Below are 56,330 nucleotides of genomic sequence, written 5' to 3' on the forward strand. Positions count from 1 at the left end.
CCGATCTCGTTTCCGTTGTCAAGTCCGAATTTCTTCGGCCTGACCGTGGGAACGGATCAGCACCTTCGTCCTGTTCACTCAGTGAGTGTCTGGGATTCGGGAGGTGTTAGCTGCTTGACGGGAGCCGGTCCGAGGACCTCCGCTCAACCGTTTGGGGCGAACAAGTAATAAGTTACGCGGATCCCGGGGATCGGGCAAATCAGGGCTGACCGCCGGGCGTGTCGCGCACCTGCGCCACAGATCCGCTTCTCCTCCCTGCTCTCCTCGCGGGTCACTCGACGGTCATTGGCGTAGTCGTGACGTCGATGTTTCCGAAGGGGAACGGGCTGAAGACCGTCCATGAGTCGGAGGTGAATCCCTCCATGGGGATCAGGAAGAACCAGACGAGGGAGACGACGATCGCGACGGCCACGAGTGCCGCGATTCCGATGGCCGCGCGGTTCAGTGCCCTGAGGGCTGCCCGTTCGTCGCTCGCCTTCATCACGCGTCCGAGAGTGATCAGGACGATCGCAGCGATGCCGATGTAGACCAGAGGGCTGGGCCGGAGCGTCAGGTCGATGCAAACGGGCGCTTGGTCGGTCGGCTGTCCTGACGCACCGATGAAGCCGCCGCTCCCGTCGACGCCGCCGGGGCAGTAGCTCCGGCTGGCGACCATGAGTGAGGAGTACACGAAGACGGCGACCAGGGTCGTGATCAGGACGCGTCGGATCTCCGCGATGATCGCGACGCCGGGGAGGCTCGAGCCGGCGACGGTTTCCGGAGTGGTCGGTGCGAGCGACAAGAGGGCCTCCTGGGTGGCTGGTCGTCTCATGATGGCGCAGGCAGTGGAGAGAGGGAAGGGTGCGTCTGCTGGCCCCCGAGACAGGACTCTCCCTTGCTCGCTGGAATATCGGTAGTGTTCGGCCAGAGCCTGAGCAGAAGGACGGCAACGATGCCCGCAGCACCTCAAGGTTGGTACGCCGACCCCGAGCACCCCGCACAGCAGCAGCGCTGGTGGGACGGCACCCAGTGGACGATGCACACCGCGCCCCTGGGGCAAGCACCGAATGTGGCTGTCGCCGTGACCCCCGTCGATGCCGCTCCCGCCCAGGTGAAGTCCTCTCGGATGAAGGTCGTCCTCATCGTGGGAGCGGTGGTGCTCGCAATCCTCCTACTCACCCGCAGCCTGGGTGTGATCATGGTGCTCGCCGGGCTGGTCCTCTTCTTCGTCGCCATCTACGGGATCGTGCGTGGCTCGGCGAAGCTCTTTCGCGTGCGCTCGCGCGGGGCGGCTTGGGCAGCTCTGGGGATCGCGTTCGTTCTGATGTTCGCGGGGTCTGGAGCGAACGCCGCCCTCGGCGGACCGGGTTCCGACACCACGAGCTCGGGGTCGTCGTCGGATGCCAAGCCGTTCGCCTCCGCGCAGACAGAGAAGCCGACCCCCTCTCCCAAGCCCACCACCTTCGAGGAGGTCGAAGAGTCGACGGTCGTTCCTTTCGAGCGGACGACGGCCGACGATCCGCAGCTCGACGTCGGACAGACCGCCATCACGACAGCCGGTGTCGACGGAACCAAGGTCACCACGTACCGCGTGACCTACGTCGATGGTGTGGAAGTGTCGCGCGAAGTCATCGGCGAAGTCGTCACCGTTGCGCCGGTGAACGAGGTGACGTCGAACGGAACGCGACAGCCTGCGCCGGCACCGGTGCCTCTGGTGCAGCCTGCGGCCGAATGCCACTCGAGCTATGCCGGAGTGTGCGTGCCGATCGCGTCGGACGTGGACTGCGCGGGCGGGAGCGGAAACGGACCGGCATATGTCCGCGGGCCGCTGCAGGTCGTCGGGCCGGATGTGTACGACCTCGACCGCGACGGTGACGGGATCGCCTGCGACTGAGACGGGGCCGAGCCACCAGCCGTCGATACGCTAGTCGTCAGCATTGGGGGCGCGACGCCTCAGGGACCGAGGCTACGGCCTCAGAGAGAGTGCGCAATGACGGGTGAGACCTTCTCTGAAGACGAGTTCCGCAGCCAGTGGAAAGAGCAGGCGGACGAGATCGGCCGCTTCAACCTCGCCATCTTCGGCAAGACAGGTGTCGGAAAGTCGACGCTGATCAACGCGATCTTCGGCGAGGAGGTCGCTCCCACCGGCGTCGGCGAGCCCGTCACGATGGACGAGCATCTCTACATCCATCGTTCCGGCTTCCTCGGCCTGCTCGACACTCGTGGCCTCGAGATCGGCAAGGACACCGATGAGCTGATCCGCGAACTCGGCGACTACTTGAAGAAGATGCGCCAGCGGCCGCTCTCCGAGCAGATCCATGTCGCCTGGTACTGCGTCCGGGCGACGGACCGGCGGTTCGAGGACACCGAGGCGGAGTTCATCCGTCGCCTGCACGAGCTCGGCCTGCCCGTCGTCGCCGTCCTGACGCAGGTGCCGTCGCGGAACGGCGAGTACCACGCCGACGCTCTGACCCTGGCTGACCACATCGCGGGGCTCGACCTGCCGATCGTGGGCGGCCGCCCGATCCTGGTGATGTCGACGGCGGACGAGTTCACGGGCCAGGTTCAGCACGGGCTCACGGAGCTCGTCGATGCCACGTTTCGCGCAGCTCCCGAGGGTGTTGAAGCAGCGTTCGCAGCCGCCCAGAAGGTCGATCTGGCAAGAAAGCGCAAGCAAGCTCAAACAGTTGTCCGCGCGGCTGCCACGGCGGCGTTGACCGTCGGAGCGATCCCGATCCCCGTCGCGGACGCAGGGGTGCTCGTCCCCATTCAGCTCGGGATGATGGCGAGGGTCGCGGCGATCTACGGCGTCAGGGTCGAGACCGCCACGATCGCGGCGACCGCAGCGACAGTCGCCGTCTCTGCCGCGGGACGAAGCGCCGTCGCAGGACTCCTGAAGTTCATCCCTGGAGCGGGAACAGTGGTGGGCGGCGTGATCTCGGGCACCGTCGCCAGCACCTTCACCCTGGCGATCGGCTACGCGTGGGCTGTCGTCTGCGGAGAGCTCACGCAGGGTCGACTGCGCGGCGTCGACGGTGCGCTGGACAGCAAACTGGTGCGCGAGCTGTTCCAGACGCAGGTCGGCGTGTGGTTCAAGAAGGTGAGCGGCGGGCGGGGCTGAACGGAGCTCGGCCGCTTTCGGCGTGATCTACCCGGGGTAGATCTGGCGCTCGATCGTTCTGCGCTGGGGCTTATCCGTCACTATCGAGGCGCCTTTCCCACCGACACCAATCAAATAAGACGCGCGAATCGTGGGAACAGGGCGTGGCGAACGTGCGCTCCGGGATCTTCGGCGCCATGGGCGAGTGCGCGGTGATCGGTCAGACAATGATCAACGGGAAGGCCTCCGGAGCGCAGACCCGTATCTCGACGTTCTGCACCGGGATCTTCTGTTCTTGCTGGTCGTGGTGTTCAGGGACTCCGTCGGGACGATCCCCATGGCGGCGCTGGTGGCCATGATGATCTTGGCAGGGATAGGGGCTTTCGACTGCTGGCACAGCGTGCGTCCGTCGAGCCGATCTTGCGGCTCATAGCTCGCGACGACGCATCAAGAGCAGACACGCGTCGATCCGTCTCAACATGCGGAGTCGAGTATGCGAGAGCATAGGCGTATGTCTGTCTCTTTTACATCGACGCCGGATGCAACGACGCCCGACAGCGAGGGGACGTCGGGGCTGCTGCGGCGTTCGCTGAGGCCGACGAATCCGCAGGTGACACTCTGGGACCTGTTGGATGACATGTACCGCTCGGCGATGAACGAGCGAGACAAGGGCTCGAAGTTCGAGCGGTTCCTCAAAAGCTACTTGCAGACCGAGCCGAAGTATGTCGACCTGTTCTCGGATGTGTGGATGTGGCAGGAGTGGCCGGGTCGTGCCGGACGACCAGATACGGGTATCGATCTGGTCGCGCAGGATCGGTACACCGGCGAGCTCACCGCCATTCAAGCGAAGTTCTACGATCCGGCCCGGTCGCTCCCGAAGCAGGAGATCGATTCGTTTTTCACCGAGCTGGGCAAGGCTCCGTTCACGAGCGGGATGATCGTCACGACGGCACGGAACTGGTCGAAGCACGCTGAGGCGGCGCTGAATGATCAGTCCAAACCTGTGCAGCGGGTCGATCTGAACAACCTTGCCGATTCCCGGATCGATTGGTCACTGTTCGACCCGCGCACACCAGAGGTTCTGTACAAGGGGCCGGGTAAGGCTCCACGCAAGTATCAGCGCGAGGCGATCGACGATGTGATCGCCGGGTTCGAGACGCACGATCGCGGCAAGCTGATTATGGCGTGCGGTACGGGCAAGACGTTCACGTCGCTGAAGCTCGTGGAGGAGTACGTGCCCGTTGATGGCTCGGTGCTGTTCCTCGTGCCATCGATCGCGCTGCTGCAGCAGACACTAAACGAATGGACTGCGCAGGCCGATGTGCCGATCCGGCCGTTCGCTGTGTGTTCGGATTCCTCGGTGGGGCGTAAGGAGAACGAGGACGTCTCCGCGCACGATCTTGGGTTCCCCGCGACAACCGACCCGGCGAAGCTGTTCCATCGTTTCCAGATCTCCACAGGCGAGAACACGATCTCGGTCGTATTCTCCACTTACCAGTCGATCGATGTGATCCATAAGGCACAGCAGCTAGGCCTTCCAGAGTTCGACCTGGTGATCTGTGACGAGGCGCATCGCACTACCGGCATCTCTCAGCCCGGTAGTGACGACAGCGCGTTCGTCCGCGTGCATAACACCGAGTTCCTCGCGGCGAAGAAGCGCCTGTACATGACGGCCACCCCACGCGTGTACGTCGAGGACTCGAAGGCGAAGGCTGCGAAGGACGGCGTCGTCACCTACTCGATGGATGACGAGCACACCTTCGGCCCGGAATTCCATCACCTCGGTTTCGGGCGCGCCGTCGAGATGGGACACCTCTCTGACTACAAGGTGCTCATCCTCGCCGTCGATGAAGAATCTGTCGCGACTAGCTTCCAAGACCTCCTCGCACGCGAGGGCGACATGAACCTCGATGACGTCGCCCGCATCGTCGGGTGCTGGAACGGGCTCTCAAAGCGCGGTGTGAATGGCGAGCGCCTCTCGATCACGGATGACGCGCCGATGCAGCGCGCGGTCGCGTTCGCGCGGAACATCAAGGAGTCCAAGGCAATCGCGAACCAGATGAACGTCATCGGACGCGAACTGCTCATGAACGCCCGCAATGGCGACTCCGCTCTCGAGTTGCAGGCCAAACACGTCGACGGCACGTTCAACGTACTAGAACGCTCGGCCAGGTTGGATTGGTTGCAGGCGGGAGAGGCGGCGGATGAATGCCGCATTCTCACGAACGCGAAATGCCTAACTGAGGGCGTGGACGTTCCGAGTCTCGACGCCGTGCTCTTTCTGAACCCCCGCAACTCGCAGGTCGATGTGGTCCAGGCTGTTGGTCGGGTGATGCGCCGCGCTGAGGGCAAAGAGTATGGGTACATCATCCTGCCGATCGCGGTGCCTGCATCGCACGACCCCGGGACAGCACTGAACGACAACAAGAAGTACAAGGTCGTCTGGGACGTGCTTCAGGCCCTGCGTGCGCACGATGACCGCTTTGAGGCGATGATCAACAAGATCGACCTCGACAAGAAAGCCAATAACCGGATCGATGTCATCGGCATCGGCGGAGCCGGCAGCGACCGCGACCCCGGTACGGCATCATCCGATGCTGACGCGAGCGCAGCCCTGTTCTCAATGGCGAACGCCGCCGAGTGGCAAGACGCAATCTTTGCCCGGATGGTGAAGAAGGTCGGCGACCGCCGGTACTGGGAAGACTGGGCCGGCGACGTCAAAGACATCGCCGACCGGCAGGTTACTCGCATCCAGACGATCCTCGACACCGTGTCCGAGGCGCAGACTGAGTTCGCCGGCTTCCACGAAGCGCTGCAGGCGAACCTCAATGACGGCATCACCAGCCGTGACGCCGTCGACATGCTCGTGCAGCACCTCATCACCAAGCCGGTGTTTGATGCGCTGTTTGAGGACTATGCGTTCAGCGAGCACAACCCGGTTTCCCAGGTGATGGACGGCATGCTCACCGTGCTCGATGGGTACAATCTCGACTCCGAGACGGCACAGCTCGAGAACTTCTACCGCTCGGTCCGGGTACGCGCGGAGGGCATTACGAGCGCGGCGGGCAAACAGAAGATCATCACCGAGCTCTATGAGCGGTTTTTCAAGCTCGCCTTCCCGCGCGTCGCCGAGAGCCTCGGCATCGTCTACACACCTATGGAAGTCGTCGACTTCATCCTGCGTGCCGTCAATGATGCTCTTGGCGAGCACTTCGGCGCGAGCATCAGCGACGAGGGTGTACACGTGCTCGACCCCTTCACCGGCACCGGCACATTCATCGTGCGGTTGTTGCAGTCCGGGCTGATCGACCAGGCAGATCTGCTGCGCAAGTACACGAAGGAGCTGCACGCAAACGAGATCCTACTCATGGCGTACTACATCGCCGCGATCAACATCGAAGCGACCTTCCACGCCCTCCAGCAGGATCAGGCACGTGAGTGCGACGAGGATGCGGATGCTGTCGGTTATGAGTCGTTCGGCGGGATCGTGCTCACCGACACGTTCCAGATGACCGAAGACGGCGACGCGCTCGACGAGCGCATGTTTACCTCGAACAGCGACCGCGTCGTCGAACAGAACGCGCTCGACATCCGCGTAATCGTCGGCAACCCGCCCTACTCGGTCGGACAGACCAGCGGCAACGACAACAACGCTAATCTGAAATACCCGACCTTAGATCGCGCAATCGAAGAGACCTACGCGGAGCGATCGGTCGCGTCATTGAAGAGGAATCTCTACGACTCCTACGTCAGAGCTATTCGCTGGGCTTCCAACCGCGTGCTGAGATCCGACCAGGGTGGCATCATCGGATACGTCTCGAACGGTGGCTACATCGATTCGAATTCGGCGGATGGGCTTCGCAAGACCCTCAGCCGCGAGTTCCACGACATCTATGTCTACAACCTCCGTGGTAACCAACGCACTGCGGGTGAACAGAGTCGCAAAGAAGGCGGCAAGATCTTCGATTCGGGATCGCGGAACACCGTCGCGATCCTGTTGCTCATCAAGCGCCCCGGAACGGTCACCGACAGCACTCTGCATTACAAGGACATAGGCGACTACCTCACCCGTGACGAGAAACTCACCACGGTCGACGGCGCATCCATCGGCACACTCGACTGGCAGACGATCACCCCGAATGTCGAGGGTGACTGGATTAACCAGCGTGATCCGAGCTACGACGCCTATCCCACCATCGGGAGTCGCGACAAGACCGAGGAGAAACTATTCGAACGTTTCGGCACGGGGGTCGCTACAAGCAGGGACGCTTGGGTGTACGGGGCGAATTCACGCGAACTTGCCGCCCGAGCCGATGAATTCATTGGAGTTTTCAACGCTGAACAACTTGCATGGGTCGATTCCGATAACGCTGAGCCGCTTGAACGTATGATCACAAGTGACAAGCGCAAGATCAGCTGGTCAGTTGGCCTCAAGAATAGACTCTTGCAGGGGCAGGCGATTGATCCCAGTTTGGGGAGCATCCGGATCGCTGACTATCGCCCTTTCAATCGCCAATACGTGTTCGTGCACTCTCAGATCCTCGAGCGGCCCGCAGCGATCGAGCGTTACTTTCCGGAAAGGACCGACGTCACTCTCTCGATCTACCTCACGTCCCCCTCTACGCACTTTCCTGACTTCGCTGCGCTGATGAATCGCAACATCCCCGACCTTCATCTGCTTGACTCCGGGCAAGTATTTGCCCGCTATTCCTTCTCCCGGCCCGACGCCAATCAGCTCCTCGCTGAGCCGGAACGCCGCGACAACATCACCGACTGGGCACTCGGCGAGTACCAGCACGAGTACGGTGTTCAGGTCACGAAGGATGACATCTTCTTCTATGTCTACGGGCTGCTGCACTCACCCGAGTACCGCGACCGCTACGCCGTCGACCTGAAGAAACAGCTGCCACGCATCCCGATGGTGCCGGGTCGGGATCGGTTCGAGGCGTTCGTCGACGCTGGGCGGACGCTGTCGGAGCTGCACATCGGGTATGAAACGGTAGAGCCGTATCCGCTCACCGAGTCCATTCGCCTGGGCGCACCGGAGGATGAGTTCGAGCGGTTCGCGGTCCAAAAAATGAAGTATGCCGGAAAGGCCGGTGCGTGGGACAAGACCCGCATCGCTTACAACGCGTTCATCGACATCGACGGCATCCCTGAAGACGCCCAGCGCTACATGCTCGGTAGTCGGTCGGCGCTCGACTGGATCATCGAGCGTTACCAGGTTAAGACCGATAAACCCTCCGGCATCGTCAACGATCCCAACGACTGGTCACGCGAGCACGAGCAGCCTAGATACATCATCGACCTCATTGGCCGCATCACCCGGATGAGCCTCGACACGATGAAGATCGTCGACGGTCTGCCCGACCTCGGAATCTGAGGCGGCGCAGGCCGCGAAGCTCAAGGGAGAACCGTATGTCTGAAGAATCACTCGTTCCCAGCTGGCCGACGCTCGTCGTCCCTACGTTGCAGATTCTCTCGGATGGGCAGAGCCGTCATCGTCGCGAGGTCTTCGATGCCGTCGCGGAATATGCGAACGTGGGAGACGTGGCGCGCGCCGAGACTCTAAAGTCCGGGGGTACCCGCTTCAAGCAGCGCATGGGCTGGGTGCTGAGCAACCTGAACAAGGCGCAGTGGGTTGACCGACCTGAACGCGGGCGATATCTGATCACCGACGCCGGTCGAGCTGCTCTGGCTCAGTACCCCGACGGATTCGATTATGGCCTGGCTAAGGTGGTGTTCGCACCGTTCTGGCCAGATAAGACGAAGGTCGACTCGACGCACGCGACCACGTCACCAGAATCGGACGAGGTCTCTGACCCTGTGGAGGTGATCGAGGACGCGATCGCTCGCATCGAGGCGCGCGTCGGTGGCGAGCTCCTCGACCGGTTGCGCGACAGCCATCCAGATTTCTTCGAGCAAGCGGTCGTCGATCTGCTGCTAAAGATGGGATACGGCGGTGCGGCCCAGCGGGGCAAGCGCATCGGCGGCCCCAATGATGAGGGGGTCGACGGGCTCATCGACCAAGACGCGCTCGGCATTGATCAGGTCTACATCCAGGCCAAGCGCTACAAAGAAGGCAACAGTGTCGGGCGCGAGGCGATCCAGGCGTTCGTCGGTGCGTTGCACGGTTTCGGGGCTTCTCGCGGGGTGTTCCTCACAACCAGCGCTTTCACTAGTGGTGCAATCGAGTACGCGAACAAGGTGCCCTCGCGGATCATCCTGATCGACGGCTCCCGGCTCGTAGAGCTCATGATCGCGTACCGCGTCGGTGTTCAGGAGGAGAAGCACTTCAGCGCCGTCGAGGTCGACGAGGACTACTTCAGCTGACCACCGACTCCTCGCCTCGTGCGCGGTGAGATCTCGCCACCCACCCGTCGCTACGCGAATCGTTGTGTGAAAGACGGAGCAAAGTGATGGGACGCGGCATCGGGTTTCTCAGTACACCACCGCATTGCCGGTCGCTGTGGGGACCCATGAGCTGCGTGGCGATATCGTCGGGTCATGGGGACGACGCCTGCCGCGAAGCGGCATCACTACCTGCCGCAGTTCCACCTTCGAGGATTCGCTGACGGCGAGACCATCACCACGGTTGAGCTACCCGGTGACCGTTCATACCGCCAGCCCGTTCGCAAGGCCGCTGCCGAGAACCATCTGTACTCCTTGCCGGATCACCAGGACGGTGCGGACATCTTCGAGAAGGCGCTCTCGCAGTTAGAGGGCGACGTGGCGAGCATCTTCGCGGACATCGGCTCCGGTACCTGGCCTCTGGGCGAAGATGAGCGCGGCAAGCTCGCCTACTACGTGGCACTCCAGATTGCCCGTGGCCCTGAGCAGAAACGCAATATGGAGAATTTCGCTCGCCAAGTCACCCGCATGGAAATCGGCTACGGCGGTCGCGCCGGCATGAAGGGCTGGGTTAAGAAGAACCTGGGTCTTGACGTGGACGATGCGACGGCCGCGAAGTTGTGGGACGACGCGATGCAACCTGATGGTCCGCCCATCCACATCTCGCAGGCCGCGCATATCGAACAGACCCTCGAACTGGCGGACTCTCTACACAAGTACATGTCCGGTCGTCCGTGGACGCTGATGTCCTTCGACAAGCGGTCGCTCATCCTCTCCGACGTTCCGGTCGGCCTGATTCGTCAGACCGACAATGATCAGTGTTGGACGGGCGTTGGCATACTCACGGCGTGGGGTATCACGTTCCCGCTCACCCGGAAGCTGGGGCTGCTGATGAACGACCCGACGTATCTCATCGACAACGGTGTTCCAGTGGAAGACACTCGCGCGGGACGCTTCGATTTCAGGCAGACCGGTAACACTGCCATGGAGAAGCTCTTCAACGAGCACACCGCCGCCAGCGCCAGCATGCGCCTGTTCCACCATCCCGACGATGCCCGGTTCGTCCCGTCCAATCTGCGCGGGCCGTCACCGGTGACGATGTCGTTACAAGGGGTGCCGAAGGAGTTCACAGGCGAACCGTACATTCTCCCGCGTGTGCCGCGAGGGGATACCAACGACGAGCCGTGACATTCGCCAGGCCTCTGCACCGCCTCGAATGTCGGTGCCCCTGACCATACTCGAGGTATACGGCGATCGGAAGCTTGGTTCGCTAAGGCGCGCGCCGCAACGCCCAATGTGAGAAAACTGGCCTGAGTAGAAGTGATCGGAGAGCAATGGCGAGCGAAGTTGTGGGTTCACCTGCCGGGGATCCGTTCCTGCTCGCGCAGGTGCGCGAGTCGTTTGGACGAGTGGTGTACAGCCACAAGACTCATGAGAAGCAGGCCGACCTCTGCTTCACCAAGCACCGCTGGCAGCAGGGCTTTCTCATCGGTCTGACAGCTGTCAGCTCCGGCACGTTCCTCGTTGCTGTGGTCGGTCTTCTCGGTGACCCCGTCCTGACGAGCCTCGCGACTTCCTCCATCGCCCTGCTGGTTACCTGGAGCAGCCTGGGCGCGAAGACCTTCAGATTTGCGGATGAGTCGGATGCGCATCGCGGAATCGCTTCGAAGCTTTGGGATGTCCGTGAGTCGTACATCTCGCTAATCACTGACCTCATGTCCGGAACGGTCTCCGACGCCGAGGGCCGAGAGCGCCGTGACGAGCTCCAGGAGTCCACTCACGAAGCGTACGCAGTCGCACCGAGGACAAGCTCGAAGGCCTTCGCGCGCGCTCAGGATGGGCTGAAGAACAACGAAGAGATGACCTTCACGCCACGCGAGATCGACCTATTGCTCCCCGAAGCTCTCCGTCTCGAAGAACCGGAGGCATGACCGTGGAGACTTCAGAGATCTTCGACGCGTTACTCGAGAACCTCAAGGTCGGTGAGCAGGCCGGCATCATCGCATCACGCCGGGACGAGATCACGAAGGCGCTGAACAAAGACTTCCGCTCCAAGGACGGTTGCACGGACTACAAGCTCATGGTCGGATCGTTCGGCCGGCACACTGCTATCAAGGGCGTCTCCGACCTCGACATGATCTTCATCCTGCCGCCTGGGATTCGGTCGAGCTACGACGGAGACACCGGGCCGAGACGGATACTCGAACGCGTCCGCGATGACCTGAAGTCGCGGTACCCCAACACAGACATCCGCGTCGATCAGTGCGTGGTGCGGGTGCAGTTCACTTCCAACGCTTTCAAGTTCGAGGTCCAACCCGCGTTCGAGAACGAGGACGGCACCTTCGACTACCCCGACACGAAGGCTGAAGGATGGAAGACCACCAAACCTCGCGAGGAGATCGCCGCCACCAAAGAGTGCAATGATCGCACCTCGAAGAACATGCGGCACCTCGCCCGGATGGCAAGGGCGTGGAAGAACCAAAACGGCGTCAACATGGGTGGGCTGCTCATCGACACCCTCGTGCATCGCTTCTTCTCGCAGACCACCGATTACGACTCGGCAAGCACTGACACGTTCGATCTGATGGCGCGAGACTTCTTCGAGTTCCTCAAAGAAGAGCCGGACAAGGACTATTACCTGGCGCTCGGCAGCAACCAGCGAGTGAAGGTGAAGGCGCGATTTCAGCCCAAGGCCAAGAAGGCCTACAACCGCTGCCTCGAAGCAATCGATGACGCGGGCAAGTCGTCCGCGAACAAGAAGTGGCGGGAGGTCTTCGGTACGTCCATCCCGCTGACCGCGAGCACCAGTAACCTGTCGCAGTCCTTCAGAGACACCGAGCAGTTCATCGAAAGCAAGTACCCCGTCGACATCACCGAGACGGTCACCATCGACTGCGAGGTGACGCAGGACGGCTGGAGGCCCACCAGGCTACGGGAGATGCTTCGCACGGGTGCGCTACTCAGGGCCGACAAGAGCTTGACGTTCCGAGTCGTCAGCTGCACGGCGGCTGAGCCGTACGAACTGAAATGGAAGGTGCTCAACCGCGGCGCAGAGGCCGAACGTCGAAACATGATCCGTGGCCAGATCGTTGATTCGAGTAGTCCCGGTGCCCGCACTGAACACTCAGAATTCAAGGGCGAGCACGTGGTTGAGTGCTACGTCGTCAAACATGGGATTGTCGTCGCCCGCGATCGGATCGACGTACCGATCAGTAACACAGCCGTCAGGACGGCGACCGCCGGATAGAGCGACCAGCAGCGCGCCGAAAATGAGGCGACGACGTCGGCCGGCAGCTCCGACGCGCGTCTAGCGACCGCGTTCATACACTAGTCCTCCCCCGCAAAAAAAAAGAACCGCTCCCCCGACTTCACCTGCTGCGCCACCCGCCGCAACGCCAACAACAACGGCTCCACCAGCACCGACCCCAGCACCACGTACCGCACCGCAGCTTCCGCAGACTCCTCCGGCACCCCCGCGATCTCCGCTTCCGCAATCCGCCGCGCACTTGCGAGGTACTCCGCCATCGCCGCATCCGGCACGGTGAACCCGACGCGCTCCAACCCCTGCAGCGCCCGCGCGACCGCGTGCAGCACCGCCTCGTCGCACATCCCCGGCTTCCACCCGAGCCGCGCGACAAGAGCCTCCGCGTCCGTCAGGTCCAGCGACTCATCCGCCGGCGGAGTGATCGCCGCATGTGCCGCCCCCAGCAGCTCGTGCGCACTCGCCGGCGGATCATCCAGCGCCCCCAGCACCCGCCGCGTCTCGGCGATGCTCACCCCCGCGTCGAGCAGCGCCCGGATCACCCGCAGCCGCTCCACGTGCTTCTCGCCGTACGCGGCCTGCGTCGCAGACGACCGCTCACCCTCGGGCAGCAGCCCCTCGCGCAGGTAGTACTTGATCGTCGGCACGGTCACGCCGGTCTGGGCTGACAGTTCGGAAATTCTCATGGCCACCTCTTGACATCGATAGTAGCGCTATCCATTATGGATAGTGACACTATCCAAACAAGGAGTCATCATGTCGAAAGTCATCACGGGCCGCATGACCCACCGCCACGACGGCGAGCTCGTCGTGTTCCACATCGGGATGCAGATCAACCGCTGGTGGCGCCCCGACCTGTGGATGCCGGCGTTCTTCGCCATGCCGGGGATGCTGCGCGAACTCAGCACCGACCCCGACTCGGGCATGCTCGGCTACCACCTGCTCTTCGGCTCGGGCGGACCCTACGTCGTGCAGTACTGGTCATCCGTCGACAAGCTCTACACCTACGCGTCCAGCCCGAACCAGCAGCACCGTCCCGCCTGGACCGCCTTCAACCGCGCAGCCCGCAAGGCTCCGGGAGCGGTCGGCATCTGGCACGAGACCTTCCGCGTCGACACCGCCGAGAGCGTGTACGTCTCGACGAAGCCGATGGGGCTGCCCAAGGCCACGGAACTCGTGCCCGTCGGCAAGCGTCACGACCGAGCGCAGGCACGGTTCGCGGATGGGCGGACGGGAGCGCCGACCTCCGAGCCTGCGCAGTAACCCTCCCCTAGCGACCGGTCGCACCGCGGAACCCACTACCCTCACACCATGCCCACCGATCGCCCCCGCGCCTGGATCTTCGACGTCGACGGCACCCTCGCCCTCATCGGCGACCGTTCCCCGTACGACATGCGCAACGTGTCGATCGACACCCCGAACCACCCTGTCGTGGTCGCCGCCCAAGCCTTCGCCGCACACCCCGACGTCGACGCGCTCATCGTGGTCTCGGGCCGCGACGAGACAGCCCGTCGCGCCACCGAAGCCTGGCTGACGTTCAACGAGATCCCGTTCGACCACCTGCTGCTCCGCCGCACCGGCGACCAGCGCGCAGACAACATCGTCAAGGCCGAGATCTACGACGCCCACATCGAACCGCACTTCTCCGTCATCGGCGTCGTCGACGACCGCCGCAGCGTGGTCGAGATGTGGCGGTCTCGCGGGCTGGTCTGCTTCCATGTGGCCGAAGGGGACTTCTGAGGCGCACCCGTCCGCGTTCAGCGACCTCGGTGCGGTCCATCCTTTTTCCGGATCTGCGTCCTGCGGGCTGGTGGTCGTCCGTCGTCTGGGTAAGTAGATGCAGAAAGACCTGGAGGAGAACACACATGCGCTACGTACTTTTCATCTGCACCGACCCGACCGCCGAGCCTTATGTCGAGGCCGAAGACAACGCCGGGGAGTGGGTGGCGTCGCTGCAGGACAGCGGCTCCTACGTCTTGGGCGACCGTCTGCGGCCTGTCGAAGACGCCACGACCGTGCGCGTCCGAGCCGGCGAGCGGATCGTGGCCGACGGACCGTTCACCGAGAGCCGCGAATGGATCGCCGGGTTCGACGTGATCGACGCCGACGACCTCGACGCCGCGATCGAGATCGCCGCTGCACACCCGATGGCTCGGTTCGGCCTGGTCGAAGTGCGCCCCGTGTGGCCGCTCGGGTGACGATGTGACCACACCGGAGGAGCCGGCGGGCACGCTTCCGGATGCCATGGCCGCCGTACGGCACGTGGCATCGATCGAGTACGGCGGTGTTGTCGCGAGCGTGATCGGCACAGTCCACGACTGGACCCTTGCCGAAGACGCCGTGCAGGACGCTCTGGCGCGAGCGGTCGAGCGGTGGCCAGGCGACGGGGTTCCGGCGAACCCCGCCGCCTGGGTCACGACCGTCGCCCGCCGCCGCGCGATCGACCGCGTCCGTCACGCTGACGCCGAGCGCCGGGCGGTGGCTCGTCTCGAGCACGAGCCGCACGAAAGCACCGACATCGCCCAGGAAGCCTACGACCACGACGCGTTCCCGCACGGGGACGAGAGGCTGAAGCTGATCTTCACCGCCTGCCATCCCGCGCTGACCTTGGAAGCCCGCGCGGCGTTGACGCTCCGCACCGTCCTGAACGTGTCGATCGAACAGCTCGCCGGGATCTTCGCGGTCGCACCCGCGGCGATGGAGAAGAGGCTCGTGCGGGCGCGGGCCAAGATCGCGCACGCGAACATCCCGTACCGGGTTCCAGATGCCGCGCAGCTCGACAGTCGAAGTGCCAGCGTCTGCGAGGTCCTGTCCGCCCTGTTCACCATCGGCTACTCCGATCCGACACTCCAGCCCGATCCCGGCGCCGAGGCCATTCGACTTGCTCGGCTGTGCCGGCAGCTGCTCCCCTCGGATTCCCCGGCTCGACTCGAGTTCACGGGTCTTCTCGCCCTCCTGCTCCTTCAGCACTCCCGCCGCGCGGCACGCACGACGCCCGACGGCCTGTCCGTGCCGTTCGACGAACAGGATCGCGAGCTGTGGGATGTCTCCGAGATCGAGGAGGGGCTACGGCTTCTCGATGACGCCGTCGAGGAGGCGGCACGGGCGGGCATCCACGGCGGACGCCACCTCATCCGCGCCACCGTCGCGGCCGAGTACGTCCGCCCCAGCCCGGGGACGGAGATCGACCACGCCCGCATCGCCGATATCTACGGGGTGCTGGAGCAGGTGGATGCATCGCCGTTCGTCCGCCTGAACCGTGCGGTCGCCGTGGCGAACGCGGGGCGACCGGCCGAAGCCCTCGCGCTGACGGAGGCGCTCGAGAGCTCACTGGGAGGACACCACCTCTACTCGGCGGTTCGGGGAGATCTCCTGCAGCGCCTCAGGCGCGTCGAAGAAGCGAGGTCTGCCTTTCGCGATGCCGCACGCGCCGCCCCGACGGAACGCGAGCGACGGTCATACACCCAGCACGCTGACGACATCGCCTCGGCATCGACCTGACCTGCGCCCTCCGGCTCCTTGAGGGCTTTGATCGCCACAGCGATGGCTCTCCGTCGCGGCACCGATGACGAGAAGTCGGCAACGAGGTTGCGCGACGCCCTCTCAAGAATATTGCTTTTGTCCTCATATGTGTTCTTCCATGGGACAGGCGGGTCAATTCTGACATCCAGGAGGACTCCTCGTGAGACATCATCGAACCACCGCACTAGTCGCTCTCGCTGCTATCAGCGCCATGTCGTTCACAGCAGCCTCCGCTGCCATCGCAGACACAGGCAGCGGTAGTGACCAGGCCGATGACATCGCTGCCGTAGTTACGGAGGCAGCCCCCTTCATGAACGGCGGCATAGAGCTCGAGACGAGCCCAGCAGAAGCCACGGCGACTCTCGACGGTGGCGGCGAGGCGATCCTGGCGATGGACCCCGCCCGGGGCGTCCGCATAACCTCCGCCGATGACACGGACTCGATGTCCTTCTCCCTGCCCGGCGCATCCGGGCTCGACGACGCTGCTGTCGCCGGTGACGGATCGCTGAACTACGCGGGCGATGCGACGACGCCGTCGATCAATCTGATGACCGGGGCTGAATCGATCCGTGTCAGTGTCGTCATCGACAACGCTGCCCAGGCTGATCGGTTCGACTACGACTTCGGACCCGACGCGACTGTCGAGATCCAAGACGACGGCAGTGCAATCGCGTACGTCGTCGAATCCACCACAGACCCGGCGACGGGAGGTGCGGCCGCGACCGAGAAGATCATCGCCAACATCGATGCCCCCTGGGCCAAGGACGCCAACGGTGTCGAGATTCCGACCTACTACGAGGCGTCCGGGTCGCAGCTAACTCAGTTCGTCGACCATCAGGACAGCAACTATGCCTACCCGATCGTCGCCGATCCGACGCTCGATCGGCCAAACGTCTTCCAATACCGGTTGCGATTCAACCGAGCGGAAACGGCGACCATCGCGTCAGGAGGGGCGGGCATCATCGCCTCAGTAGGCTGCGGCGTGATGGCGCCCGTGTGTGTCGTGGCCGGCGGCTCGGTCTGGTGGAACGCGAGTGTCGCCCAGAATTCGAGCCCGAAGCGCTGTGTGCAGGTCACGGCAACACAGCCTTACATCTACCCCGGTGTTCTGTGGTGGGTCGACACGTACAGCGGAGGACCCTGTAGATGAGAAGCGAACCTCGGACCTGGTTCGGCGTGATCACGGAACCCGGCCGCCAGCTAACGATGACGGTCGCCATGGGCTTGCTGATCGTGGCGTCCACGGTATTGTCTGTCCGCTTCCCCGAGATCGGCTCCTGGCTCTTCATTGCGACAGGACTCCTCGCCGCCACTTGGTACGCCCACATGATGAAGCGGTGGCGAGCTGCGCGTGGTGACGAAGATGTCGTTCCACCGGAGGAGTGATTCACTGAGCGGCAGCCCGACTTGTCGGGCTGCCGCTCACACTCCAGCGACTCGACGCTCGGCGGCCTGACGTAACGTACAGCGACGTCTTGGCCGCAGGATGCAACCCCTAGGAGCGATTATGAAGCAACGAACGAGACGAGCAATGGCCAGCATTGGATTCGTCGGCGCCGGCGTCATCATCCTCGCCATCGTCATGGCGATTGCTGAGGGCTACATCTCAGACGCGGAGCACACGACGGGGAACCTCGCACCTGCTGCTATGACTGGCCTGTTTGGCGCATGTCTCATGCTCGTCGGCTTCGGGAGCATTCTCTTCCGAAAAGAGTGACTAGGGGACTAAAGCTCAGCTCGTTCGGCCCCGCTACCCGTCAGGGTGGCGGGGCCATCCCCTGCCCGCGCACCGTTCGTGGCGCGGCGATCCGCCCCGAATCGGGCTACGGTACCCAGATGGACGAGTCGCCCCTGACCATCGAATCGCTGCGCGAACTCACGGACGCGGACGCCGAGGCAATCGCATCGCTCCTGGTGCAGCTCTCCTCATCCGCAGCATTCGATCGCGCTCGAACCGAAGCGGTCATCGCACACGAGGCGACGGAGCTCTTGGTTGCACGTGACTCTGGGCGCATCGTCGGCACCGCGACTCTCGTGACCGCACCATCCCTGACCGGACTGCGCGGCCATGTCGAAGACGTCGTGGTCGACGAGGCGGCACGCGGGCGCGGCATCGCGCGGCTCCTCCTGGAGCACATGACGCAGCTCGCGCGACAGCGCGGACTCCGGACGCTCGACCTCACATCCCGCCCATCCCGAGAATCCGCACTGCGGTTGTACGAGTCTGTCGGGTTCCACAGGCGTGAGACGAACGTGCTCCGGTTCACCCCTGCCACGGACTAGTTACGCCGCAACTCCGCAAGAGCTCCACGATTCCAGCCCTCCGCGCATGGCTCAGATCGCGGTCGTCGTTGATCCGTCGGTCAACCGCCAGGGCACCGGGTACTCCGCATACTTGAGCCCATTCGGAACCAGATGCTTGGCCTCTTCGGCGTAGCGTTCCGCGTCGTCAGCGTTGTCGAAGACGCCGTAGATGTCGAGGTCTCGCTCCTCATCGTTGAACACGATCCAGACTCGCATATCCTCATCCTCACTCACCCCCGACCTTGACCGATCATCCGGACCGCAGGAGACGTCCGTTCCGGCGTCTCCTCGCACAGCCACCAGATCGCTACCTTTGCTGAGCACGACGTGAAGGCTCGCGTCGAGTGGTGAAGTTCACTCCAATGAGAAACGCGAACAGCCCGACCAAGAGGTAGGCAGGAAGAGCGTCTCCAGAGGAGGGATCGGAGGCACCCGACCAGGTGAACCACGCGAGAACCCCGACCCACAACAGGACGGGGACGGTGGCGAGAAGAGTGCCCAAATTCCGACCCACTCGCCCGACCAAGGCACCCCAGAGGAGGAGTGCTATCCCGATGGCGGTGTAGACCATGTTGTCCGTCCTTCGCAGTCGGCAAGCGAGCTCGCGGGATCCTGCGCGTTCGCATTCTCAATGATGCGAATTCGTCGAGGGGAGAACACCAACACGGCTCGTTGTACGAATGATTCCTCACTCAATGCAGGTAAACGAGCCAGCTCCAATGCCCCCGTCACCACCCTCATTACGAGAGCCGCGAACACAAAGATGGGTCCAATCCATGGCGCCTCCGATCCGAACAGGAATCCCCCAGCGACAACGCCGCCCACGATGACCACGTTGACGATCGCTACGACTACTCCCAGACCTCGGGGGAGGGTCATCCCGGAACTGATACCGATGCTGACCCCCAGAGCGCAGACGACAAGGTAGACAGCGAGCTCGCCGCCGATTTCCAAGATCATTGCCATCGCTCCTTCGTCAGCACGTCACTCTCATGATGACCCCTGGCACCGGCGCGGCAGTGAAGAACAAGCAGGTCTTAGGGTTGTCTCCCTGAGCGATATGCGCCTGAGCCACAATGTATGAGCCAAAGACGGCGCACGCCTGGAACACCCTCGGCAGCGCCTTTCCGAAGATTCCGCACATCCCGACCGCAGCCGTGTAGTCCCGGACCCGCGAGGTTTCAGCACGCGTGAGCTTCATTCCCCAGATCGGGCCGTTCCAGATCCAGCTCGGATCAGCCACTACCGGATACGCGGTTGTGGCGCTCGGGGTCACAACCTGGAACAGCTCATCCCCTCGCACCTCATACCGCGTTTCCACCGCGGCACCATTCGCGTCAGTCGCCCACGGAGCCGCAACGGGCACATAATCTCCGGACTCGCCCAAGAAGATCACTTCACCCGTGTCACTCTGGTACGGCTGATAGCCATCCATGCGGTATCCGAATTCGTGTGGGCTCTCGGCACCGCCCAACACGGTCTGGATGCGCGTCGATCCGTCGGCGAGCGTCTGCACAGCAACTGCATCACCCGAACGGTCGTCGGCAGTGAAGACGACAGTGCCATCCTCAGCCACCACGCCATCGCTGATGGGGATTTCGTCGGGCAGCTCGATGGCCCGACTCTCCGCCTGGGTGCCTCCATCGATCGGCACACTCACAACAACGTTCTCTTCAGCCGAAAGGGGTACTGCTGCTGAGATCTCCCCCACCGTCGTGCTCAACTGGCCACCCTGTACCACCCCCGGCTCAGACAGAGTCGTTGTCGGGGTCGCCGCCTCAATGGTGGCCGAAACAGACTCCACGTCATCAACGTCGCTGTCGGATGCATGAGCTGGTGAAGCCATCGTTGCCGTGAGGGCAAGGGTGGCGGCTATCGCGACGATGAGTTCGCGCCTTCTTTGCAACATCTCTGTGGTCCATTCACTGGTAGCGGCCCGCCGATAGTTGGCCTCACTGCCGGGTGAGGCCACATGAGCAATGAAAGCACACAAATGAGGACGCTATTGATATTCTGCGTCCGCCCCAAGCCGCCCGTCACGTGCCCGCGAGCACCTCACACCTCGTCGGGCAGGCCGATGAGCGCGGCGCCTCAGAGACCAGACGCCGCGATCCCCCGCAGCAACCGCACCACGGTCTCCTCCACCCGCTCCGCACTCAACGGCTGCCCGATCAGCGCGGAGTACGACGCCATGGCGATGAACTGATCCGCGATCGCGCCCGCATCCACGTCCGCCCGCACATCCCCCGCGGTCCGTCCGCGCGCCACTCGCTCCGACACCCATTCCCGAATAGGCGCCGCCAGCCTCTCGTTCAGCACGAGCCCCAACTCCGGATCAGCCGCCGTCACCTCGATCAGCGCCCTCGCCAGCGATACCCCCTCGGGTCGAGCCAGCCCCGCGGACACCGCCGTGAACCATGCGCGCAGGTCCGCGCCGAGGTCGCCCGTCATCGGCACGACGACATCCGAACCAGGGACCGTCCCCTCGAGCAGCGCCTCTCCGAGGATCGCGGCCTTCGACGGCCACCACCGGTAGATCGTCTGCTTCGACACCTCCGCCTCAGCCGCGAGGCCCTCGATCGTCACGGCGTCGTATCCGTCTGCGGCGAGCGCGCGCCGCATCGCGTCCAGCACGGACTGGCGGGCTTTCTCACTGCGAGGACGAGGCACCCGTCCACCGTACTCAGGCGTACACTGGAATATAAGTAGACGCACCGTTGCGAAACTACAACGGCACCCGAGCAAGGAGAACGAGCATGGCCCTCACCGCACACTCCACCATCGGCGACTGGATGAACGACCCGACCGGCGGCCCCCTCATCCGCGGACTCTTCGAGCAGACGGGCGCCGACCCCGAGCTCCTCACACCCGTGCTGGGCCTTCCGCTTCAGCAGCTGGTCGCGATGAGCCAGGGCCAACTTCCCCAGTCGGTCGTCGACGACCTCGTGCGCGCGGCCAACGACGGCGAGATCCCCGAAGCCGACGACTCCGAGGGCTGGACCGAGAAAGTCACCTCCGGCCGCTTCGCAGGCAAGACCGTCATCGTCACGGGCGCCGCCTCCGGCATCGGCAAGGCCACCGCCTCGCGCATCGCCCGGGAAGGCGGACGCGTGATCGCGAGCGACATCGCCGCCGAGAAGCTCGACGCCCTCAAGGCCGAGCTCCCGGATGCCGACATCGTCACGGTCGCGGGCGACCTCACCACGCAGGACGCTATCGACGCCGTGCTCGCCGCCGCGGGCGACCGCATCGACGGCCTCGCGAACGTCGCCGGCATCAACGACGACTTCTCCCCCGCCGGTGAGACACCCGATGCCGTCTGGGACCGCGTGATCGCGATCAACCTGACTGCTCCGTTCAAGCTCATGCGCGCGGTCATCCCCGTCATGGAAGCTGCCGGTCGAGGTGCGATCCTCAACGTCTCGAGCGAGGCGGGCCTGCGCGGCAACGCCTCGGGCAACGCCTACACGGCCAGCAAGCACGGCATCATCGGGGTCACGAAGTCGGCCGCCTTCATGTACGGGCCGAAGGGCATCCGCGTGAACTCCGTCGCCCCTGGCGGCGTCGCCACCGGCATCCCGATGCCCCCGAACATGTCGGAGTACGGCTCCGGCCGCCTCGCCCCGTTCCAGCAGGCGATCCCGACCGTCGCGACCGCCGAGCACCTGGCCGCCTCGATCACGTTCCTGCTGTCGGACGACGCCGTGAACATCAACGGCGCCATCCTCGCCTCCGACGGCGGATGGTCCGTGCAGTAAGCCCGACCGCGAAGCCGACGCCCCCCGCCGACCCGAACGGCGGGGGCGTTTCGTATGCCCGAGGGGACGGGGGGCAGCTCGACTATCGAACGTCGAGGTCAGGGCTGGTCGACACATCGGCGCCTTCCTCGACACCCCCTCGGTCCAGCTCGCGCATCTTCGCATCCGTCACCGCCGTCCAGCCCCAGAAGGCGAAGAGCGGAATCACTGACAGCGGCCCGAGCCACGCAGGTTCGCCGCCGTTGCTCATGACAATCCCGTTACTGATCACCCAGAAGATGATTGCGACTATAGAGAGCGTCAAGCGCAGGGGAGAGAAGAGAATCCGGACTCGCTTGCGGAACGAATTGACATACGACTCCGGGTTCAGCGACATGAGTAGGTTCCGTACCAAGGAACGATGAGGCTGACGCCGGGAACGTAAGTGAGAAACCCTTCGAGGCAGCGCTTGGGCTTCGAGTTCTGAGCAACGCCTGCGGTGTAGATGGCGGGCGCGGAAGTCGCAAAGCACCCCGCTGCGAAAGCGGCAGCCCCGGCGGGGCCCGCGACGGCATGTCCCGCGGGTCCGCAGATTGCCGCCATACCGGCACTTCCCCACCCACCGCCTGCAATCGTCGCAGTCTCCGCCCGGTTCCATCGCACGCGGATCTGAAGCGCGCTCATGAATCCCCAGGTCGGATCGGCGACGACAGGGAAGGCTGCGTCCGTCGTATCCACTTCCTGCGTCAGCATCCCGTCTGCGATGACGTATGCCGTGGGCACCGCGACTCCGTCGGCATCGACCGCCCACGCGGGTTCCACCTCACCGATCACCTCGGCGACACCTGCAGAGCCCCCGACCGCGCGAGTGAGCATCACACCGCCGTCTGGCTGCACTTCGGCATCGACGCCGTCCGGCAGCGGGTAGCTGAAGCTTGCGGGATCGGACTCGTCCCAGAGCACGGTCGAGATCCGCACGCCATCTTGCACGGGAGTGACCGTCACATCTGGTCCGCCTTGTTCGCCGCGGTACACGGTCGAGCCATCCGCCGCCGTCGCCCCGGTGCCGGTCGACACTCCGACCGGCGCAGACACCGTGAAGGTCGTCCCGTCATCCGCCTGAACAACGACGCCTTCGGATGCCTCCTGCGGGACGTTCACCACGGCAGAGCCCTCAGCCGCGACCGCGGCGGGAGCTCCTGCGGACTGTGCTGCTTCGGCGACCAATGCCGAGACCTCATCCGGCGACGCGTCGCCTGGCGATAACGTGTCATCAGCGGCCGCGGGCACCGCGAACGATGCGATCCCCCATACAGCCAGCGTCACCATACTCGCCGCCGTCAGACACCTTTTCGCGCGAATCATCGTATTTCTCCGATCGTGACGTCACCCAGCGGCGACATACGGGGAGAATTGCACATTTGACGGCATAAAGCATTCATACGGATCATCGCATGCCGATATTCCGACTATCCGAGACCCTTCAGCGGTCATACACTCGCTCCATGCTGAAGCTCGTGTCGATCGTGATCCGCGTGACGGACCTCCCCGCGCAGTCCACGTTCTGGAAGGCAGCTCTCGACTACGTCGAACGCGACCCCGCGGACGACGACTGGGTCGTGTTGAAACCGCGCGATGCCGACGCTCCCTGCATCGCCCTCGACGCCCACCACTCCGAGCGCATACTGCCTCCGCGCATCCACCTCGACATCTACGCCGAGGATCAGGCCGCCGAGGTGCAGCGGCTCCTCGCTCTGGGTGCGCGCGAGGTGCACTGGGACGGACGCCCGTCCGACGCCGACTACGTGATCATGGAAGACCCGGAGGGCAACCGCTTCTGCATCGTCGACCGTCCCGACTGGTCGGGGTGGGACGGCGCAAGCGGAGAGTGAGGATTAGCCGACGTCGGCCAACATCCGATCCACCCACACCGGATGCGGCAGCGTGGCGATCTCGGCACGCGTGAACCACCCGACCTCGACGACCTCGTCCTGATCAGGCACCGGCGGATCGAGCAGTTCGCACGCGAACGCGGTCGACACGTACGACACACGATCCCCGTTCGGATACGTCACGACGAGCGATTCGCCACCGAAAGCGCCGACGATACCGGTGATGCGGATGAGGTCATGACCGATCCGCGCGCGGATCGATCGGACGTACTCAGAGAACGGCATACCGGGAGTCTCGGTTCCGAGACTGCGCGTAGGCCGTCACTCCGGGCCGGGCCGTCGTTCTCGGGCCGTCGCCTGCCGGTGCGACGCGAGAGCCGCGCGCACGGCCGAGTAGATCACCAGCCACACGACAGCGATCCCGATGAAGACGTACGCGAGATTCGCGAGAAGGACGAGAAGAAAAGAGCCAGAGAACATCGCCCCAGGATGCCGCACCCCGCACACCCGCCCGGTCAGACTCCCCGCATCCGCGCCACGGCCGCCCGAACCAGAGCCGCGTTCCCCGGAGCAGTCGTGCCATCGAGGAGCAGCAGCGTGTCTTCCAGGCCGATGCGCGACGCCAGCCCGAACTCGACGGCAAGGTCGAACACCGGCCACGTCGAGCCCTCCTCGCCGTGCAACAGGATCGGGAGGTCGGGTTCCTCGAGCTGCACGTGGGCGATCATCCCTTCAGCGTGATCACGCAGCACATCGGTCGGTTCGTCGGGGAGCTCGATCAGCACCCGCAGGCACTGCCCGCGAACGGGCGACCGCTTCCACACCTCGAAGCCGGCCGCGTCCCACAACCCGGCCTCGACCGCGACGCCGCGCCTAAGCAGCAGCGCGGCCACCTCATCGGCGCCGGCCTCGTGCCAGTTGACCGACGCGTGATCGGGTAGCTCCGTCCACGCCTCGATGGCGGCAAGGCGGCGCTCGACGTCGGACGCGGCCCACGCTCCCGTCGTCACGCCGACCGGCACACCGGGGCTCGCGGAGCGCACCGCGGCCACCCATCGGGCGACATCGTCGGCGGCGAGACTGTCGCGACCCGCCTCGTCTTTCGGGTGCACATGCACCTCGTGCGCTCCCGCCACCACAGCACGCGCGGCATCGTCGGCGACGACCGACGCATCCGCACTCAACCACGGGTGCTCGACCGCATCACGAGCGCCGTTCACGCATGCCTGCAACAGCATCCGACGCGGAGGCCGGGCGGGCGGGTCCGAGTCCGGCGCGGTCATCGGCCGATCAGCTCGCGGGGGTGCAGGTCATAGGGAGAGGAGTCGGTCGACGGGCCCTCTTCGGCGCGCACCGTGTGCTCGACCTGACGCGCCACCGCCGCGCTGCGGCCGACCTTGACCGCCTCGGCCTCGCTCATGAAGCTGCTCCCCAACGTCTGCGATTCCCCCTCGATGCGGTTGAACCAGATGCCGTTGCGGTGGAACGTCTCGATGTCGCCTGCAGCCATGGCGGGATCCCTTCTCTCGCATCCCTTTCTACGTCAGACCACCGACACGACGGAGGGGCTTGACAGCCTCCGCCCCATCGCCCGAGCGAGACCGGTTCAGACCAGAAGACCCGCCCGACGCACGGCATCGCCCATCGCCGCGAACGCCTCTTCCAGGATCGGACGGGGTGTCGCGAAGACCACCCGCACGTGACCCTCGGCGCCACGCCCGAGCAGCCGTCCCTCGGTCAGCACGACCCCCGCCTGCTCGCGGAAGAACTCGGCGGGCGGCCCCGGAATCCCGAGCGCCGCCGTGTCGATCCACCCGATGTATGTCGCCTCGGGCACGTGATACACGGCTCCGGGCAGGTGCTCCTCCACCAGCGTCGCCAGCTGCCGCCGGGAACCGTCGAGGTAGTCGGTCACCTCCGTCAGCCAGGGCTTGCCCGACCGGTATGCCGCCGTCGAGGCCACCACCCCGAGCGTGGCCGCACCGTGCTGCACCGCGAAACCGAACCGCTTGTACAGCTGCTGGTCGGCTTCGTTCGAGGTGATCAGCTGCGCCGTCTTCAACCCAGGGATGTTCCAGGCCTTCGAGGCGCTCGTTCCCGTCACCGTATGCGCGGCCGTCACCTCCGACACCGACGCGTACGGCACGAACGACGCACCCTCATAGCGCAGCGGGGCGTGGATCTCATCCGCGAACACCCGCCCGCCGTGCCGCTCGACGATCTCTGCGATCGCCTCCAGCTCATCACGCCCGACGATCGTGCCGGTCGGGTTGTGCGGGTTGCAGAGCACGAGCGTCCTCGCGCCGGCAGCGAACGCCTCATCGATGCGCTGCAGATCGTGCTGCCAGCGCCCGTCGACCTCGACGCCGGGGACCTCGATCACCGGATGTCCGATCGCCGGCAGGTAGGTCAGGAACGGCATGTACGCGGGGGTGGGCACGATCACGGGCGAACCCGCTGGCGCATACTCCTGCACCGCGACGCCGAGGGCCGCCATCACGTCCGAGACCGGATGCACACGCTCGGGATCGACCGCCCAGTCGTACTCGTCGCGCATCCACTCAGATGAGGCCTCACCGAGCTCCGCGGCCTGCGGAGGGGAGAGGTATCCCAGGTTCTCGTCGTCGATCGCGCGATGCAGCGCCTCCGCGATCTCGGGCGCGACCCCGAAGTCCATCTCCGCCACCCAGGCGCCGATGTGTCCGGGGTGCAGACTCCACTTGCGGCTCTGCGGCCGGTCGAGGAACAGACGGTTGCGGGCATCGAACGGATGCACGGGGGAGGCGGAGGTCATGGTCTGGGTCCCGCCGAGTCAGTCGGCGGCGTCGATACAGGAAAGACGCAGGACGCGGATCTCGGACACGGGGAACTCCATTCGCAGCGGGACCAGTCCAATCTACGGACGGCCCCGCTCCCTCGCATCTCGGGTTTCCCACCGTGACGGCGGTCGATGCCTCCGCAGAACCGGAGGGGCGCTGGTAACGTTCCCTTGATCGACGGCACCACATTCGGAGGGCAGTGATGAGCGAACCAGCGCGCCGCCCGACCGTCAAGGAAGTCGCGACCAGAGCCGGCGTCAGCCCCATGACCGTCTCCCGCACGCTCTCCGGCGGACTCAACGTCAAACCCGACGTGCAGCAGCGCGTGATGGAGGCCGTGGCCGAGCTCGGCTACCACCGCAACGAGAACGCACGCAGCATCCGTCCAGGACACTCGAGCGGCCTCATCGGCGTCGCGATCACGAACATCGCGAACCCCTACTACTCCACCTTCGCGCTCGGCGTCGAAGAGGAGGCCGCCCTCACCGGTCGCCGCATCCTGCTCGGCAACACCTCGGAGGACCCTGCGCGCGAAGCCGACCTCGTCGGCGACTTCCTCGGCCGCCGCGTCGACGGGCTGATCGTCGTCCCCGCCGGCACGACCTCCGCGCACCTCGCCCATTCGCAGAACCAGGGTGTCCCCGTCGTGCTCGCCTCTCGACGCATCGAAGGACTCGCCGTGGACAGCGTCGTGCTCGCCGACGACGAAGGCGCCCACCGCGGGACGACGGCGCTCATCGATCGCGGACATACCCGGATCGGCTACCTCGGCAATGCGCTGTCGATCTTCACCGGCGAGCGCCGCTACGCGGGCTTCGTCCGCGCCATGCAGGAGCGGGGCCTCACGGTCGACCCGCAGCTCGTCGCCACGAACCAGCAGACCGTCGATCAGGCGCGCGAGGCGACGCGAACGCTCCTCGCCGCGTCGCATCCGCCCACCGCGATCTTCTGCGCCAACAACCGCAACGCGATCGGTGCGCTCAAGGAGATCAACGGCCAGCTCAACGCCGGGTCGCGCCCCGCGTCGGAGTTCCCCGAGATCGTGAGCTTCGACGACTTCGAGCTCGCCGAGCTCTCCCCCGTGCCGATCAGCGTGATCGACCACGACCCCCGCGAGCTCGGCCGCACCGCCACGCGCCTGCTGCTGGACCGCCTGGACGGCGGCGAGCGCGACAGGGAGCACCGCGAGCTCGAACTGCCCGTGTCACTGCGCGGCGTGCGCTGACGCGCACGGGCGCGGTTCCCCACCGCACTGCTGCTTCCCGGCTCACATGCATGACCCACCCCCGAATGCATGAACCATTCCGCGCCGCGGCTCATGCATCCGTCCGCCGATCATGCAAGTGAAGCGGCCTGGGCGGGGCGTACGCAACGTGTTGACACCTCACCTCCGCATTGATAACGTTACCAATCATCGACGAGGAGGCCGGATGGAGCTGTGCATCGATTTCGGAGGCACCGAGATCAAGATCGCCCTCACCGACGGCAGCCATGTCGTCGGCTCGCGCAGCATCCCGGTCGAAGGCACCCCCACCGACCTCGACAAGGCCGCCGCTCATGCCCGCGCACTCCTCGATCAGACCGGCCGCGCAGCCGACGCCGTGGGCATCGCGGTCCCTGGCGTCGTCGACCCCCGCAGCGACCGGATGCTGCACGCCAACGCCAAGTACGACTTCCTCGAAGACATCGACCTGCACGCCTGGGCGCACACCGAGTTCGACCTGCCGTCCGTGGTCGAGAACGATGCGCGCGCGGCGCTGATCGGCGAGACCTCCTCGGGCAGCGCGGCCGGTGAACGCGACGCTGTGCTCGTCACCCTCGGCACCGGCATCGGGACCGCGGCGATGATCGACGGATCGCCCCTGCGCGGACGCACCGGCCACGCCGGGATCCTGGGCGGACACCTCACCGTCGACATCGACGGCCCCACCTGCCCGTGCGGGAACATCGGCTGCGGCGAAGCACTGGCGAGCACCAGGGCACTCCCCGAGCACGTCTCCATGACGCAGGTCTTCACCACGGACGCGCACCCCGACCTGCGCGACCGCTTCCTGCACGTCTGGGGCGCCGTCGTCACGTCGCTCGTGCACTCCTACGACCCCGCCGTCGTGATCCTCTCCGGCGGCATCCTGCGCGCGGGCGACGCCGTGAGCGCACCGATCGAGGACTTCGTGCGCGAGCACCTATGGCCATCGCTGACCCCGCCGCACTTCGTCGTCCCGCCCGAGCCCGAACTCTCCGTCGTCCGCGGGCTCAGCACCCTGATCCATACCACCCACACCGCCACCACCCACACCGCCATCCCGCAGGAGGAACAGTGACCACGCCGATCAGCGACATGCATGAAGGGCACACCACCCGAGGTCGCTACGACACCCAGCCCACCGTGGCACTGCCCGCCGGGGAGCGCATCCTCCGCGGCGCGCACGGTTGGACGGCGGCGGCCGAGCTCGCCGAAGCCTGCGCCCGGGTGACCGGCACCGCCCCCGTGCTGCTGATCGACACCTACCCCGGAGTGGACGTCGAGGCCCTCACCACCCAGGTGCGCCAGTCGCTGCCGGAGTGGGCGGTCGTCGACGTCGAGGCCGCCGCGCGGCCGGTCGCCGAGGTCGAACAGTTGATCGCCCCGAGCCTCACCGACGACCGCGTCTTCGGTGTCATGAGCCACTTCGCCCTCACCGACTTCTACGACACCGCGAAGCTCGACGCCCTGGCAGACACGGTCGTCGAGAACCCCACCGTGGTGATCGGCTGGGGCGCGGCCCTGCTCTCCCCGCGCCTGACGGGCGACGCCGTGACGGTGCTCGTCGACATGGCCCGCTGGGAGATCCAGCTGCGCCAGCGCAAGGGCGCGACCAACTGGCGCGCCGACAACGCCTCGGAAGACAACCTCCGCAAGTACAAGCGCGGCTTCTTCGTGGAATGGCGCACCGCCGACCGTCACAAGCGCGCCCTGTTCGACACGGTCGACTTCGTGCTCGACGGCAATGCGATCTCGCCGGCCGAGCGGCATCCGGATTCGCCGGAGGCTGGGATGATCACGGGAGCCGCCTTCCGTCAGGCCCTGAAGGACGCCGCGCGTCGCCCGTTCCGCGTCGTCCCGTTCTTCGACCCCGGCGTGTGGGGCGGGCAGTGGATGAAGAACCTCATCGGCCTCGACCCCTCGAAGGACAACTACGCCTGGTGCTTCGACTGCGTCCCCGAGGAGAACTCGCTGCTGCTGGAGGGCGAAGGCGGCGTGATCGAGATCCCCGCCCTGGACCTCGTCTTCAGCCGCCCTGTCGACCTGCTGGGCGCGAAGACGTTCTCGCGATTCGGCGCCGAGTTCCCGATCCGCTTCGACTTCCTCGACACCATGGACGGCGGCAACCTCAGCCTGCAGGTGCACCCGCTCACCGATTACATCCAGAACACGTTCGGCATGCACTACACGCAGGACGAGAGCTACTACATGCTCGATGTCGGCGACGACGCGGTGGTGTACCTCGGGACGAAGGAGGGCATCGATCCCGCCGAGATGCTCCAGGAGCTGGCGACGGCCCAGGACGGCGAGCACCCGTTCCCCGCCGAGAAGTACGTCAACTCGTTCCCGGCCCGCAAGCACGACCACTTCGCCATCCCCGCCGGAACCGTGCACTGCTCCGGCGCGAACTCGATGGTGCTGGAGATCTCGGCGACGCCGTTCATCTTCACCTTCAAGCTCTGGGACTGGGGCCGGGTGGGACTCGACGGGATCCCCCGCCCCGTGCACCTCGACCACGGCGCCAACAACATCCAGTGGGACCGCGACACCACCTGGGTCGGCGACAACCTCATCGACCAGGTCGAGACCATCCGCACCGACGGCGACGTGATCGAGGAGAGCACGGGCCTGCACGAGCTCGAGTTCATCGAGGTGCGTCGACACTGGTTCACCCAGACGGCCGACCATGACACCGAGGGCACCGTGAACGTGCTCAACCTCGTGGAGGGCGATGAGGTCGAGGTGGTCAGCCCCACCGACGCCTTCGCTCCCTTCGTGATCCATTACGCCGAGACGTTCATCGTCCCGGCCGCCGTCGGGGCCTACCTCATCCGGCGCACCGAGAACTCGCGCAGTCCGCGCTTCGCGACCGTCAAGGCCTACGTGCGCGGCTCGCGCTCGAGCGACAGCTGAAGACGCCGCACCCGACGAGCACCGCACCCGAGAAACCGCACACCCGACACACACCGCACACCCGAGAAATACGAACAAGGGAGTTCAGAATGATTTCGCGACGCACGATCGCCGCCGCCGCGGCCGGTCTCCTCCTCGGCACCCTGGCGCTGGCCGGATGCTCCGGCGACTCCGGATCCGGCGGGGAGGGCGAGGTCACCGGCACGCTCGATTTCTACACCGACAAGGCGGCGTGGAAGCCCGATTTCGAGTCGCTCAACGAGGTCAGTGGCGATGCCGTCGACATCACCCTGAAGACCACGGGCTACTCCGACGCCAACCAGTACGACGCCTTCATCAAGCAGTCGTTCCGCACCGACAAGTCGCCGGGACTGTTCACCTGGCACACCGGCGAGTCGCTCAAGCAGCTCGTGGACGAGGGTCTGGTCGCCGAGACCACCGACATCTGGTCCAAGGCGGTCGACGAGGGCTGGGTGAGCGAAGACCTGCGTGACAGCTATACCTTCGACGGTAAGCAGTACTGCGTGCCGATGAACATCGCCTACTGGATCATGTTCTACAACAAGGCCGCCTTCGCCGACAACGGCATCGAGGTGCCGACGACCTGGGACGAGCTGAACACCGCCGCCGAGACGCTGAAGGATGCAGGGGTCACCCCGTACTACCAGACCAGCGTGCTGTTCACCTTCCAGTGGTTCCAGCACCTGGTCGCCTCCACCGACCCCGACCTGTACGCCGGACTCACCACGGGCGACGTGAAGTACACCGACCCCGAGATCGTCGACATCATGAACGTCTGGCTCGACGAGCAGAAGGCGGGCTGGTTCAGCGACGCGGGCAGCACGACCGATCCCGCGGTCGGCCTCAAGCAGGGCGACTACGCCATGATCAACTTCGGCACGTTCTTCGCCGGCAACCTCGAAGGCGCCGGCATGACCACCGATGACTACGGCATGTTCGCGATCCCCGCGGTCAGCGACGACCTCGATGCCACACCGGTGGCCGTGGAGTCGGGCCCGATCTGCACCGCCGAGAACTCGAAGCAGCGCGACCTCGGCCTGGCCTACGCCGAATGGTGGATGTCGCCCGACGCACAGACCGCGTGGAACGACGCACACGGTGACGTCGCGTTCAACCCGAAGGCGAAGGTCTCCGACCCCGCACTGGCTGAGATCGGCGAGCAGATCGCCGGCGACGACTACATGCTCTACGACCGGTTCTTCGAGGCGATGCCCACCGAGATCGTGACCACCGCGATCGAGCAGTTCGGCGCATTCAACGCCAACCCCGGCGACCCGATGCCGTTCCTGGAGAAGATCCAGGCCACGGCTGACAAGTACTGGGCAGAGCAGGAGTAAGCGGGCGGATGACGCATCAGAAGACGCCCTACCAGTGGTCCGCCCGGGGCTTCATCGCCCCGGGCGTGATCCTGGTCGCGGTCCTGCTCTACCTCCCGCTGCTGTGGACGGTGTTCCTCAGCTTCACGAAGTACAACGGCCTCGGCAGCCCGAAGTGGATCGGGCTCGACAACTACGTCGAGATGTTCACCGACGGCGACTTCGTGGGCTCGGCGATGAACACCGTGCTCTGGGTGATCGGCACCCTGATCATCCCGGTCGGCATCGGCCTGGCGATCGCGCTGCTCACCTGGAACCTCGGGGGTGGCATCTGGCTGCGCCTTCCGTTCCTCATCCCCTACGCCCTCTCCGGCATCGGCGTCGGCGTGGTCTGGTCGTTCATCCTCTCCTCGGGCGGAGCGCTCGATCAGGCCCTCGCCGCGTTCGGCATCACCGACCCACCGCGCTGGCTCCTCGACGCTCCGCTCAACACGGTCGTGATGATCATCGCGTCGTCGTGGCAGGGCGTCGGCGTGAACGCACTGCTGTTCACGATCGGCCTGCAGGCCATCCCCAAGGAGCCGCTCGAGGCCGCGCGCATCGACGGCGCAGGCGGGGTGCGTCTGTTCACCAGCATCCTGTGGCCCATGCTGCGGCCGCTCACCGCCGTGGTCGTCGGGCTCTCGATCGTCGCGAGCCTCAAGACCTTCGACATCGTATGGGGCATGACCAAGGGCGGACCGGGCACCGTCTCGGAGACCCTCGCGCTGACCATGTACAAGGAGACGTTCGTGAACAGCGACTACGGGCTCGGCTCCGCGATCGCGGTGTTCCTCACCGTGATCACCCTCGTCGCCTCGGTCCTGTACCTGCGCCAGCAGCTCTCCCCGAAGAAGGAGATGTGATGTCGAAGATCATCCGCACCACCGTGCTCGTCGTCCTCGGGATCGTGTGGCTCCTGCCCGCCTACCTGCTCGTCGTGAACGCGATGAAGGACCCGACCACCTTCACCTCGAAGGAGTCGTGGATCCCCACCGACTTCCACCTGTTCGAGAACTTCGGTCAGGCGCTCGAGCTCTCCGGCATCGGCGACAGCATCGTCAGCACGCTCATCTATTCGATCGTGTCGCCGACCATCGCCGTGCTCGTGGGCGCCGCGGCCGGCTTCGCGATCGTGGCCCTGCGCCTCAAGCGCGGATTCCTATGGTTCGTCGTGATCTTCGGCGGCACGGTCTTCCCGCTGCAGATGGTGCTGCTGCCCCTGTTCGACGCCTACTCGCGCACCGGGCTGTTCGACACCCGCGTCGGCATGATCATGATCTACACGGTGATCTCGATCCCGTTCTCGGCGTTCGTGATGCGCAACTTCTTCACCGGCGTCGCGCACAACGTGTTCGAGGCCGCGGTGCTCGACGGTGCCACGACCTGGCGCATCTTCGTGCGTCTGTACCTGCCGATGGCGTCGAGCGCGCTGGTCGCGATCTTCATCCTGCAGGCCACGTTCGTGTGGAACGACCTGCTGCTCGGCCTCACGCTCAGCCAGTCCGACGACATCCGCCCCATCATCACCACGCTGTCGGGAATGCAGAGCACCTACGGCGGCGCGCAGATGTCGGTCGTGCTGGCCGCGGCCGTGCTCGTCTCGCTCCCCACCGTGGTGCTGTTCCTGTGCACACAGCGGTTCTTCGCCAAGGGCCTCGCGCTCGGACAGTACTGACCCCCAACCTGCCTCGAAAGGCATCATGAATCCCCTCATCCCCACCGTCGAGGATCTGGTCGCCGATGCGGTCACCCATCACTACGACGACATGATCGCGCCCACGGGCCTCACGAACATGCTCGGCACCGTGCGCGTGGACCACGACCTGACCGCGCTCAGCGCCGTGCAGTTCCCACCGGTGTCGCAAGGACTCACGCAGACCGCCGTGCTGTTCGTCGACGGCCGCCTGTTCGCGTCATACGGCGTGCCCGTCACGCACGAGTGGCGGCCCGACGGGGTGGTGCGGCGCGCGAGCGTGGGTGAGCTCGAGATCGAGACCACGACCGTGTGCGTGCCGGGGAAGACAGCGGTGGCGATCGACATCGCGGTGCGCAACTCCGGTGCGGGCGAGCGTGAGGTGCGGATCGGCCTGTCGTCTGCGGCCCGCGTGACCCGGTCGACCGAGGCCTGGCTCGACGCGGAATCACCGTCGGAACGCGACACCGCGACCGTCGACGGCGGGTGCCTCGTGTTCGGTTCGACCGATGCCGCGGCGTGGAGCGTGCAGGGCCTGATCGGCGGGACCGCGACCCTCAGCGGTGTGGCCGACCTGCCCGATGCATTCGACACCGGGATCGGCGGCAACGGCCGCGGCGGCGAGCTCGCGACCACGCTGACCGTGCCCGCCGGCGGAACCGCGCGCACCGGCTTCGTGCAGGCGATCGGCCTCGACGAGTCCGACGCGAAGGCCACCTGGGCTGACGTCGCCGGTGACATCCCCGGTGCCGTCGCCTCAGCCGAAGAGTTCTGGAACCGACAGCTCCGCGCCGCGTTCGACCCCAGCGACACCGAGTTCTCCGGCGCACTACCCGTGCTCGACACCGCCTCCGCACCCCTGCGCCGCCTGTACTGGTGGGCGGTGCTGGGCGTGATCTGGTTCCGCCGCGACTTCGCCGGCAACGTGCTCGGGCGTTCGTACGACACTCTCATGCCCAACTACTGGGGCACGACCACGTTCATCTGGGACTACAGCCTCAGCTCGGTGAGCCACGCCCTGCTCGACCCCGACGAGATGCGGAACCAGGTGCGGCACTGGATCTCCCTCGACATCCACTCGCACTTCGGCACCTCGTCCCTCACCGGAGGCCCGGTCGGCCGCTGGTACTCCGTGAACGACTACGCCATGACCCGCCTCGTGCACGACTACGTGCGCTTCACGGGCGACGTCGCCTTCCTCGACGAGCTCGTCGGCGACCACACCGTTGCCGCGTCGGTGCGGCAGTGGGCGACCGCGTGGCAGGAACTGCGCCGCGATACACCCCTGGCCGACTACGGCGAGATCGACAACCTGCTGGAGTGCGTGAGCTCGTACACGCACGAGGTGGCGAGCCTCAACGCCGCGAACGTGTGGAGCATGCGCACCGCCGCCGACCTGGCCGACCTGCGGGGCGACGAGACCGCGGCGAGCGCGCTGCGCGCCGACGCCGAGGCGCTGCTCCCGGCCGTGATCGAACGCTATCTTCCCGGCACCGGTGTCTTCGCGGCAGGACAGCCCGACGGCACGCAGCTGCCCGTGCGGCACTGCTACGACTTCAGCGTGGTCGGTACCACCATCGCCGACGACCTCGCTCCGAGAGTCCGCGACGAGATGGTCGGGTTCTTCCGGCGCGAGCTGCAGACCGACAACTGGATGCGTGCGCTCTCACCGTGGGACCCCGACGCCAGCTACAGCCCGCGGCCGGACCACCAGTGGAACGGCGCCTATCCCGCCTGGCCCGCCGACGCGGGACGTGCGCTCGCCGCACTCGGAGCTCCCGAAGTGCTGACCAGCTGGATCGAAGGACTCTCCCGCACGGCGAACCAAGGGCCGATGGGGCAGGCGCACTTCGTGGAGGAGGCCGTGCCCGGCATCAACGGCGGAGCCCGCAAAGCTCCGCCGCAGCTGCCGTACATCATCGACTGGTCGTGTTCCTCGTCCGGGGCCTGGATCGAGCTCGTGATCGAAGCCCTGTTCGGTGTCTCGGTCGCCGCCGGCGGCACTGTGCGGGCGGCCGGATGCGTCGCCGCCCTCGACCCGGGCGCGACCCTGCGCGGCCTGCGCGTCGGCACCCGCACCTACGACATCGACGCCTCCGGAGGAATCACCCCCGCCCCAGGCCGCTGACCTGCACGACCCGAGCATCAACCGAACACGAGAGCACCACCCGAACACGAAGGAGTGATCGATATGAGAAGACGCACCATCGCGGCGACCCTCGCCGCGGCATCCCTCTGCGCCGGCGCGCTGTTCGCCGCCCCGGCCACCGCAGCAGTCGCGACCGGAGGGAACCACGGCGGCGGAGGACACGGACCCGGCCAGTGCTCGCTGGTCGACAAGACGCTCACCGCCACGGCGAACGTGGATCAGGGCCTGACCGAGCAGTTCACCGCCTACGGGAACACCGGCGGCGCGTGGACCGGCGGCGACAGCACGTTCTCCCTGCCGCTCGGGAAGGGGAAGACCGGATGGTTCTTCTCCGACACGTTCCTCGGCACCGTGAACGCCGACGGTTCACGGCCCACCGACTCCCCGTTCGTGAACAACTCCGTCGTGGTGCAGGACCGCCGCGGCGGGTTGACGACCATCACGGGAGGCACCCCGGAGGAGCCTGCCGCCATCATCCCGCCCGAGCCCGACGGCAAGTGGTACTGGATCGGCGACCCCACGCCCGGACGCGACGGCACGGTGCAGGTGCCGCTGCTGCAGTTCGTGCGCACGGGCAGCGGCCAGTGGGACTTCGCGTGGACCGCGAACCGCCTTGCCACCCTCGACGGCCAGACCCTGCAACTGGAGTCCATCACCGACCTGCCTTCGGCGACCGGGATCAACTGGGGGTCGTGGACGCTGGAGGAACGCGGCACCACGTACATCTACGGCATCGCGGATCCGGGTGGAGTGCGCTCGGCCTACGTCGCCCGCGCGCAGGACCGCGACGGCGTCAAGGGCGCGTGGACGTACTGGAACGGCACCGGATGGTCAGCTGCCGAGACCGATGCCGTCCCTGTCGTGCCGTACGTGGCGAACGAGTTCAGCATCGCCCCCTTCCGCGACGGCTACCTGCTCGTCACGCAGGACACGTCGGAGCTGTTCAGCACCCGCATCGTCGCCCGCACCTCGTGCTCGCCCACCGGCCCGTTCACCGATCCGGTCGAGCTGTACCGCACTCCCGAGACCGGGGCACTGGGCAGCTACGGCGACCCCGATGTGTTCGCCTACAACGCGCACGAGCACCCGCAGCTGCGCCAGGGCAACCGCATCCTCGTCTCCTACAACGTCAACACCTTCGACAACGTGGGCGACGTGTACGACGACGCCTCGATCTACCGTCCGCGGTTCATCGACGTGCAGCTGAAGGCCACCGGGTGACCGACGACCGCGCGGCACTCCGGGGGCTCCTCGCCTCCGGAGCGCCGCTCACCTGGGTGCTCACGGGCGACTCCATCACGCACGGACTCATCCATACCCGCGGTGCCCGCAACTACGTCGACCATCTGCACGAGCTGATCCGCGGCGACCTGGGTCGGGTGCACGACACGGTGATCAACACCGCGATCACGGGGTGGCGCGCCGACCTGATCCTGGCGGACTTCGAGGGGCGCGTGGCATGCTGGCGCCCCGACGTCGTGACGCTGCTGATCGGCACGAACGACTGCACCACCGAGTGGCTCGATCCCGTGATCGAGGTGTCCGAGTTCGCCGACTCGGTCGCGGGGTTCGTGCGACGGGTGCGGGAGCTCGGCGCGGTTCCGGTGCTGCAGACACCGCCGCCCGCCGACCTGTCTCACGCTCCCGACCGCGCGCGCATCGGCGAGTTCGCGCAGGCGATCCGCGACGTGGCCGCCGCCGAGGAAGCGATCCTCGTCGACCAGCACGAGGCGTTCGCCGTGTTCTCCGCGGGCACGGGGCCGGGCAACGAGGGCACACCGTGGGGGTTGCTCGACGACGCATTCCACCCGAGCGCCTCAGGTCATGCCCTGCTCGCGCTCGGCCTGGCCGGGGCGCTCGGGCTGGACGCCGAGGGGTCCCGGGTGGTCACGGACCTGCAGGCGCGGGTGGCCGTGGCACGGCATCCGCACTGGCCGCCGGTCTGACCGGCGTCCTGGGGCGACACGTCTGTCGGAGGATCGGACGGATGCAGGATCACTCGCAGTGATTCCTCCTGCATCCGTCCGATCCTCATGCATCCGGTCGGGAAGAACGGGCCATCGGGCTCAGGCCGCGACGTCGAGCACCCAGGTCACGCCGAAACGGTCGGTGAGCATGCCGAAACCGGCCGACCACGCCGATGCTGCCAGTGACTCGATCACGGTCGCGCCCTCGACGAGCCCGTTCCAGTAGCGCTGGAGCTCATCGAGCGAATCGGCGCGCAGCGACTGAAAGAACGTGCGGTCGGTGAGGGTCGCTCCGTTCTCCCGGTGCGTGCTGCCCGCGGTCGCCGCCGGGTTCGAGTCGTCCTCACCAGGGATGTCGTACGCCATCAGGCGCACGACACCGTCCAACTGGCCGAACACGATCTTGTCGAAGCCCGGAACGCCCTCGGGCATGCCGAACTGTCCATAGGTCGCCGCGGTCACCTCGCCGCCGAACACGGACTGATAGAAGTCGAGCGCCTGCCGGGCCGTGCCGCGGAAGTTCAGGTGGGTCGTGGTGGTGATGGTCATGCTCTTCTCCTCGTCGCGAGCCCCGCCGTTCGGGACCTCTGACGACAACGATCACAGAGGTAGAGGTCAGTTTCCGTCCTCTACTTCGGGCAGACTGAATCGCATGACCGGGAGTTCTTCACGCATGCTCGCGCTGCTGTCGCTGCTGCAGACCCCGCGCGATTGGCCGGGGTCCGTACTGGCGGAACGGCTGGAGGTCAGCCCCCGCACGGTGCGCCGCGACGTCGACCGGCTGCGCGCGCTGGGCTACCGGATCGGTGCGATCAAGGGACCGGACGGCGGCTATCGTCTCGCCGCAGGATCGGAGCTCCCGCCGCTGCTGTTCGACGATGATCAGGCGGTCGCGATCGCCGTCGCCCTCCAGAGCGTTTCGGCGACGGGGATCGACATCGATGAAGGTGCCGCCAGAGCCCTGGCCACCGTGCGCCAGGTGATGCCGTCCCGGCTACGACATCGAGTGGACGGCATCCGCTTCACCGGCACCGAGAACGCGACCAGGGTCAATCCGACGGTACTCGAGGCGGCGAGCGCCGCCGTCCGCGACCGGCAGGTGCTCCGCTTCGACTACGCCTCCACCCAGGACCGCCCGGCCCGACGCACCGAACCGCACGCGGTGGTGGCGCGAGAGGGGCGCTGGTACCTGCTGGCGTGGGATCTGGAGGCTGACGACTGGCGCACGTTCCGCCTGGATCGGATGCGACCCCACATCCCGACCGGACCGTCGTTCGCCACGCGCCCGCTGCCCGCCGTGGATGCGCAGACGTATCTCGCGGCCCGGGCCAAGGGGTCGACGACCGAGGACCGCTGGCCCTGCGTGGGTGAGGTCGTGATCGCGCTCCCCGCCCGCGACATCGCACCCTGGGTCGGCGACGGGGAGCTGGAGGAACTCGCTGACGGGTCGTGCCGTGTGACGATCGGATCGTGGTCGTGGACGGGGGTGCTCGCCTCGGTCGCGCGTTTCGATGCGGCTTTCACCGTCATCGGCCCTCCGGCGCTGCGGGAGGCGGCGGGAATCCTGGCGCAGCGTTTCGCCGCGGCGTGCGACTCGTCCTCCTGAATCGTCGAGTTTCACGCCCTTTCCCCATTTTGTGGAACGAGGCCGGGACGGGGCGAAATCGGTGGCGCAGTCACCCACTATCTCAGCGAAGCAGGGCCACACGTCGCGATCGCGTTCATCGATGATCTCCAGCACGCGATGGGTCGGCTCGCTGCGCATCCCTCTCTCGAGTCGGCGCGCTTCGAACCGGTGACCGAGATTCCCGAGATCCGCGCCTTCCCTCTTCGGAGCCACCCGTACCTCATCATCTACACCCACGACCCTGATGCTGTGCGAGTGCACCGCGTGCTCCACACGCGGCGAGACATCGCCGCCGTCCTCCGCGACCGACTCTGAGTCCGCAGCCCGCGGGAGAGCCGCCCCACCCGCGCCGGTAGACTGAACCTGCCCCGCCGGCCCCTTCCTTTGGAGTGCGCGTGACCACCGCCCCTGCACCTTCCCCCCAGCACGTCCCCGACTCCGTCGAGAACGCGATCGCGACCCCCGAGAAGGAGCAGCCGTACGGCGCCCTCGGACTCAAGGACGACGAGTACGCGCGCATCAAGGAGATCCTCGGCCGCCGACCCACCTCGGGCGAGCTGGCGATGTACTCGGTGATGTGGTCGGAGCACTGCTCCTACAAGTCGAGCAAGAACTACCTGCGCCGCTTCGGCCAGAAGGTCTCCGATGAGATGAAGGAACGCCTCATGGTGGGCATGGGCCAGAACGCGGGCGTCGTCGACGTCGGCGAGGGCTGGGCCGTCACCTTCAAGGCCGAGTCCCACAACCACCCCTCCTTCATCGAGCCGTTCCAGGGCGCGGCCACCGGCGTCGGCGGCATCGTCCGCGACATCATCTCGATGGGCGCGCGTCCTGTCGCGGTCATGGATGCGCTGCGCTTCGGTGCGATCGACCACCCCGACACCGCCCGCGTCGTGCACGGTGTGACCAGCGGCATCAGCTTCTACGGCAACTGCCTGGGCCTTCCGAACATCGGTGGCGAGACCGTCTTCGACAGCGTCTACCAGGCCAACCCGCTCGTCAACGCGCTCGCGGTGGGCGTGCTGCGCCACGAAGACCTCAAGCTCGCGAACGCCACCGGTGTCGGCAACAAGGTGGTCCTGTTCGGAGCCCGCACGGGTGGCGACGGCATCGGCGGCGCGAGCATCCTGGCCTCCGACACGTTCGCCGACGGTGGCCCCACCAAGCGCCCCGCGGTGCAGGTGGGCGACCCCTTCGCCGAGAAGGTGCTCATCGAGTGCTGCCTGGAGCTGTACCGCGGCGAGCTCGTCGAGGCGATCCAGGACCTGGGCGCAGCCGGCATCTCGTGCGCGACCAGCGAGCTCGCGGCCAACGGCAACAGCGGCATGAAGGTCTCTCTCGACAACGTGCTGCTGCGCGACCCCACGCTCACGGCAGAGGAGATCCTCATGTCGGAGTCGCAGGAGCGCATGATGGCGATCGTGGCCCCCGAGAAGCTCGACGCCTTCCTGGCCGTCGTGAACAAGTGGGAGGTCGAGACCTCCGTGCTCGGCGAGGTCACCGGCGACGGACGCCTCATCATCGACTGGCAGGGCGAGCGCATCGTCGACGTCGACCCCTCGACCGTCGCGGTCGACGGCCCTGTCTACGACCGTCCGGTCGCGTACCCGACGTGGATCGACGCGCTCCAGGCAGATGCCGCAGAGAAGCTTCCGCGCGCGAACGACCCCGAGACGCTGCGCGAGCAGTTCCTCGCCCTCGTCGCCTCCCCGAACCTGGCCGACACGAGCTGGATCACGAACCAGTACGACTACTACGTGCTCGGCAACACAGCCCTGAGCTTCCCCGACGACGCCGGCATGATCCGCGTAGACGAGGAGTCCGGCCTCGGCTTCTCCGTCGCGACCGACGCCAACGGCCGCTACTGCCAGCTCGACCCGTACGCCGGCGCGCAGCTGGCCCTCGCCGAGGCGTACCGCAACGTCGCCGTGACCGGTGCCGTGCCGACCGCCATCACCGACTGCCTCAACTTCGGCTCTCCCGAGAACCCCGAGGTCATGTGGCAGTTCGGCCAGACCGTCGACGGCCTCGCAGACGGCTGCTACGAACTGGGCACCCCGGTCACCGGCGGCAACGTCTCGTTCTACAACCAGACCGGCGACGTGCCGATCCACCCGACCCCGCTCGTCGGCGTGCTCGGCATCATCGACGACGTCTCCCGCCGCATCCCGTCCGGCTGGCAGGACGAGGGACAGAACATCTACCTGCTCGGCACCACCTCGACCGAGCTCTCGGGTTCGGCCTGGGCAGACGTCGTGCACCAGCACCTCGGCGGCCTGCCCCCGAAGGTCGACCTCGCCGGGGAGAAGCGCCTCGCCGGCCTGCTCGCCGCGGCCCGCGACGAGTGGCTGATCTCCTCGGCGCACGACCTCTCCGAGGGTGGCCTCGCGCAGGCCCTGGCCGAGGGTGTGATGCGCTTCGGTGTCGGCGCCCGCGTCTGGCTCAACGAGATCATCGAGCGTGACGGCGTGGATGCCGCGACGGCCCTGTTCTCCGAGTCGACCGGCCGCGTGATCGTGACCGTTCCCCGCGAGGACGACGTGAAGTTCCGCGGACTCTGCGAGGGACGCGACTACCCGGTGATGCGCATCGGCGTGACCGACAGTGAGGGCGCGAAGCTCGAGGTGCAGGACGTCTTCACCGTGACGGCCGCCGAACTGTGCGAGCGCTCGCAGGCCACACTGCCGTCGTACTTCGGCCCGACCGTCACCGAGGCGGTCAGCGCATGAGCAACGACGGTCTCAGCGAGGACTACGGCGACCTCGGCGAGAAGCGCAATCGGCGCATGCGCATCGTCGCGTGGACCGTCATCATCGCGCTGATCCTCGGCGGTGGCGGCGCGACGGTGCTGACGCTGCTCCTCGGCTGAGTCGGGATCTGGGCCGTCGCCGGCAGGCGGGCTTGCGTGACGAACGGCCGTCGCCCGCCGTCCAAGCGTGCAGGGAAACGTGGACACGATTCGATCGCGGTCACATGCCGAGCGATGGCAGGGCCACGACGTTCACTCCGTCCGCACGCCGATACGACGGACCGGTGCCGGTGATGACCGTGAGTGCCGGCGAATCGGCTCGGGTTCCGTCGACATTCGCCCACCTGTACAACCATCAATGTAGGGGCGGCAAACGGAGTCGTGTCAACATTCGGATTTGGGATCGGCGTGTCGGCACCCGCAGCAGCACGGAGCCGACATCCCTTCAAGGTCGAAGTTGAGTTCGCCCATGCAAGAACTGTGGAGGCCGAAGGAGCATTCGACGCACCTCGCGACGCCGTCCGTGGCGAGCAACCGCACCACCAGGGATGTGGTGATCTCGAGGGCTTCGGCGATATGGTCCGGCTCCCAGCGATAGCGGTCAAAAACCAGCTGTGCGTAGCGCGCCTGGCTGACTCTCGACCTACGTGCTTCTCGTCGGATCGCCTCTGCGATTTGATTCGCGCCGTCCGATCCATGGTTAGGCTGTAGACCGCTCATCGTTGCCTCCTCAGGCTGGTGGGTGATGGAGCGGCTCCCGTGATTGGCGTCTCGGAGCCGCTCCTTCGTTTTAATAGGTGCCCCTGTCACTCGGGGCGTGATCAAGAATCCACACTTCCTGAGGGCACCGCAACGTCGCCTGTGGATAAGGGTGTGGACAAAGCGCGAAAGATGCCAGCATTACTGTGTATAAGTGCTGTGGAAAAGGTTGTTCACAGGCTGTGGATTTCGAACTACATCCGCGTAATTCCGGGGCAAAATGGTGTACACAGGGTGTGGATGGAAAAAAGTTCATTCGCGCGTCGAAGGTTGCGGGCACAAAGCCGCGGTGATCTGTAGAGCCTGAGGAAAGCCGAGCCGATGTTTTGCCGGGGTGTTGACGAGGTCGATGGGTCTGAGGTCGCGATCATTCGGTAGTTAGCTGCCCGGAGTGAGCTGAGCGGATGGCTCGCGCTTCTTCGAACGGATCCGGTTCTGCGAGACGGGGTTGTTTTCCATCCGGTCACGCCACCAGGCGAGCAGCACGTCCTCTTCGACGACCCGCACGAGCTGTCCATCGCGCCGCTCCCGCCCCATGCGCATGCCCTGCAGCTTCCAGTAGCAAATGGTGCGGCGAGATCATCGCACTCGGGTGGCGGCTTCGCGATAGGTGAGCATGTTCACGGAAGCAGCCCTTGGATCGTTACTGTGCAGATATGCACTTTTGCTTCAATGATGTGACTTACTGGCTTGAGCAGATCGCGCGCACAGATCTTTGGCGTGACTATCTCATTCCAGTGCTGGGAATCGCAGCGACAGTCTTTCTCGGATGGGCGGCCGTAGCTGCTGCTCGAGCCGCCAATCAGATCGCCAAACAGAACACGGACCTCGCCCTTCGTGCAGAGCGGCGGCGGTTCGGAGATGCGGTGATCGCCTACTACGAGTCTCGCCATGACGACGTCCGGACCGGAAAGAACTGGAATCAGCCTCATTGGACCGAGAATGCAGATGCAGTCGCGGCTGAGGTGGCTGAGCCGAATAGCGACAAGCTTCTCGGCTGGGTTACCGGAACGATCGACCACGCGACGAATGACGGCGACCCGAACCACCGGGATATCAATGCCATTCATATCAGGTCGATGGTGCCGGTCGTCGTGGCTCGATGGGTCAACAACCCGGGGGCCTTTGACGAGCGGCCATTCGTGTTGTGGGAGGAGCGCGCTGCAGCTCAGACACGGCCGCCGACGAAGTGAGCTACTTGTCATCGTCGACTGTGTCTGTGGGCGCGGCAGCGGCCGCGGGTGTCTAGTTGGCGCGGCAGATGATGCAGGCCTTGGGGAGCAGCGCCTGGCCGTCGGGTCCGTCGATCCAGCCGATGAGCACGCCGCGTCACCCCGGCGGATGCAGCGCTCGGGGCGGGATCGGCGGGTGGTGTGCGTGTCGCGGCGGTGGCAGGCGCACCTCACGAGTCGGATGAGCTGCTCCTCGAGCTCGTCGAGGTCCGGCCAGGAGCAGGTCTCGTAGAGGATGTCGGAGAGCCAGACGTTCGCCGCGAACTCCAGCGATGCTGCGGCTGCATCCACGGTCTCTGATGCGGTGCCGAGCTTCAATCCGACTCCGGCCCAGTGCGCATCCGGCAGCGAGTCGTCAGCTGGAGATGACTATCAGTCGTCAATTTGGGAGACAATCGGTCGTCAGTTTGCGAACCCCTGAGCTGCTAGATCTGGAGACTTCGTAACGATCCAGCCCACGGACACCGCCAGCGACGAAGGCCTCAAGACGACACATAGCTACGCGAACGACCGCTCCGTCACGGAGTGGCTCGAGTAGTCGCCGTCGAGTGGCGCGGACCTCAGCGCGTGAAGAGGTACCGCGCCAGGTCGATGATGCCGTCGGGACCGCGGCTCTCCCGCCCGAGCGAGTCCACGATGATCGCGCCCAGGATGGCGCGCCCGATCTGCGCGACCGGGGCATCCTCCGGCAGCTGGCCGTCGCGGATCCCCCCTCGCAGCCGTTCGGACAGATGCTGCTCCACCCCGAGACTGCTCCCGAGATGCGCGCCGACCGCCGCGTCTTCGGCAGCAGCGGCGACGAGCGACTGCAGCAGCGCCTGACCCTGCGCGGAGGCGAGGATCGACAACACCGACTGCAGCCAGGTCTCGACGTCGGCGAACAGATCACCCGTGTCGGGCACGACGAAGTCGACGGGGATGAGCCGCCCGTCCACGAGACAGTCGGCGATCAGGGCCCCGCGGGACGACCACCAGCGGTAGATGGTCTGCTTGCCCACCCCGGCTTCCTTGGCGATGCCCTCGATCGTGAGCCGGTCATAGCCCTGCGCATGGAACAACCGAGAGGTCGCATCGAGGATCGCCTCGCGTGCCGCCGTGCTGCGCACGGGGCCGCTTCGATGCTCGTTCGCCATGCGTTCAGGATAGCCACAGATCGCTAGACGAGACGTGCCGTATGATCTTCGAGTCTGAAGGAGACCACTGTGGCATCACTGCTCTACCGTCTGGGTTCGTTCGCTGCGCGCAAGGCGTGGACGGTGATCGTGTCGTGGGTGCTGATCCTCGGCCTCGGCATCGGTGCCTTCCTCACTTTGGGCGGCACGCTGAGCAACAGCTTCGACATCCCCGGCACTGCATCCGGCGCCGTGACCGATGAGCTCGCCGACAAGCTTCCGGACACCGCCGGCGGCACCGGCACGGTCGTCTACAGCACGAAGGACGGGTCGCCGTTCACCGACGAGCAGAAGCAGGCGATCTCCGACCTCGCCGTCAGCGCCGAAGACCTCGACGGCGTCGCGCGCGTGATCGATCCGTTCGACGCGCAGAAGCAGCAGGAAGAGCAGGCGCAGAAGCTCGCCGACGGCCAGACGCAGGTCGCCGACGGTCGCACGCAGCTGGATGCCGCCCAGACGCAGCTCGACGACGGCCGTGCGCAGCTCGAAGCCGGACTCACGCAGCTCACGGCCGCGCGCACGCAGGCGGAGCAGGCCGGTGCCGGATCCGCACAGCTCGCCGCCCTCGATGCCCAGATCGCTGCCGTGAACGCGCAGCTGGCTCAGGTCGCGGCCCAGAACGCACAGCTCGACCAGTCCCGCATCACCCTCGACGACAACGCCGACCAGGTGCAGCTGGGCTCGACCCTGCTCGACCTGGCCGACGGCATCGGCGTGGTCTCCGACGACGGCTCGACCGCCATCGTCAACATCTCGTTCGTCGACCCGCGCCTCGAGCTCTCCGAAGAGGTGAAGCAGGGCGCGATCGACCACTTCGAGTCCTCACCCATCGACGGCGTCGAGGTCGACTTCGGCACCGACATCGCGCAGGGCGTGCCGGAGATCTTCGGTGTCGGCGAGGCGGTCGGCCTCGCGTTCGCCGCGATCGTCCTCATCGTGATGCTCGGCTCCCTCATCGCCGCCGCCCTCCCGATCGTCACCGCCATCGTCGGCGTCGGCGTCGGCGTCACGGCCTCCCTCGCCTTCTCGGGCATCGTGAACATGGCGTCGGTCACTCCCGTGCTGGGTGTCATGCTCGGTCTCGCGGTCGGCATCGACTACTCGCTGTTCATCGTCAACCGGCACCGCAAGCAACTGCTCGCCGGAGTTCCGGTGCGGGAATCCATCGGCCTCGCGACCGGCACTTCCGGCACGGCCGTGGTGTTCGCCGGCACGACCGTGATCGTCGCCCTCCTCGCCCTCAACGTGACCGGTGTGCCCTTCCTCGGCCTCATGGGCACGGTCGGCGCGGTGTGCGTCGCCGTGGCCGTGCTCGTCGCCATCACCCTCGCGCCCGCCATCCTCGGACTCGTCGGCACGCGCCTGCTCAGCCGTCGCGCGCGCACCACGATCGGCGAGGAGCACGCCGCGGGCAAGCCGGTGAAGCGCATGTCGACCCTCCGCGCCGTCGTCACCGCGCTCGTGAGCGTCGTCGCCCTGCTGATCATCGCGATCCCCGCCATGTCGATGCGACTCGGACTGCCCGACGGATCGAGCGAACCGAGCGACTCGACCAGCTACCGCGCCTTCCAGACCGTCGACGAGCAGTTCGGCGAGGGCGCGAACGGCCCGCTGCTCGTGACCGCGACCCTCGACGAAGCGGTCAGCGACGACGACCTGCTCTCCACGCAGGTGACGATCGCGCAGGCCATCGCCGACCAGGACGACGTGGCTGCGGTCGCCCCGATCGCCACCTCCGACGACAACACGCTGCTCGCGTTCCAGGTCGTGCCGAAGGAAGGCCCGAACAGCGCGTCGACCGAGAGGCTCGTGCAGGACCTCCGCTCCATGCCTCCCGTCGCGGAGGGGATCACCCTCGGCGTCGCGGGTCAGGCCGCGATCAACATCGACATCTCCGAAGCGTTGGCCGGAGTGCTGCCGCTGTACCTCGTGGTCGTGGTCGGCCTGTCGCTGCTCATCATGATCGTGGTGTTCCGGTCGCTGCTCGTGCCGATCATCGCGACAGGTGGCTTCGTGCTGTCGCTGTTCGCGACCTACGGGCTGATCGTGGCGGTGTTCCAGTTCGGCTGGGGTGCCGAGATCATCGGGTTGCACAGCACAGGACCCATCCTGAGCTTCCTGCCCGTGATCCTCGTCGGCATCCTGTTCGGGCTCGCGATGGACTACCAGCTGTTCCTCGCCTCCGGCATGAGGGAGGCGTTCGTGCACGGCGCCTCCGCTCGCGATGCCGTCGCCCAGGGCTTCCGCGCCGGACGCTCGGTCGTGATCGCCGCGGCCCTCATCATGGTGTCGGTCTTCGGCGGGTTCATCTTCTCGGAGTCGACGATCATCCGCTCGATCGGATTCGGGCTCGCGTTCGGCGTGCTGCTCGACGCGTTCGTGGTGCGGATGCTGCTGATGCCCGCGCTCATGCACCTGCTCGGACGCTCGGCCTGGTGGCTGCCGCGCTGGCTCGACCGCATCCTGCCCAACGTCGACATGGAGGGCGCAGCCCTCGAACGCGACCACCCCGGAATGAAGTCCGTGGCCGTGCCGACGACGACCGACTCGGTGCCGACGACCCGTACCTCCGACTGACGACGACCCAGGGATCGGGTGTCGGTGAAGGTGCCTAGAGTGGGCAGATGACCGCCGATGCCCGCGAACGCCTGCTCGCACTGCGCATGCAGGCCGAAGCCCGCGTGCAGGCGACCGCGGCGATGCTCGACGAGCTCACCCACGACCGCGCGGGCTCGAACGACGACGACGAACACGACCCCGAGGGCGTGACCCTGTCGTCGGAGTGGTCCCGGCTGACGGGTCTCGCCGACGCCGCGGCATCCGAGCTGCAGCAGGTCGATGACGCGCTCGCCCGAGTGGAAGCCGGCACCTACGGCATCTGCGCGAACTGCGGCCGCCCGATCCCCGCCGGACGCCTGGAGGCACGGCCGTTCGCCGAGTACTGCGTCGTCTGCGCCGAAAAGCTCGGCAGATAGCCCTGACAGTGGCGACGGGCACGAGTAGCATTCCCCCATGCCCATCACGCTCGAGAACGTCGGCATCGCGGTGCGCGATCTGGAAACCACCATCTCGTTCTTCACCGACCTCGGCCTCACCGTGCTCGGTCGAGACGAGGTCAGCGGAGAGTGGGCGTCGACCGCGGTCGGCCTCGACGGCAACCACGCGAAGATCGCCGTGCTGCAGACACCAGACGGGCACGGCCAGATCGAGCTGTTCGAGTACATCCATCCGGACGCGATCGAGACCGAGCCCACCCTGCCCAACGAGATCGGCATGCACCGCATCGCGTTCTCCGTCGACGACATCGACGCGTCGCTGGCGATCGCGGCCCGACACGGTTACCACCCGTTGCGCGGAGTCGCGAACTACCAGGACGTGTACAAGCTCACCTATCTGCGCGGCCCGAGCGGCATCCTCGTGATGTTCGCGCAGGACCTCACGAAGAGCTGACCATCCCGCGCCAGATCACCTCGATCGCCGCACGCAGCCGTGCCACGACGGCGGGGTCGCTGATCCTGTCACCGCGCACGACGAGCTGGTAGTAAGCGACACCCGCGACGGCGTCGAAGCACGCCTCGACGTCGAGGTCGGCCCGCAGCTCGCCCCGCGCGATCCCGATGCGGAGCGCATTCTGCAGGGGAACCCGTCGCCGGGACACGTGCGACTCCCAGTACGTCTTCTGCAGGGCGCGATCTGCCATGACGAGGCGGATGCGCTGCCGGAACCGCTCCTCGGAGTAACCGGGCGCCGAGGGTGCGACGCCGTCCGCGCCGAGTCCGAGCCCTGCGAGCAGCACCTCGTGAAGGTCGGCATCCGCGGGATAGTCCGGTGGCACCTCGCGCCCGACGTCGAGCGCGGCGGCGATCAGCAGCGTCAGCGACGGCCAGCGCCGATACAGAGCCGCGCGGCTCACTCCGCTGCACGCGACGACGCGCGACACCGTGACCTCCTCGCCAGCATCGATGATCCCCAGCGTCGCATCGACGATCAGTCCGTCGATCTCCTCATCGCGCGGACGCCCGGGGCGGCGGCGAACCGCGGCCCCGGCATCCGTCATCGGCATCGTCACGCGGCCAGCGCCCGCTCGCGCAGTCGGGCGATCGTGGCGTTCGAGAGCCCCGCAGCGCGCAACGGCGTCAGCGGGTCCCCGTGCTCCGCGCGGAGCGTGTCGAGAAGGCTGCGCATGGACACATCCATCGAGCCCTCCAGAAGCGACGAGCCGTTCTCCAGAGCGGCGGCGTCGAAGCCCAGAGCTCTCCACATCGCTCCCATGACCGGAGCCGTGCGCGCCATGACCGCGACCATGTTGTCGCCGGTGCGGGCGTAGTCGGTGACGATGTCGTCGTCGGTGGCCCCCAATGCGAGCAACAGCATGGCGGCGAGCACACCGGTGCGGTCGCGACCGGCGGCGCAGTGGAAGGCCGCCGTGCCGGGAGTGTGCGCGATCACGTTGAGTGCGATGACGAGCTGCGGCGCCGCGCCCTCGACCATGCGCCGGTACATCAGGCCCATGGCCTCGTGGCTCAGCTCCGGGGCCTTGTCTCCCATCGATGCCCCCACATCCGCGATGAGCGGCAGGTGATGGTAGCCGACCGGGTGCGCGCCGAGAGGCCCACGTCCCGTGACCGAGACCTCGAGCGGCGAGCGCAGATCGATGATGGCACTGAGTCCACCCGCGACGAGTTCATCGGCCACCTCCGAGGTCACATAGGCCAGGTCGTCCGTGCGGATGGCGAGGCCTTCACGCAGCACACCGCCATCGATCATGATGCCGCCGAGGTCGCGCAGGTTTACCGGCGCGCTGAGGACGAGTCCGGTATCGATGATGCTCATGTGATTCTCCTTCGGATGAGGGCGCTGCCCTGGTCGATCACCGTGACGAGCACGATGATGCAGATGATGATGGCGCTGAGGTGGCCGTAGTCGTACATGCGCATCGCGGTGGTCAGCTCGAGGCCGATGCCGCCGGCGCCGACGAGACCGAGGATGGTCGCGCCGCGCACGTTGCCCTCGAACAGCAGCAGCGTGTACGAGGTCAGCAGCGGTGCGGCCTGCGGGAGGATCCCGTACTGGATGATCTGCCGCTTCGAGGCGCCGACCGCCTCCATCGCGACGACGGGCCCTCGGTCGACCTGCTCCATCGCCTCGGCGAAGATCTTGCCGATCGAGCCGATGGAGCCGAGCGTCATGGCCAGGATGCCGGCGAACGGGCCGAGCCCGACAGCCGAGACGAACATGAGCGCGAACACCAGGTCGGGCACGGAGCGGATGATGTTCATGACCCAGCGCGTCGGGTAGTACAGCCACTTCGGCGCGAGGGTGGAGGTGGCTCCGAAGGCGACGATCAGGGAGAGGACGGCGCCGAGGACCGTACCGACGACGGCCATCTGAAACGTCTCCAGCAGCAGTGCCAGGATGGTGCCGATCTTCGAGAAGTCGGGCGGGAACAGGCGCGACAGGAACTCACCCATGTTGATCGCGCCCTCGCCGAGCTTCACGAAGTTGAACTGGGCGCCGTTGAACGACCAGATCAGCACCAGGGCCGCGACCGGCAGTCCGATCAGGAAGCGGGCACGCGGCACGCGGAAGGCGCTCTCGAGCCGGGCGCGCTCCGCGGGGTCGAGAGTCGGGCGGGTGGTCCTGTCTGCGCGCGGCTCAGTGGTCGTCGTCATCACCGTGCTCCTCGTCGTCGTAGAGGTTTTCCAGCGCGGCGGCATCCAACTGCGAGGTCACGCCGGAGACGAGCATCTCGCCGTGGCGAAGCCCGACGATGCGGTCGCTGTGCGCGAGAGCGAGCGACAGCACATGCAGGCTCACCAGCACAGGGATGCCGTCCTGCGTGGCGATCTCGCGCAACAGGCCGAGCACGGATCCCGCGAGCTTCGGATCGAGTGATGCGACCGGCTCGTCGGCCAGGATCACCTTCGGCTGCTGCATGAGCGCCCGCGCGATCGCCACACGCTGCTGCTGTCCCCCCGAGAGGGAGCGTGCGGGAGCGGATGCCTTGTGCGCGATCCCGACCCGATCGAGCAGTTCGAGCGCCCGACGGCGGTGCGCGTTCGAGAAGCCTCCCGCGATGTTGATCGGCCCGGCGCCGTGCAGGGCGCCGGTGAGCACATTGGTCATGACGCTGAGGCGTGGGATCAGGTTGAACTGCTGGAACACCTGTCCGACCCCGGAGCGGAGGGTTCGCAGCTCGCCGCGGCCGAGGTTCGTGACGTCGTGCCCGGCCACGCGGACCGTGCCTGAGATGATCGGCGCGAACCCGGTCAGGCTGCGCATCAGCGTGGACTTCCCCGAGCCCGAGGCTCCGAGCAGGGCGACCATCTCGCCGGGGAAGAGGTCGAGGTCGACCCCGTCGAGCACCGCGTTCTCCCCGTACGCGACCTGCAGTCCGCGGACCGTGACGAGGGGAAGCGCCTGGCGGAGCTCGGCCGTGGGGGTGCGCACTGCACCCTCGGCGGGGCCGAAACCCAGAGCATCGGTTGGCGCTCCGGCGTGTCGGTCTGCGACGCGCCCTGACGACGACGAATCATCTCCGTTTCGGCCGGGTGCGGAAACAGCGGCCGCCGGCGCGAGACGCAGAGCGGGAAGAGTCACTTGAGGTCCTCGAGCTTGACCCCGGCCACGGCCGCGATCTCGGCGAAGGACTGGAAGTCGGCGCTCTTCGGGTCGACCGTCTGCGGGGCCGCTGCGAACGCACCGTAAGCGCCGAGACGCTCAGCGTTCGCGGGCGAGAACACCTCGGCGATGCCGTCCTGGATCACCTTGCGGGTCTCGGCGTCCAGCGACTGACGGCCGAGGACCGCGCCCTGGATGTCCATCGCGGGGCTCTCCCCCACCGCGCGCCACTCTCCATCCGCAAAGGGGAACATCGGGGCGCCGAGCTCCGTGAGCATGACGGCCGTGCAGGCTGCGTCCACCTGTCCCTGCTGCAGCGCGGCGAAGCTGCCCTCGTGTCCACCGGCGAAGATGGCCTCGTAGTCGGTCCCCTGCTCGAGACCGGCCTCGTGCAGCATGTACACGGGCATGAAGTACCCGGAGCTGGAGGCCTGATCGGCGAACGCGACCGTCTTGCCCTCGAGGTCCTCGACCTTCTGGATGGGCGATTCGTCGAGCACGACGCAGGTCGAGACCGGCTTGCCGTCGCCCTGGAAGGCGACCAGCGCATCCACCTCGCCGGTGTTGACGGCGAGGGCCGACGGGAAGCCGCTCATGATGCCGATGTCGACGTGGTCGGCACGGATGGCCTCGACGACACTGAGGTAGTCGGGCACATCAGTGATCTCGACGTCGCGGCCCGTCGCCTTCTCCAGCAGGTCGGCGAACACCTCGATCGGGTTCTCGGCGGTGGGGTCGTCGCCGACGGGGATCGTGGCGATCGTGAGAGGAGCGTCCGGATCGGCCGGAGCAGCCTCGGCGGTCGGGCTCTGGCAAGCGGTGAGAGAGAGGGCGGCCACGCCCAGGAGGCCGACGACGGGCAGGGTGAAGCGGCGCATGATGACCTTTCGGGAGGAGACGTCTCGGCATTCCGAGAACATCGGTATTCCAACCCCTGAAGGTGACACGCAATTACGAGACTGCCGTACTCCGAATGGAACGCTGCGTGAACGGACGGTATCGACGCTGCGGGCGGAGCGGGCCAGCTGTGTCCCCGGAGGTTCCTGCCTTGCCGCCGCAACAGCACGGGCGGCAAGAGCCCGCCGAGAAGTAGGCTGAACGCATCATGGACGAGTTCATCCAGGGCTTCTGGACCTTCGCGCAGCACTACTGGTGGCTCATCTTCCCGATCATGGGAATGGCCGGTGGTATCGCGAAGACGTGGGAGCGCAGCTCCAAGCGACGACACGAGCGCCGCCTGGAGACCCTTCGCATGAAGGCGCAGCTGAAGACCGCCGAGATCGAGGCGCGCGCGCTCACCCAGCAGGCCAAGCGCCGCGGACCCTCTGTCGTCGACACCACAGCGTCCGTGGCACCGAGCGATCTGGTCGCGCGCCTGTTCGCCGAGCATGACGAGATCACGGCACGCTGGCTCGACTACGAGCTCGACGTCGCCAAGCTGATCGCCTTCCCCGCCATGAGCGATGGGCGCCAGCCGCTGACCGCCGCGTTCCTGCGCGCCAAGAAGACGGCCGATGCCCTGCGCCCCGCCTCCGCCGACGCCAGGGTGTCGGAACAGCAGGTCACCGAGTACCTCCAGGCCGTCGGCGACTACGCGGTCGCTTTCGAGATCGCCGAAAAGGATGCCAGACGCCTGCGCGATTCGACCTTCACCGAGCCGGAGCGCAAGCGTCTCGAACGCGCACAGCAGCTGCTGAAGGTCGCGGTCGACGAATCCGCCACGCAGGCCGAGCGCAACGTCGCCTACAAGCGCGTGCGCGAGGAGCTCGACGGCCTCATCCTGCTCTCCGACGACGCGGTCACCGTGCTGGAGAAGCAGGTGGCGAAGGAGCTTCCCGCGCAGGCGAGCGCTGCCACCGCGACCCCGCCCGCCGCACCCGCAGCCGAGCAGGAGGCGGAGCGCGTGCCGGAGCCTATGCCTGTCGCCGACCCGCTGCACCGCACAGCCCCGCGGACCCTCCCGCGCGACGACGCATGACTCCGGAGAACGTCACCGGCCCGATGGCGCACCACGCCGAGGCGCCCGTCTGGTGGTCGGGCTGGGGCGGATTGCGCTGGGTCGACGGGGACGCCGGCGATCTTCTGTCGCTGCGACCGGATGGCGTGTCCCGCCAGCACATCGACGACGAGTACCTGGCCTTCGCCCGCCCGCGCTCCGGTGGAGGTCTGGTGGCGGTCGGCGCCCGCACGCTCTACCTCGCGGATGGCGTCGACGGACAAATCCGGGCTGTCGCCCCGCTGGGCGACGACCCCGGTGTGCGCATGAACGACGGATGCTGCGACCCTCGGGGACGCCTGCTCGCGGGGTCGATGGCCTACGACGCGGCGCCCGATGCCGGAGCCGTGCTGCGCGTCGACGCCGACCTGACGACGAGCACCGTTCTTCCGCGGGCGACGATCTCGAACGGCATCGGCTTCTCGCCGGACGGCCGACGCGCCTACTACGTCGACACCGCGACGCACCGCATCGACGTGTTCGACGTCAGCGAGGGCGAGCTGCGGGGCCGTCGCGCCTTCGTCGCGATCCCCGAGGAGCAGGGTTCCCCCGACGGATTGTGCATCGCCGCTGACGGCAGTATCTGGGTGGCCCTGTGGGGCGGCAGCGCAGTGCACGGCTACGACGCCGCAGGGCAGCGCATCGCGACGATCGAGCTCCCGGTGCCCCAGGTCAGCGCCTGCACCTTCGGCGACGACGACCTCGGCACGCTGTACATCACGACCTCGGCGCAGGGCCTCGAACCCGGCCACGGCACCGAGGCGGGCTCGCTCTTCGCCGTGCGACCCGGTGTGCGGGGCCTTCCTGTCATCCCCTTCGCGGGCTGACGCACCCGACGACCTCTACCCGGAGCACGGTGCACTCAGCGAAAGGAACCGTGCCCCGGGCACAGGCCGCCGGGGAGAGCCGAGTCAGCCCAGGTGCACCCGCTCGGTGCGCTGGCGCTGACGTCCGAGACCCTCGATCTCGATCGTCATCTCATCGCCGTCCTGCAGATAGGGGAACCGGCCGGAGAGCGCGACACCCTGCGGGGTACCGGTGTTGATCACGTCGCCGGGCTCGAGCACCAGATACTGACTCAGCTCGTGCACGATCTGCAGCACGGAGAAGATCATGTCCGCGGTCGACGAGTCCTGCCGCGGCTCGCCGTTCACGAACGACCGCAGTCGCAGCGCCTGAGGGTCGACCTCGTCGGCGGGGACGAGTGCGGGCCCGAGCGGGTTGAACGTCTCGGAGCACTTGCCCTTCGACCACTGCCCGCCCGAGACGTCGAGTTGATACGCGCGCTCCGAGACGTCGTTCGAGATCGTGTAGCCGGCGATGACCTCTCGCGCGGCATCAGGAGACGACAGGTAGCGGGCGGGCTTGCCGATCACGATCGCCAGCTCCACCTCCCAGTCGACCTTCTCGGCTCTGGGCGGCAGCAGCACGACATCGTCCGGTCCGACCACCGTGTTGGGGTGCTTGAAGAAGACGACCGGATGCTCGGGGGGCTCCGATCCGGATTCGGCAGCGTGAGCTGCGTAGTTCTGTCCGATGCAGATCACTGCTGTCGGACGAGCGACAGGGGCGCCGATGCGCAGCCCGTCGACGTCGGCGGCGACCAGTTCACCCCGGCCGAGCGCGGAGCGCACGCGGCCGATGCCGTCGGCGGCGAGGAAGTCGCCGTCGATCTCGGCGGTGAGGGGGGACAGGTCGTACACGACGCCCGCCTCTCGCACATAGGGACGTTCGCGGCCGACGGGGCCGAGTCGCAGGAGCTCCATGGGGCCTTCCAGGTCAGCGCGCGGTGGCGAAGGACGGGTTGACGATCGGCACGGACTCGCCGGCCAGGTAGCGGATGACGTTCTCGGCCGCGTGCACC

The 56,330-nt window shown here is 66.3% G+C and carries 58 protein-coding genes and 1 pseudogene (1 of these 59 running past the window's edge); 37 read left to right on the plus strand and 22 right to left on the minus strand.

Annotation, left to right across the window (positions count from 1 at the left end; translation table 11 throughout):
- Positions 1-271: 271 nt before the first annotated feature.
- Entirely contained in the window at positions 272-781 is a 510-nt protein-coding gene (locus tag MOX01_RS00005; RefSeq protein WP_141367993.1) for a hypothetical protein, read from the minus strand.
- 150 nt (positions 782-931) lie between these two features.
- On the opposite strand from MOX01_RS00005, the gene MOX01_RS00010 reads away from it, so the two are divergent.
- The 8 genes and pseudogenes from MOX01_RS00010 (at position 932) to MOX01_RS00045 (ending at position 12,677) form a co-directional block, all read left to right on the plus strand.
- Positions 932-1,873, plus strand: coding sequence for a G5 domain-containing protein (locus tag MOX01_RS00010; RefSeq protein ID WP_141367994.1), 942 nt, complete (start codon positions 932-934; stop codon positions 1,871-1,873).
- Positions 1,874-1,969: 96 nt separating this feature from the next.
- Positions 1,970-3,100, plus strand: coding sequence for a GTPase family protein (locus tag MOX01_RS00015; protein ID WP_141367995.1), 1,131 nt, complete (start codon positions 1,970-1,972; stop codon positions 3,098-3,100).
- A gap of 110 nt (positions 3,101-3,210) precedes the next feature.
- Positions 3,211-3,494 (plus strand): annotated as a pseudogene (locus MOX01_RS00020) (SulP family inorganic anion transporter); the annotation flags it as partial.
- Between the two features lie 96 nt (positions 3,495-3,590).
- Entirely contained in the window at positions 3,591-8,462 is a 4,872-nt protein-coding gene (locus MOX01_RS00025; RefSeq protein ID WP_141367996.1) for a DEAD/DEAH box helicase, read from the plus strand.
- A gap of 35 nt (positions 8,463-8,497) precedes the next feature.
- Entirely contained in the window at positions 8,498-9,412 is a 915-nt protein-coding gene (locus MOX01_RS00030) for a restriction endonuclease (protein ID WP_141367997.1), read from the plus strand.
- 174 nt (positions 9,413-9,586) lie between these two features.
- Positions 9,587-10,618 (plus strand): DUF4238 domain-containing protein, encoded by a 1,032-nt coding sequence (locus MOX01_RS00035; RefSeq protein WP_141367998.1) that lies wholly within the window; start codon positions 9,587-9,589, stop codon positions 10,616-10,618.
- 146 nt (positions 10,619-10,764) lie between these two features.
- Entirely contained in the window at positions 10,765-11,361 is a 597-nt protein-coding gene (locus MOX01_RS00040) for an SLATT domain-containing protein (RefSeq protein ID WP_141367999.1), read from the plus strand.
- On the plus strand, positions 11,358-12,677 hold the full coding sequence (locus MOX01_RS00045; RefSeq protein ID WP_141368000.1) for a nucleotide-binding domain-containing protein: 1,320 nt from the start codon (positions 11,358-11,360) through the stop codon (positions 12,675-12,677). The genes MOX01_RS00040 and MOX01_RS00045 overlap by 4 nt, the downstream gene beginning before the upstream one ends.
- Before the next feature lie 80 nt (positions 12,678-12,757).
- On the opposite strand, the gene MOX01_RS00050 is transcribed toward MOX01_RS00045, so the two are convergent.
- Positions 12,758-13,378 carry a MerR family transcriptional regulator gene (locus MOX01_RS00050; RefSeq protein WP_141368001.1) on the minus strand — a complete coding sequence of 207 codons (621 nt, stop codon included), beginning with the start codon at positions 13,376-13,378 and terminating at the stop codon, positions 12,758-12,760.
- A gap of 70 nt (positions 13,379-13,448) precedes the next feature.
- Between MOX01_RS00050 and MOX01_RS00055 the strand changes: the two genes are divergently transcribed.
- The 8 genes from MOX01_RS00055 (at position 13,449) to MOX01_RS00090 (ending at position 18,497) form a co-directional block, all read left to right on the plus strand.
- The gene (locus tag MOX01_RS00055) at positions 13,449-13,955 is read left to right on the plus strand and encodes a DUF4188 domain-containing protein (protein ID WP_141368002.1); all 507 of its coding nucleotides are present in this window, start codon (positions 13,449-13,451) and stop codon (positions 13,953-13,955) included.
- A 48-nt stretch (positions 13,956-14,003) separates the two neighbouring features.
- Entirely contained in the window at positions 14,004-14,432 is a 429-nt protein-coding gene (locus MOX01_RS00060; protein WP_141368003.1) for a phosphatase domain-containing protein, read from the plus strand.
- 125 nt (positions 14,433-14,557) lie between these two features.
- On the plus strand, positions 14,558-14,890 hold the full coding sequence (locus MOX01_RS00065; RefSeq protein ID WP_060921302.1) for a YciI family protein: 333 nt from the start codon (positions 14,558-14,560) through the stop codon (positions 14,888-14,890).
- Positions 14,891-14,894: 4 nt separating this feature from the next.
- Positions 14,895-16,193 (plus strand): RNA polymerase sigma factor, encoded by a 1,299-nt coding sequence (locus tag MOX01_RS00070; RefSeq protein WP_141368004.1) that lies wholly within the window; start codon positions 14,895-14,897, stop codon positions 16,191-16,193.
- Between the two features lie 232 nt (positions 16,194-16,425).
- Positions 16,426-17,364, plus strand: a complete 939-nt coding sequence (locus MOX01_RS00075; protein ID WP_141368005.1) for a hypothetical protein — start codon at positions 16,426-16,428, stop codon at positions 17,362-17,364.
- On the plus strand, positions 17,361-17,600 hold the full coding sequence (locus MOX01_RS00080; RefSeq protein WP_141368006.1) for a hypothetical protein: 240 nt from the start codon (positions 17,361-17,363) through the stop codon (positions 17,598-17,600). The genes MOX01_RS00075 and MOX01_RS00080 overlap by 4 nt, the downstream gene beginning before the upstream one ends.
- A 145-nt stretch (positions 17,601-17,745) precedes the next feature.
- Entirely contained in the window at positions 17,746-17,931 is a 186-nt protein-coding gene (locus MOX01_RS00085; protein WP_141368007.1) for a hypothetical protein, read from the plus strand.
- 119 nt (positions 17,932-18,050) lie between these two features.
- Positions 18,051-18,497: a GNAT family N-acetyltransferase gene (locus MOX01_RS00090; protein WP_141368008.1), complete on the plus strand. Its 447-nt coding sequence runs from the start codon at positions 18,051-18,053 to the stop codon at positions 18,495-18,497.
- A gap of 51 nt (positions 18,498-18,548) precedes the next feature.
- Here the strand turns inward: MOX01_RS00090 and MOX01_RS00095 are convergent, their stop codons facing one another.
- From MOX01_RS00095 to MOX01_RS00105, 3 genes are all read right to left on the minus strand, one after another.
- Positions 18,549-18,734 (minus strand): hypothetical protein, encoded by a 186-nt coding sequence (locus MOX01_RS00095; protein ID WP_061015620.1) that lies wholly within the window; start codon positions 18,732-18,734, stop codon positions 18,549-18,551.
- Positions 18,735-19,494: 760 nt separating this feature from the next.
- The gene (locus tag MOX01_RS00100; RefSeq protein ID WP_141368009.1) at positions 19,495-20,490 is read right to left on the minus strand and encodes a hypothetical protein; all 996 of its coding nucleotides are present in this window, start codon (positions 20,488-20,490) and stop codon (positions 19,495-19,497) included.
- A gap of 119 nt (positions 20,491-20,609) precedes the next feature.
- On the minus strand, positions 20,610-21,188 hold the full coding sequence (locus tag MOX01_RS00105) for a TetR/AcrR family transcriptional regulator (protein WP_230977750.1): 579 nt from the start codon (positions 21,186-21,188) through the stop codon (positions 20,610-20,612).
- A gap of 86 nt (positions 21,189-21,274) precedes the next feature.
- Between MOX01_RS00105 and MOX01_RS00110 the strand changes: the two genes are divergently transcribed.
- On the plus strand, positions 21,275-22,276 hold the full coding sequence (locus MOX01_RS00110) for an SDR family NAD(P)-dependent oxidoreductase (protein ID WP_141368010.1): 1,002 nt from the start codon (positions 21,275-21,277) through the stop codon (positions 22,274-22,276).
- A gap of 82 nt (positions 22,277-22,358) precedes the next feature.
- On the opposite strand, the gene MOX01_RS00115 is transcribed toward MOX01_RS00110, so the two are convergent.
- The gene (locus MOX01_RS00115) at positions 22,359-22,652 is read right to left on the minus strand and encodes a hypothetical protein (RefSeq protein ID WP_141368011.1); all 294 of its coding nucleotides are present in this window, start codon (positions 22,650-22,652) and stop codon (positions 22,359-22,361) included.
- Positions 22,643-23,584, minus strand: a complete 942-nt coding sequence (locus MOX01_RS00120) for a hypothetical protein (protein ID WP_141368012.1) — start codon at positions 23,582-23,584, stop codon at positions 22,643-22,645. The genes MOX01_RS00115 and MOX01_RS00120 overlap by 10 nt, the downstream gene beginning before the upstream one ends.
- A gap of 176 nt (positions 23,585-23,760) precedes the next feature.
- On the opposite strand from MOX01_RS00120, the gene MOX01_RS00125 reads away from it, so the two are divergent.
- A complete protein-coding gene (locus MOX01_RS00125) occupies positions 23,761-24,147 on the plus strand; it encodes a VOC family protein (RefSeq protein WP_141368013.1) in 387 nt (128 codons plus the stop codon).
- A gap of 3 nt (positions 24,148-24,150) precedes the next feature.
- Here the strand turns inward: MOX01_RS00125 and MOX01_RS00130 are convergent, their stop codons facing one another.
- The 5 genes from MOX01_RS00130 to MOX01_RS00145 all read right to left on the minus strand — a co-directional run bounded on the left by MOX01_RS00130 (position 24,151) and on the right by MOX01_RS00145 (position 26,941).
- The gene (locus MOX01_RS00130) at positions 24,151-24,432 is read right to left on the minus strand and encodes an NUDIX hydrolase (protein WP_141368014.1); all 282 of its coding nucleotides are present in this window, start codon (positions 24,430-24,432) and stop codon (positions 24,151-24,153) included.
- Between the two features lie 36 nt (positions 24,433-24,468).
- The gene (locus MOX01_RS19020) at positions 24,469-24,627 is read right to left on the minus strand and encodes a hypothetical protein (RefSeq protein ID WP_157543518.1); all 159 of its coding nucleotides are present in this window, start codon (positions 24,625-24,627) and stop codon (positions 24,469-24,471) included.
- Between the two features lie 35 nt (positions 24,628-24,662).
- Positions 24,663-25,430 (minus strand): 3-keto-5-aminohexanoate cleavage protein, encoded by a 768-nt coding sequence (locus MOX01_RS00135; protein WP_230977752.1) that lies wholly within the window; start codon positions 25,428-25,430, stop codon positions 24,663-24,665.
- A complete protein-coding gene (locus MOX01_RS00140) occupies positions 25,427-25,657 on the minus strand; it encodes a hypothetical protein (RefSeq protein ID WP_058631043.1) in 231 nt (76 codons plus the stop codon). The genes MOX01_RS00135 and MOX01_RS00140 overlap by 4 nt, the downstream gene beginning before the upstream one ends.
- A gap of 96 nt (positions 25,658-25,753) precedes the next feature.
- The gene (locus MOX01_RS00145) at positions 25,754-26,941 is read right to left on the minus strand and encodes a MalY/PatB family protein (RefSeq protein WP_141368015.1); all 1,188 of its coding nucleotides are present in this window, start codon (positions 26,939-26,941) and stop codon (positions 25,754-25,756) included.
- A 227-nt stretch (positions 26,942-27,168) separates the two neighbouring features.
- Between MOX01_RS00145 and MOX01_RS00150 the strand changes: the two genes are divergently transcribed.
- The 9 genes from MOX01_RS00150 to MOX01_RS00190 all read left to right on the plus strand — a co-directional run bounded on the left by MOX01_RS00150 (position 27,169) and on the right by MOX01_RS00190 (position 38,289).
- On the plus strand, positions 27,169-28,191 hold the full coding sequence (locus tag MOX01_RS00150; protein ID WP_061015120.1) for a LacI family DNA-binding transcriptional regulator: 1,023 nt from the start codon (positions 27,169-27,171) through the stop codon (positions 28,189-28,191).
- Positions 28,192-28,396: 205 nt separating this feature from the next.
- The gene (locus MOX01_RS00155; RefSeq protein WP_061015119.1) at positions 28,397-29,287 is read left to right on the plus strand and encodes an ROK family protein; all 891 of its coding nucleotides are present in this window, start codon (positions 28,397-28,399) and stop codon (positions 29,285-29,287) included.
- Positions 29,284-31,122, plus strand: a complete 1,839-nt coding sequence (locus MOX01_RS00160; RefSeq protein WP_082738355.1) for a class I mannose-6-phosphate isomerase — start codon at positions 29,284-29,286, stop codon at positions 31,120-31,122. The genes MOX01_RS00155 and MOX01_RS00160 overlap by 4 nt, the downstream gene beginning before the upstream one ends.
- An 89-nt stretch (positions 31,123-31,211) precedes the next feature.
- On the plus strand, positions 31,212-32,480 hold the full coding sequence (locus MOX01_RS00165) for an ABC transporter substrate-binding protein (RefSeq protein ID WP_058631046.1): 1,269 nt from the start codon (positions 31,212-31,214) through the stop codon (positions 32,478-32,480).
- 8 nt (positions 32,481-32,488) lie between these two features.
- The gene (locus MOX01_RS00170) at positions 32,489-33,364 is read left to right on the plus strand and encodes a carbohydrate ABC transporter permease (RefSeq protein WP_141368016.1); all 876 of its coding nucleotides are present in this window, start codon (positions 32,489-32,491) and stop codon (positions 33,362-33,364) included.
- A complete protein-coding gene (locus MOX01_RS00175; RefSeq protein WP_058631048.1) occupies positions 33,364-34,176 on the plus strand; it encodes a carbohydrate ABC transporter permease in 813 nt (270 codons plus the stop codon). Before MOX01_RS00170 ends, MOX01_RS00175 begins: the two co-directional genes overlap by 1 nt.
- Positions 34,177-34,201: 25 nt before the next feature.
- Entirely contained in the window at positions 34,202-36,322 is a 2,121-nt protein-coding gene (locus MOX01_RS00180; RefSeq protein WP_141368017.1) for a glucosidase family protein, read from the plus strand.
- A 63-nt stretch (positions 36,323-36,385) separates the two neighbouring features.
- On the plus strand, positions 36,386-37,564 hold the full coding sequence (locus tag MOX01_RS00185; RefSeq protein ID WP_230977753.1) for a DUF5005 domain-containing protein: 1,179 nt from the start codon (positions 36,386-36,388) through the stop codon (positions 37,562-37,564).
- Positions 37,561-38,289, plus strand: a complete 729-nt coding sequence (locus MOX01_RS00190) for an SGNH/GDSL hydrolase family protein (protein WP_058631050.1) — start codon at positions 37,561-37,563, stop codon at positions 38,287-38,289. Before MOX01_RS00185 ends, MOX01_RS00190 begins: the two co-directional genes overlap by 4 nt.
- Positions 38,290-38,409: 120 nt before the next feature.
- Here MOX01_RS00190 and MOX01_RS00195 read toward each other — a convergent pair whose 3' ends face one another.
- Positions 38,410-38,859 carry a VOC family protein gene (locus MOX01_RS00195; protein ID WP_046748168.1) on the minus strand — a complete coding sequence of 150 codons (450 nt, stop codon included), beginning with the start codon at positions 38,857-38,859 and terminating at the stop codon, positions 38,410-38,412.
- A 103-nt stretch (positions 38,860-38,962) separates the two neighbouring features.
- Between MOX01_RS00195 and MOX01_RS00200 the strand changes: the two genes are divergently transcribed.
- The 4 genes from MOX01_RS00200 to MOX01_RS19025 all read left to right on the plus strand — a co-directional run bounded on the left by MOX01_RS00200 (position 38,963) and on the right by MOX01_RS19025 (position 42,806).
- On the plus strand, positions 38,963-39,916 hold the full coding sequence (locus MOX01_RS00200; RefSeq protein ID WP_141368019.1) for a helix-turn-helix transcriptional regulator: 954 nt from the start codon (positions 38,963-38,965) through the stop codon (positions 39,914-39,916).
- A gap of 57 nt (positions 39,917-39,973) precedes the next feature.
- Positions 39,974-40,252, plus strand: a complete 279-nt coding sequence (locus MOX01_RS00205) for a type II toxin-antitoxin system RelE/ParE family toxin (RefSeq protein WP_269140004.1) — start codon at positions 39,974-39,976, stop codon at positions 40,250-40,252.
- Positions 40,253-40,332: 80 nt separating this feature from the next.
- Complete coding sequence (purL, locus tag MOX01_RS00210) at positions 40,333-42,666, plus strand: phosphoribosylformylglycinamidine synthase subunit PurL (RefSeq protein WP_141368021.1); 2,334 nt, start codon at positions 40,333-40,335, stop codon at positions 42,664-42,666.
- Positions 42,663-42,806: a hypothetical protein gene (locus MOX01_RS19025; RefSeq protein WP_164734066.1), complete on the plus strand. Its 144-nt coding sequence runs from the start codon at positions 42,663-42,665 to the stop codon at positions 42,804-42,806. The genes purL and MOX01_RS19025 overlap by 4 nt, the downstream gene beginning before the upstream one ends.
- Before the next feature lie 1,017 nt (positions 42,807-43,823).
- Here MOX01_RS19025 and MOX01_RS00215 read toward each other — a convergent pair.
- Entirely contained in the window at positions 43,824-43,988 is a 165-nt protein-coding gene (locus MOX01_RS00215) for a hypothetical protein (RefSeq protein WP_230977754.1), read from the minus strand.
- Between the two features lie 113 nt (positions 43,989-44,101).
- Between MOX01_RS00215 and MOX01_RS00220 the strand changes: the two genes are divergently transcribed.
- Positions 44,102-44,638, plus strand: a complete 537-nt coding sequence (locus MOX01_RS00220; RefSeq protein WP_170289814.1) for a hypothetical protein — start codon at positions 44,102-44,104, stop codon at positions 44,636-44,638.
- 599 nt (positions 44,639-45,237) lie between these two features.
- Here the strand turns inward: MOX01_RS00220 and MOX01_RS00225 are convergent.
- A complete protein-coding gene (locus MOX01_RS00225) occupies positions 45,238-45,810 on the minus strand; it encodes a TetR/AcrR family transcriptional regulator (RefSeq protein WP_141368023.1) in 573 nt (190 codons plus the stop codon).
- Between the two features lie 69 nt (positions 45,811-45,879).
- Between MOX01_RS00225 and MOX01_RS00230 the strand changes: the two genes are divergently transcribed.
- From MOX01_RS00230 to MOX01_RS00240, 3 genes are read left to right on the plus strand one after another with little or no spacing between them, the layout of a single operon-like run.
- The gene (locus tag MOX01_RS00230) at positions 45,880-48,426 is read left to right on the plus strand and encodes an MMPL family transporter (RefSeq protein WP_141368024.1); all 2,547 of its coding nucleotides are present in this window, start codon (positions 45,880-45,882) and stop codon (positions 48,424-48,426) included.
- A 47-nt stretch (positions 48,427-48,473) separates the two neighbouring features.
- Complete coding sequence (locus tag MOX01_RS00235; RefSeq protein WP_058631056.1) at positions 48,474-48,824, plus strand: TraR/DksA family transcriptional regulator; 351 nt, start codon at positions 48,474-48,476, stop codon at positions 48,822-48,824.
- Positions 48,825-48,861: 37 nt separating this feature from the next.
- Positions 48,862-49,299 (plus strand): VOC family protein, encoded by a 438-nt coding sequence (locus tag MOX01_RS00240; protein ID WP_141368025.1) that lies wholly within the window; start codon positions 48,862-48,864, stop codon positions 49,297-49,299.
- Here MOX01_RS00240 and MOX01_RS00245 read toward each other — a convergent pair.
- From MOX01_RS00245 to phnD, 5 genes are all read right to left on the minus strand, one after another.
- Positions 49,286-49,906, minus strand: a complete 621-nt coding sequence (locus tag MOX01_RS00245; protein ID WP_227751235.1) for a TetR-like C-terminal domain-containing protein — start codon at positions 49,904-49,906, stop codon at positions 49,286-49,288. The genes MOX01_RS00240 and MOX01_RS00245 overlap by 14 nt on opposite strands.
- Before the next feature lie 8 nt (positions 49,907-49,914).
- Complete coding sequence (locus MOX01_RS00250) at positions 49,915-50,682, minus strand: tyrosine-protein phosphatase (RefSeq protein ID WP_061017426.1); 768 nt, start codon at positions 50,680-50,682, stop codon at positions 49,915-49,917.
- Entirely contained in the window at positions 50,679-51,521 is an 843-nt protein-coding gene (gene phnE, locus MOX01_RS00255; RefSeq protein ID WP_141368026.1) for a phosphonate ABC transporter, permease protein PhnE, read from the minus strand. Before phnE ends, MOX01_RS00250 begins: the two co-directional genes overlap by 4 nt.
- Positions 51,505-52,299: a phosphonate ABC transporter ATP-binding protein gene (locus MOX01_RS00260; RefSeq protein ID WP_141368027.1), complete on the minus strand. Its 795-nt coding sequence runs from the start codon at positions 52,297-52,299 to the stop codon at positions 51,505-51,507. Before MOX01_RS00260 ends, phnE begins: the two co-directional genes overlap by 17 nt.
- A gap of 146 nt (positions 52,300-52,445) precedes the next feature.
- The gene (gene phnD / locus MOX01_RS00265) at positions 52,446-53,348 is read right to left on the minus strand and encodes a phosphate/phosphite/phosphonate ABC transporter substrate-binding protein (RefSeq protein ID WP_061017433.1); all 903 of its coding nucleotides are present in this window, start codon (positions 53,346-53,348) and stop codon (positions 52,446-52,448) included.
- Positions 53,349-53,575: 227 nt separating this feature from the next.
- On the opposite strand from phnD, the gene MOX01_RS00270 reads away from it, so the two are divergent.
- Both MOX01_RS00270 and MOX01_RS00275 read left to right on the plus strand, forming a co-directional pair.
- Positions 53,576-54,448 (plus strand): hypothetical protein, encoded by an 873-nt coding sequence (locus tag MOX01_RS00270; protein ID WP_058631058.1) that lies wholly within the window; start codon positions 53,576-53,578, stop codon positions 54,446-54,448.
- On the plus strand, positions 54,445-55,293 hold the full coding sequence (locus MOX01_RS00275) for an SMP-30/gluconolactonase/LRE family protein (protein WP_141368028.1): 849 nt from the start codon (positions 54,445-54,447) through the stop codon (positions 55,291-55,293). Before MOX01_RS00270 ends, MOX01_RS00275 begins: the two co-directional genes overlap by 4 nt.
- 84 nt (positions 55,294-55,377) lie before the next feature.
- Here MOX01_RS00275 and MOX01_RS00280 read toward each other — a convergent pair whose 3' ends face one another.
- The gene (locus tag MOX01_RS00280; protein WP_141368029.1) at positions 55,378-56,232 is read right to left on the minus strand and encodes a fumarylacetoacetate hydrolase family protein; all 855 of its coding nucleotides are present in this window, start codon (positions 56,230-56,232) and stop codon (positions 55,378-55,380) included.
- A gap of 13 nt (positions 56,233-56,245) precedes the next feature.
- Positions 56,246-56,330: the 3' portion of a C-terminal binding protein gene (locus tag MOX01_RS00285; RefSeq protein WP_141368030.1), read on the minus strand. It continues 890 nt past the right edge of the window; 85 of the gene's 975 nt are visible here — the last part of the coding sequence; the start codon falls outside the window, past its right edge — the gene reads right to left on this strand; its stop codon occupies positions 56,246-56,248.

It is taken from the genome of Microbacterium oxydans (assembly GCF_006540085.1).
In the GTDB taxonomy this organism is placed as follows: Bacteria; Actinomycetota; Actinomycetes; order Actinomycetales; family Microbacteriaceae; genus Microbacterium; species Microbacterium oxydans.

Coding starts and splice junctions, on each gene's coding strand:
- MOX01_RS00010 (WP_141367994.1), top strand. CDS start 932: ATGCCCGCAGCACCTCAAGGTTGGTACGCCGACCCCGAGCACCCCGCA.
- MOX01_RS00015 (WP_141367995.1), top strand. CDS start 1,970: ATGACGGGTGAGACCTTCTCTGAAGACGAGTTCCGCAGCCAGTGGAAA.
- MOX01_RS00025 (WP_141367996.1), top strand. CDS start 3,591: ATGTCTGTCTCTTTTACATCGACGCCGGATGCAACGACGCCCGACAGC.
- MOX01_RS00030 (WP_141367997.1), top strand. CDS start 8,498: ATGTCTGAAGAATCACTCGTTCCCAGCTGGCCGACGCTCGTCGTCCCT.
- MOX01_RS00035 (WP_141367998.1), top strand. CDS start 9,587: ATGGGGACGACGCCTGCCGCGAAGCGGCATCACTACCTGCCGCAGTTC.
- MOX01_RS00040 (WP_141367999.1), top strand. CDS start 10,765: ATGGCGAGCGAAGTTGTGGGTTCACCTGCCGGGGATCCGTTCCTGCTC.
- MOX01_RS00045 (WP_141368000.1), top strand. CDS start 11,358: ATGACCGTGGAGACTTCAGAGATCTTCGACGCGTTACTCGAGAACCTC.
- MOX01_RS00050 (WP_141368001.1), bottom strand. CDS start 13,378: ATGAGAATTTCCGAACTGTCAGCCCAGACCGGCGTGACCGTGCCGACG.
- MOX01_RS00055 (WP_141368002.1), top strand. CDS start 13,449: ATGTCGAAAGTCATCACGGGCCGCATGACCCACCGCCACGACGGCGAG.
- MOX01_RS00060 (WP_141368003.1), top strand. CDS start 14,004: ATGCCCACCGATCGCCCCCGCGCCTGGATCTTCGACGTCGACGGCACC.
- MOX01_RS00065 (WP_060921302.1), top strand. CDS start 14,558: ATGCGCTACGTACTTTTCATCTGCACCGACCCGACCGCCGAGCCTTAT.
- MOX01_RS00075 (WP_141368005.1), top strand. CDS start 16,426: ATGTCGTTCACAGCAGCCTCCGCTGCCATCGCAGACACAGGCAGCGGT.
- MOX01_RS00080 (WP_141368006.1), top strand. CDS start 17,361: ATGAGAAGCGAACCTCGGACCTGGTTCGGCGTGATCACGGAACCCGGC.
- MOX01_RS00085 (WP_141368007.1), top strand. CDS start 17,746: ATGGCCAGCATTGGATTCGTCGGCGCCGGCGTCATCATCCTCGCCATC.
- MOX01_RS00090 (WP_141368008.1), top strand. CDS start 18,051: ATGGACGAGTCGCCCCTGACCATCGAATCGCTGCGCGAACTCACGGAC.
- MOX01_RS00095 (WP_061015620.1), bottom strand. CDS start 18,734: ATGCGAGTCTGGATCGTGTTCAACGATGAGGAGCGAGACCTCGACATC.
- MOX01_RS00110 (WP_141368010.1), top strand. CDS start 21,275: ATGGCCCTCACCGCACACTCCACCATCGGCGACTGGATGAACGACCCG.
- MOX01_RS00115 (WP_141368011.1), bottom strand. CDS start 22,652: ATGTCGCTGAACCCGGAGTCGTATGTCAATTCGTTCCGCAAGCGAGTC.
- MOX01_RS00120 (WP_141368012.1), bottom strand. CDS start 23,584: ATGGTGACGCTGGCTGTATGGGGGATCGCATCGTTCGCGGTGCCCGCG.
- MOX01_RS00125 (WP_141368013.1), top strand. CDS start 23,761: ATGCTGAAGCTCGTGTCGATCGTGATCCGCGTGACGGACCTCCCCGCG.
- MOX01_RS00130 (WP_141368014.1), bottom strand. CDS start 24,432: ATGCCGTTCTCTGAGTACGTCCGATCGATCCGCGCGCGGATCGGTCAT.
- MOX01_RS19020 (WP_157543518.1), bottom strand. CDS start 24,627: ATGTTCTCTGGCTCTTTTCTTCTCGTCCTTCTCGCGAATCTCGCGTAC.
- MOX01_RS00135 (WP_230977752.1), bottom strand. CDS start 25,430: ATGACCGCGCCGGACTCGGACCCGCCCGCCCGGCCTCCGCGTCGGATG.
- MOX01_RS00140 (WP_058631043.1), bottom strand. CDS start 25,657: ATGGCTGCAGGCGACATCGAGACGTTCCACCGCAACGGCATCTGGTTC.
- MOX01_RS00145 (WP_141368015.1), bottom strand. CDS start 26,941: ATGACCTCCGCCTCCCCCGTGCATCCGTTCGATGCCCGCAACCGTCTG.
- MOX01_RS00150 (WP_061015120.1), top strand. CDS start 27,169: ATGAGCGAACCAGCGCGCCGCCCGACCGTCAAGGAAGTCGCGACCAGA.
- MOX01_RS00155 (WP_061015119.1), top strand. CDS start 28,397: ATGGAGCTGTGCATCGATTTCGGAGGCACCGAGATCAAGATCGCCCTC.
- MOX01_RS00165 (WP_058631046.1), top strand. CDS start 31,212: ATGATTTCGCGACGCACGATCGCCGCCGCCGCGGCCGGTCTCCTCCTC.
- MOX01_RS00170 (WP_141368016.1), top strand. CDS start 32,489: ATGACGCATCAGAAGACGCCCTACCAGTGGTCCGCCCGGGGCTTCATC.
- MOX01_RS00175 (WP_058631048.1), top strand. CDS start 33,364: ATGTCGAAGATCATCCGCACCACCGTGCTCGTCGTCCTCGGGATCGTG.
- MOX01_RS00180 (WP_141368017.1), top strand. CDS start 34,202: ATGAATCCCCTCATCCCCACCGTCGAGGATCTGGTCGCCGATGCGGTC.
- MOX01_RS00185 (WP_230977753.1), top strand. CDS start 36,386: ATGAGAAGACGCACCATCGCGGCGACCCTCGCCGCGGCATCCCTCTGC.
- MOX01_RS00195 (WP_046748168.1), bottom strand. CDS start 38,859: ATGACCATCACCACCACGACCCACCTGAACTTCCGCGGCACGGCCCGG.
- MOX01_RS00200 (WP_141368019.1), top strand. CDS start 38,963: ATGACCGGGAGTTCTTCACGCATGCTCGCGCTGCTGTCGCTGCTGCAG.
- MOX01_RS19025 (WP_164734066.1), top strand. CDS start 42,663: ATGAGCAACGACGGTCTCAGCGAGGACTACGGCGACCTCGGCGAGAAG.
- MOX01_RS00215 (WP_230977754.1), bottom strand. CDS start 43,988: ATGCGCATGGGGCGGGAGCGGCGCGATGGACAGCTCGTGCGGGTCGTC.
- MOX01_RS00220 (WP_170289814.1), top strand. CDS start 44,102: ATGCACTTTTGCTTCAATGATGTGACTTACTGGCTTGAGCAGATCGCG.
- MOX01_RS00225 (WP_141368023.1), bottom strand. CDS start 45,810: ATGGCGAACGAGCATCGAAGCGGCCCCGTGCGCAGCACGGCGGCACGC.
- MOX01_RS00235 (WP_058631056.1), top strand. CDS start 48,474: ATGACCGCCGATGCCCGCGAACGCCTGCTCGCACTGCGCATGCAGGCC.
- MOX01_RS00240 (WP_141368025.1), top strand. CDS start 48,862: ATGCCCATCACGCTCGAGAACGTCGGCATCGCGGTGCGCGATCTGGAA.
- MOX01_RS00245 (WP_227751235.1), bottom strand. CDS start 49,906: ATGACGGATGCCGGGGCCGCGGTTCGCCGCCGCCCCGGGCGTCCGCGC.
- MOX01_RS00250 (WP_061017426.1), bottom strand. CDS start 50,682: ATGAGCATCATCGATACCGGACTCGTCCTCAGCGCGCCGGTAAACCTG.
- phnE (WP_141368026.1), bottom strand. CDS start 51,521: ATGACGACGACCACTGAGCCGCGCGCAGACAGGACCACCCGCCCGACT.
- phnD (WP_061017433.1), bottom strand. CDS start 53,348: ATGCGCCGCTTCACCCTGCCCGTCGTCGGCCTCCTGGGCGTGGCCGCC.
- MOX01_RS00270 (WP_058631058.1), top strand. CDS start 53,576: ATGGACGAGTTCATCCAGGGCTTCTGGACCTTCGCGCAGCACTACTGG.
- MOX01_RS00275 (WP_141368028.1), top strand. CDS start 54,445: ATGACTCCGGAGAACGTCACCGGCCCGATGGCGCACCACGCCGAGGCG.
- MOX01_RS00280 (WP_141368029.1), bottom strand. CDS start 56,232: ATGGAGCTCCTGCGACTCGGCCCCGTCGGCCGCGAACGTCCCTATGTG.